This is a genomic window from Alicyclobacillus sacchari (assembly GCF_004366795.1).
Taxonomy (GTDB): Bacteria; Bacillota; Bacilli; order Alicyclobacillales; family Alicyclobacillaceae; genus Alicyclobacillus; species Alicyclobacillus sacchari.
The window spans coordinates 57,672-111,406 of sequence record NZ_SORF01000010.1; the positions used below are offsets into that span (position 1 = coordinate 57,672).

The 53,735-nt window shown below is 56.0% G+C and carries 41 protein-coding genes and 1 riboswitch (1 of these 42 only partly in view); of the genes, 22 read left to right on the forward strand and 19 right to left on the reverse strand.

Annotated features, from left to right (window positions below):
* On the reverse strand, nucleotides 1–1,391 hold the 5' portion of the coding sequence (locus C7445_RS10560; protein ID WP_243835133.1) for a chloride channel protein. 394 nt of this gene lie to the left of the window's left edge; only the first 1,391 of its 1,785 coding nucleotides appear in the window; the start codon lies at nucleotides 1,389–1,391; its stop codon lies beyond the left edge, outside the window.
* Nucleotides 1,392–1,506: 115 nt separating this feature from the next.
* Between C7445_RS10560 and C7445_RS10565 the strand changes: the two genes are divergently transcribed.
* Entirely contained in the window at nucleotides 1,507–1,956 is a 450-nt protein-coding gene (locus tag C7445_RS10565; RefSeq protein ID WP_134160132.1) for a MarR family winged helix-turn-helix transcriptional regulator, read from the forward strand.
* Nucleotides 1,957–1,963: 7 nt separating this feature from the next.
* On the opposite strand, the gene C7445_RS10570 is transcribed toward C7445_RS10565, so the two are convergent.
* A complete protein-coding gene (locus C7445_RS10570; RefSeq protein WP_243835137.1) occupies nucleotides 1,964–3,352 on the reverse strand; it encodes an amino acid permease in 1,389 nt (462 codons plus the stop codon).
* Nucleotides 3,353–3,538: 186 nt separating this feature from the next.
* On the opposite strand from C7445_RS10570, the gene C7445_RS10575 reads away from it, so the two are divergent.
* Together C7445_RS10575 and C7445_RS10580 are read left to right on the forward strand one after the other, a co-directional pair.
* Entirely contained in the window at nucleotides 3,539–5,413 is a 1,875-nt protein-coding gene (locus C7445_RS10575) for a prenyltransferase/squalene oxidase repeat-containing protein (RefSeq protein ID WP_134160136.1), read from the forward strand.
* 5 nt (nucleotides 5,414–5,418) lie between these two features.
* On the forward strand, nucleotides 5,419–5,697 hold the full coding sequence (locus tag C7445_RS10580) for a hypothetical protein (protein ID WP_134160138.1): 279 nt from the start codon (nucleotides 5,419–5,421) through the stop codon (nucleotides 5,695–5,697).
* Between the two features lie 138 nt (nucleotides 5,698–5,835).
* On the opposite strand, the gene C7445_RS14650 is transcribed toward C7445_RS10580, so the two are convergent.
* Genes C7445_RS14650 through C7445_RS10590 form a run of 3 tightly spaced genes read right to left on the reverse strand, consistent with a single transcriptional unit; the run spans nucleotide 5,836 to nucleotide 6,771 of the window.
* Complete coding sequence (locus C7445_RS14650) at nucleotides 5,836–5,991, reverse strand: hypothetical protein (protein ID WP_166669102.1); 156 nt, start codon at nucleotides 5,989–5,991, stop codon at nucleotides 5,836–5,838.
* Nucleotides 5,992–6,025: 34 nt separating this feature from the next.
* A complete protein-coding gene (locus C7445_RS10585; protein WP_134160140.1) occupies nucleotides 6,026–6,349 on the reverse strand; it encodes a hypothetical protein in 324 nt (107 codons plus the stop codon).
* Complete coding sequence (locus C7445_RS10590) at nucleotides 6,349–6,771, reverse strand: hypothetical protein (RefSeq protein WP_134160142.1); 423 nt, start codon at nucleotides 6,769–6,771, stop codon at nucleotides 6,349–6,351. Before C7445_RS10590 ends, C7445_RS10585 begins: the two co-directional genes overlap by 1 nt.
* A 124-nt stretch (nucleotides 6,772–6,895) precedes the next feature.
* Between C7445_RS10590 and C7445_RS10595 the strand changes: the two genes are divergently transcribed.
* Both C7445_RS10595 and C7445_RS10600 read left to right on the forward strand, forming a co-directional pair.
* Nucleotides 6,896–7,330: a hypothetical protein gene (locus C7445_RS10595; RefSeq protein WP_134160144.1), complete on the forward strand. Its 435-nt coding sequence runs from the start codon at nucleotides 6,896–6,898 to the stop codon at nucleotides 7,328–7,330.
* 3 nt (nucleotides 7,331–7,333) lie between these two features.
* Complete coding sequence (locus C7445_RS10600; protein WP_134160146.1) at nucleotides 7,334–9,805, forward strand: molybdopterin-dependent oxidoreductase; 2,472 nt, start codon at nucleotides 7,334–7,336, stop codon at nucleotides 9,803–9,805.
* A gap of 33 nt (nucleotides 9,806–9,838) precedes the next feature.
* On the opposite strand, the gene C7445_RS10605 is transcribed toward C7445_RS10600, so the two are convergent.
* Nucleotides 9,839–10,828 carry an aromatic ring-hydroxylating oxygenase subunit alpha gene (locus C7445_RS10605; protein ID WP_134160148.1) on the reverse strand — a complete coding sequence of 330 codons (990 nt, stop codon included), beginning with the start codon at nucleotides 10,826–10,828 and terminating at the stop codon, nucleotides 9,839–9,841.
* Between the two features lie 195 nt (nucleotides 10,829–11,023).
* Between C7445_RS10605 and C7445_RS10610 the strand changes: the two genes are divergently transcribed.
* Both C7445_RS10610 and metE read left to right on the forward strand, forming a co-directional pair.
* The gene (locus tag C7445_RS10610; RefSeq protein ID WP_208320897.1) at nucleotides 11,024–12,706 is read left to right on the forward strand and encodes a S53 family peptidase; all 1,683 of its coding nucleotides are present in this window, start codon (nucleotides 11,024–11,026) and stop codon (nucleotides 12,704–12,706) included.
* Nucleotides 12,707–12,770: 64 nt separating this feature from the next.
* Nucleotides 12,771–12,973: riboswitch (cobalamin riboswitch) on the forward strand.
* Nucleotides 12,974–13,172: 199 nt separating this feature from the next.
* Nucleotides 13,173–15,470 carry a 5-methyltetrahydropteroyltriglutamate--homocysteine S-methyltransferase gene (gene metE, locus C7445_RS10615; RefSeq protein WP_134160150.1) on the forward strand — a complete coding sequence of 766 codons (2,298 nt, stop codon included), beginning with the start codon at nucleotides 13,173–13,175 and terminating at the stop codon, nucleotides 15,468–15,470.
* Here metE and C7445_RS10620 read toward each other — a convergent pair.
* Nucleotides 15,434–16,318, reverse strand: a complete 885-nt coding sequence (locus C7445_RS10620; protein ID WP_243835134.1) for a LysR family transcriptional regulator — start codon at nucleotides 16,316–16,318, stop codon at nucleotides 15,434–15,436. The two genes, metE and C7445_RS10620, sit on opposite strands and share 37 nt — an antisense overlap.
* A 132-nt stretch (nucleotides 16,319–16,450) precedes the next feature.
* Here C7445_RS10620 and C7445_RS10625 point away from each other — a divergent pair, with 132 nt between their 5' ends.
* Together C7445_RS10625 and C7445_RS10630 are read left to right on the forward strand one after the other, a co-directional pair.
* Nucleotides 16,451–17,677: a benzoate/H(+) symporter BenE family transporter gene (locus tag C7445_RS10625; protein ID WP_134160152.1), complete on the forward strand. Its 1,227-nt coding sequence runs from the start codon at nucleotides 16,451–16,453 to the stop codon at nucleotides 17,675–17,677.
* Between the two features lie 98 nt (nucleotides 17,678–17,775).
* Complete coding sequence (locus tag C7445_RS10630; protein ID WP_134160216.1) at nucleotides 17,776–18,783, forward strand: LLM class flavin-dependent oxidoreductase; 1,008 nt, start codon at nucleotides 17,776–17,778, stop codon at nucleotides 18,781–18,783.
* A gap of 40 nt (nucleotides 18,784–18,823) precedes the next feature.
* Here the strand turns inward: C7445_RS10630 and C7445_RS10635 are convergent, their stop codons facing one another.
* Together C7445_RS10635 and C7445_RS10640 are read right to left on the reverse strand one after the other, a co-directional pair.
* Nucleotides 18,824–19,921: a nitric oxide synthase oxygenase gene (locus tag C7445_RS10635; protein WP_134160154.1), complete on the reverse strand. Its 1,098-nt coding sequence runs from the start codon at nucleotides 19,919–19,921 to the stop codon at nucleotides 18,824–18,826.
* Between the two features lie 120 nt (nucleotides 19,922–20,041).
* A complete protein-coding gene (locus C7445_RS10640; protein ID WP_134160156.1) occupies nucleotides 20,042–20,338 on the reverse strand; it encodes a hypothetical protein in 297 nt (98 codons plus the stop codon).
* 221 nt (nucleotides 20,339–20,559) lie between these two features.
* Between C7445_RS10640 and C7445_RS10645 the strand changes: the two genes are divergently transcribed.
* Nucleotides 20,560–20,829: a hypothetical protein gene (locus C7445_RS10645; RefSeq protein ID WP_134160158.1), complete on the forward strand. Its 270-nt coding sequence runs from the start codon at nucleotides 20,560–20,562 to the stop codon at nucleotides 20,827–20,829.
* Nucleotides 20,830–20,887: 58 nt separating this feature from the next.
* Here the strand turns inward: C7445_RS10645 and C7445_RS10650 are convergent, their stop codons facing one another.
* The 3 genes from C7445_RS10650 to C7445_RS10660 form a co-directional block, all read right to left on the reverse strand.
* The gene (locus C7445_RS10650) at nucleotides 20,888–22,183 is read right to left on the reverse strand and encodes an MFS transporter (RefSeq protein ID WP_134160160.1); all 1,296 of its coding nucleotides are present in this window, start codon (nucleotides 22,181–22,183) and stop codon (nucleotides 20,888–20,890) included.
* 227 nt (nucleotides 22,184–22,410) lie between these two features.
* Nucleotides 22,411–23,319, reverse strand: a complete 909-nt coding sequence (locus C7445_RS10655) for an acetamidase/formamidase family protein (RefSeq protein ID WP_134160162.1) — start codon at nucleotides 23,317–23,319, stop codon at nucleotides 22,411–22,413.
* A gap of 22 nt (nucleotides 23,320–23,341) precedes the next feature.
* Nucleotides 23,342–24,715: an APC family permease gene (locus C7445_RS10660; RefSeq protein WP_134160164.1), complete on the reverse strand. Its 1,374-nt coding sequence runs from the start codon at nucleotides 24,713–24,715 to the stop codon at nucleotides 23,342–23,344.
* Between the two features lie 402 nt (nucleotides 24,716–25,117).
* Here C7445_RS10660 and C7445_RS10665 point away from each other — a divergent pair, with 402 nt between their 5' ends.
* The 6 genes from C7445_RS10665 (at nucleotide 25,118) to C7445_RS10690 (ending at nucleotide 32,427) form a co-directional block, all read left to right on the forward strand.
* On the forward strand, nucleotides 25,118–26,008 hold the full coding sequence (locus C7445_RS10665; RefSeq protein ID WP_134160166.1) for a phosphodiester glycosidase family protein: 891 nt from the start codon (nucleotides 25,118–25,120) through the stop codon (nucleotides 26,006–26,008).
* Between the two features lie 4 nt (nucleotides 26,009–26,012).
* Entirely contained in the window at nucleotides 26,013–27,008 is a 996-nt protein-coding gene (locus C7445_RS10670) for a PQQ-binding-like beta-propeller repeat protein (protein WP_134160168.1), read from the forward strand.
* A gap of 109 nt (nucleotides 27,009–27,117) precedes the next feature.
* Entirely contained in the window at nucleotides 27,118–27,678 is a 561-nt protein-coding gene (gene lepB / locus C7445_RS10675; RefSeq protein ID WP_134160170.1) for a signal peptidase I, read from the forward strand.
* Between the two features lie 50 nt (nucleotides 27,679–27,728).
* A complete protein-coding gene (locus C7445_RS10680) occupies nucleotides 27,729–28,709 on the forward strand; it encodes an aldo/keto reductase (protein WP_134160173.1) in 981 nt (326 codons plus the stop codon).
* 396 nt (nucleotides 28,710–29,105) lie between these two features.
* Nucleotides 29,106–30,704: a peptide chain release factor 3 gene (locus C7445_RS10685; RefSeq protein ID WP_134160175.1), complete on the forward strand. Its 1,599-nt coding sequence runs from the start codon at nucleotides 29,106–29,108 to the stop codon at nucleotides 30,702–30,704.
* 37 nt (nucleotides 30,705–30,741) lie between these two features.
* Entirely contained in the window at nucleotides 30,742–32,427 is a 1,686-nt protein-coding gene (locus tag C7445_RS10690) for a M14 family metallopeptidase (RefSeq protein WP_134160177.1), read from the forward strand.
* Nucleotides 32,428–32,557: 130 nt separating this feature from the next.
* Here the strand turns inward: C7445_RS10690 and C7445_RS10695 are convergent, their stop codons facing one another.
* Nucleotides 32,558–33,022, reverse strand: a complete 465-nt coding sequence (locus tag C7445_RS10695; protein WP_134160179.1) for a hypothetical protein — start codon at nucleotides 33,020–33,022, stop codon at nucleotides 32,558–32,560.
* A gap of 180 nt (nucleotides 33,023–33,202) precedes the next feature.
* Between C7445_RS10695 and C7445_RS10700 the strand changes: the two genes are divergently transcribed.
* Entirely contained in the window at nucleotides 33,203–34,069 is an 867-nt protein-coding gene (locus C7445_RS10700) for an NAD-dependent epimerase/dehydratase family protein (RefSeq protein ID WP_134160181.1), read from the forward strand.
* 120 nt (nucleotides 34,070–34,189) lie between these two features.
* Nucleotides 34,190–34,699: a DUF3291 domain-containing protein gene (locus C7445_RS10705; protein WP_166669104.1), complete on the forward strand. Its 510-nt coding sequence runs from the start codon at nucleotides 34,190–34,192 to the stop codon at nucleotides 34,697–34,699.
* Here C7445_RS10705 and C7445_RS10710 read toward each other — a convergent pair.
* The 3 genes from C7445_RS10710 to C7445_RS10720 all read right to left on the reverse strand — a co-directional run bounded on the left by C7445_RS10710 (nucleotide 34,690) and on the right by C7445_RS10720 (nucleotide 38,133).
* Entirely contained in the window at nucleotides 34,690–35,436 is a 747-nt protein-coding gene (locus C7445_RS10710; RefSeq protein WP_134160185.1) for an SGNH/GDSL hydrolase family protein, read from the reverse strand. The two genes, C7445_RS10705 and C7445_RS10710, sit on opposite strands and share 10 nt — an antisense overlap.
* A 64-nt stretch (nucleotides 35,437–35,500) precedes the next feature.
* Nucleotides 35,501–36,895 (reverse strand): GGDEF domain-containing protein, encoded by a 1,395-nt coding sequence (locus C7445_RS10715; RefSeq protein ID WP_134160187.1) that lies wholly within the window; start codon nucleotides 36,893–36,895, stop codon nucleotides 35,501–35,503.
* Nucleotides 36,892–38,133, reverse strand: a complete 1,242-nt coding sequence (locus tag C7445_RS10720) for an extracellular solute-binding protein (protein ID WP_166669105.1) — start codon at nucleotides 38,131–38,133, stop codon at nucleotides 36,892–36,894. Before C7445_RS10720 ends, C7445_RS10715 begins: the two co-directional genes overlap by 4 nt.
* Nucleotides 38,134–38,399: 266 nt before the next feature.
* On the opposite strand from C7445_RS10720, the gene C7445_RS10725 reads away from it, so the two are divergent.
* Entirely contained in the window at nucleotides 38,400–40,586 is a 2,187-nt protein-coding gene (locus C7445_RS10725; protein WP_208320898.1) for an alpha-galactosidase, read from the forward strand.
* Between the two features lie 89 nt (nucleotides 40,587–40,675).
* Nucleotides 40,676–41,791: a Gfo/Idh/MocA family protein gene (locus tag C7445_RS10730; protein ID WP_134160191.1), complete on the forward strand. Its 1,116-nt coding sequence runs from the start codon at nucleotides 40,676–40,678 to the stop codon at nucleotides 41,789–41,791.
* Between the two features lie 56 nt (nucleotides 41,792–41,847).
* Here C7445_RS10730 and C7445_RS10735 read toward each other — a convergent pair whose 3' ends face one another.
* Nucleotides 41,848–42,030, reverse strand: coding sequence for a hypothetical protein (locus C7445_RS10735; RefSeq protein ID WP_134160193.1), 183 nt, complete (start codon nucleotides 42,028–42,030; stop codon nucleotides 41,848–41,850).
* Between the two features lie 91 nt (nucleotides 42,031–42,121).
* Here C7445_RS10735 and C7445_RS10740 point away from each other — a divergent pair, with 91 nt between their 5' ends.
* Entirely contained in the window at nucleotides 42,122–43,468 is a 1,347-nt protein-coding gene (locus C7445_RS10740) for a sedoheptulokinase (protein ID WP_134160194.1), read from the forward strand.
* A 29-nt stretch (nucleotides 43,469–43,497) separates the two neighbouring features.
* Here C7445_RS10740 and C7445_RS10745 read toward each other — a convergent pair whose 3' ends face one another.
* Nucleotides 43,498–44,430, reverse strand: a complete 933-nt coding sequence (locus C7445_RS10745; protein ID WP_134160196.1) for a glycoside hydrolase family 113 — start codon at nucleotides 44,428–44,430, stop codon at nucleotides 43,498–43,500.
* Between the two features lie 77 nt (nucleotides 44,431–44,507).
* Nucleotides 44,508–44,960, reverse strand: coding sequence for a VOC family protein (locus tag C7445_RS10750; protein WP_134160197.1), 453 nt, complete (start codon nucleotides 44,958–44,960; stop codon nucleotides 44,508–44,510).
* Nucleotides 44,961–45,221: 261 nt separating this feature from the next.
* Here C7445_RS10750 and C7445_RS10755 point away from each other — a divergent pair, with 261 nt between their 5' ends.
* Complete coding sequence (locus tag C7445_RS10755; protein WP_134160199.1) at nucleotides 45,222–53,300, forward strand: glycoside hydrolase family 94 protein; 8,079 nt, start codon at nucleotides 45,222–45,224, stop codon at nucleotides 53,298–53,300.
* Nucleotides 53,301–53,735 lie beyond the last annotated feature (435 nt).

A 53,735-nucleotide genomic window follows, 5' to 3' on the forward strand; every position in this document is an offset into this window, starting at 1 on the left:
TGGCCGACCGGAACCTGAGCGGACACCTGGATGTCCGATCTCGACACGATCTCGCGAACAACATGCATTTCGAGCGGATCGACACTGTATTCGCGAGTCAAATGCAGCCCTCTCCGGGCAATCCGTTCGGTCAAAATCGACCGCCGCAGGATATAGGCCGATGTGCCAGTGGCGATGCACGACGTGACAAGCAGAGGCAAGAGAGCGCCAAAGTTGTGTGTTAATTCTATGGGAAATATTACACTCGTGAACGGCGTTCGCGTGACTCCCGAAAAGACGGCTGACATCCCGAGCAGCGCCCATAGTTCGGGGTGCGGTGCGTGCATGGCGACGCCGAGCGATTCCCCCAAGCACCCGCCAATCATGAGAATGGGGGCCAGAATACCACCGGAAGTGCCGGAGCCAAGCGCAATGACCCAAATGAGTGCCTTGACGACAAGCAGTGTAAGCACTGTATCAATGGATAACCGCGCATTGAGTACGGCCGCGATGGTATCGTATCCAACGCCGAGCGCGCGCGGGCAGACAACGCCGCCCAAGCCAATCGCGACAGCGCCGAGTGAAGGCCACCACATCCAGTGAAGAGGCAGTTTACGAAACATATCCTCCATACCGTAAATAGCCCTCGTTAATACGATGGCCGCGAGACTTCCAACGAATCCAAGTCCTACAGACGCACCGTAACCGGTATATGGGATGGTGTGCAGGGATGGCATGGGGAAGATGGGGCCGGGCCCAATCCAGGCGATGCGAATCACGTCTGCAACAGAACTGGCCAGTGCAATCGGGACAAGGCTACGCGGCTTAAACTCGAACACGAGAAGTTCCACGGCGAATAAGACGGAGGAAACAGGGGCGGAAAACGTCGCGGACATGCCTCCCGCGGCACCCGCGACAAGCAGGATTCGACGTTCCATAGACGACGTGTGCAACCATTGACCAAGCAGAGATCCAAACGATCCGCCCGTCATGATGATGGGGCCCTCCGCCCCAAAGGGGCCCCCTGACCCAATGGAAATAGCGGCTGATATCGGCTTCCAGAAAGCGACCTTCGGGTGAACCCGACTGCCATTGACAAGCATGGCTTCAATGGCTTCAGGAATGCCGTGCCCCCGAATTTTTTCGGTGCCAAAGCGGGCGATAAGACCGATGATGACGGCGCCCAAAATGGGGGGAAGCGTCATGTAGGCTCCCAGGTGGTTGGCTGTAGGCGTCGCATATTGAAATGACAGACGATGAAAGAATGCTATATTGGTGACAAGGTAGATCGCCTTTAAGAGCGCGATCGCAATCACCGCGCAGACGGCACCGACGAGCACCGCAGCCCCTGACAGGCGGACAATTTGTCCGTTGGTCGTGAAGTCGCCGGATTGCTTGATGTGGTCTTGCACGATGGACAGTGCTCCTTTCGCAGCGAGGATCTGGACAGGGTTGTGGCGGCATGCTTAAGCACAGGTAGATCTTATATCGTATTACGATGAAAAATGCAATGAACGGGGGGATCGCATGGAACGAGTTCCGTCCAAACAGGAGTATGTGCAATTGGCGGAATTCCGTTATCGGCTGCGCAAATTCATGCATTTTAGCGAGGAAGCGGCGCGATCGGTAGGTATCACGCCGCAGCAGCATCAGTTGCTCCTGGCCGTGGCAGGGTTTCCGGAGAGAGACTTTGCGACGCCCACCGAGTTGGCAGAACGGCTACAACTTCGCCACCATAGTTGCCTTGGGCTGATTCAGCGGTGCGAGCAACTTGGCTTGGTAGAGCGCGAAAGAAATCCGACCGACAAGCGCAGCGTGTTGATACACCTGACGCCTGCCGGCAAGCAGCTACTCGACCGACTTACCGCATTGCACCTAAGTGAGCTAGAGCGTTTGGGTGTGTCTCACCGCAACTTTTTAGAGAAAGATCCGGCACAATTCGACCCAAGTGATGTTCCGCGCGGCCATCGTCCGTAAGGAGCGCTTATGCCTCGGGGGGGTGGGCTTGTTTGCGCACGAACAGATAAGCGATGGCGATCACGGCGGCAATCCCCAGGCACGCAAAGAATCCTAAACGCTGGCTCTTTTCGACGAGCGCATATCCCGTCATGACAAGAATCAAGGCCATGGTGACATAGGTTCCTGCAGGCTGTCCGAAGGCCAGTTTCGATATCGGCTTGCCTTTGTTTTTGCGCTTCCACGCAAGTAGTGTCAACAACATGATGAACCAGTTGAAAAACGTGAGAAAACTAGAGGCGCTGATCAAAAACGTGTAGACACTGGAAGGAAGAACGTAAGACAAGGCAATGCAAATGGCCACGCCCACTGTTGTAAACGCGAGTGCACCATAGGCGACCCTGCGCTTGCCAAAAGTGCGGCTGACCAAGCTCGGCGCTTCCCGGTAGCGGCCGAGACTCACAAGAATTTGGTTTGCCGAAAACACCGATCCGGCCATGACACTGAACGATGCGATGAGAATGACGGCATTGAGGATGCCGGCCAGTGTATGCAGATGTGCCGTCATCAGCGCTTGTACGAAGGGACTCGCCTTTGTGCTCACTGTCCGATACGGAACGATCCACAACAGCGCCGCGATCGACAACATGTACAGGCCTGTGAGAATGGTCACGACAGCGATTCCGCCGCGATCGAGATGTTTGGGCTCTTTCAATTCGACGGCTGCCGTACCGAAGACGCCGATGCCGGCGAAGCAGAAGATGACAATCAGCATGGACTGCGCCAGTCCGGAAATGCCTGTTGGAAAGAGTGTCAGAGATGAACTGGCGGAGGTGCGGCCAAGGGTTGCCGGATGGGCAGCGAAGATGACGATCGCGATGGTGATGATGAACCCCACGAGCGCGGCGATCTTGACAACACTCATCACGGACTCCACAAGACCAAAGTTTTGTACGCCAAATGCATTGATGGCCAGCACGATGAGCGCGAACGCCGCAGCCAACATCCAGACAGGCACACTTGGCAGCCAGAGCCGGGCGAATACTGCGGACGCCACCGCCTCGCTGGCAATGGTCAAAATACTGGTTATATAGTATGTCCACCCTTGCATATAGCCAGTGAACTTGCCCAGGTACGCATCCGCATAGGTTTTGAACGCGCCAGGCGACGGATGGTCGACCGCGAGTGTGTTTAGGGCACCGATGGTTTGTGCGGTGATGGCGCCTCCGATAGCAAACGCAAGGAGCACGGCAGGTCCTGCCATGCGGATGGGCTGTCCAGAACCGAGAAAATATCCTGCGCCAATGATGCCGCCCACACCCACCAAAATGAGTTCAAAAAGCGACATGCTGTGCTTCGCCTTGACTTGCGTTCCAACACTTCGATTCCGCACGGCCCCGATAGCCTTCGACTTCATCAAATCGCCATACACCTCCCGTTGATGTTCCATGGTAGTGTCTGAAGGTTCGTGTGTTCCTATCCCCATCATTCCCGGGCGCCGCACGTTGAATTTCCTTCATCATGAACAGATGCCGACAAGCCGACAGTCCCGCTATGAATACGAATATGTATCGCAATACTGCATAAGGTCGGGGGCATCGGCATGAAGGTTACGTATCCGGAAATAGGGTGCGAAGACATCGATGCGGTGGTGCAGGCCGCATGCGTCGAACTTTTGCAGCATCAAGGTGAAGATGGCGCATGGGGAGACTGCTTTGACACCGGCATGATGCCGAACGCACAAACGGTGATTTCCCTGCACCTAATTGGCCATCGCGATCGCGCATGGATCGAACCGCTGGTTTATGCGATCCGCCAGCATCAGCGCGAGGATGGCTCATGGGGATTGTTTCCTGGTGGTGCAGGCGATGTGTCGACGACGGTCGAGTGTTTCTACGCCTTGGAATTGATGGAGGCCTGGGCGGCAGAGGATGCTCCGCGCACCCGCGCCAAAGCGTGGATTGCCCGCCACGATGGTGTGCGCAGGTGTCGCAATCTGACAAAGATGTTCCTCGCCATTGGCGGAGAGATCCCTTGGTCCTGGCTGCCCAGTCCTTGGCTTTACACACTCATGTTCATGAAAGGCTCGCCTTTTTCGATACAGGACATCGCAACCTTCACCCGCGTACACATCCCAGCCATGTTGGTGTTGTCGCTGTACAGATATCGATCACCCTATGCTACAGGTGCATTGCGGGAATTGGTGCGGTACGAAGAACACGAAAGGGATGACCCTCTCACCAACTCTTTCCGTTCAAACCTTGCCGCTTGGTGTGCAAAGCGCTGTCTGACTTTTTTGCGCATGAATATGGGGCAAGATGGGACCTTGGCAGGTTATCATTCGTCGACATGGCTCAGCCTGTTTGCGCTTCACGCGCTCGGGGTGGACTTAGAGGCACCCATCGTCCAATCTGCCATAGCATCGATGAGACAAAATCTCATTGTAAACAACGGAACTGGATACGCACACCAGCAAACGGCCAATGCCTACGTTTGGAACTCGGCCCTCGCTTCCCGGGTATTGCTTGAAGCAGCGATTCCGCCCACCTATCCGCCATTGCAACGGGCAAAGGCGTATTTGTTGTCCAAACAGCAAATGGAGCCACGAACGAGAGGACCTATCGGGGGATGGGGGTTCTCCAGTAACAATGTGAAACATCCTGACTGTGATGACACAGTTGCATGTCTCGACGCCTTCATGGCGTTTCCCGATGTACCCAAAAGTTCGGTTGACGTAGGCGTGTCCTTTCTATTCTCGATGCAAAATCGCGACGGTGGGTGGTCGGCGTTTGAACACAACTGTGACAAACGCTGGCTTGAACGGCTTCCAGCCAACGATATGCACCGGTCGATGTGCGATCCCTCGACTGCCGATATCACCGGCCGGGTCGTTGCTTTCCTGCTTCGCCGAAGCATAGTGAGTCCAACGCATCCTTCTGTGCAGCGGGCCATTTCTTGGTTGCAGGCCAATCAATGTCACGATGGAAGTTGGTACGGAAGATGGGGAACGACTTATCTTTACGGGACATGGTGTGCGGTGCAAGCGCTGGTTACAGCCAATTTTTCGCTATCGAATACAACCCTCAAGCGTGCGCTGAGATGGCTTCTGTCCGTGCAGCGATTGGATGGGAGTTTTGGAGAACGTTGCGAAAGTGACGTGCTTGGGCGCTACAGCCCGGCGAGTGCAGGTCAACCGACGCAAACGGCCTGGGGATTGGATGCGCTGTTGTATCTGTACGATTGCAGCACCGACAGCACGATGCGCTCCGCGATTCAGCGAGCGGCGACCAAGGCGGCGGCATGGCTGCTGGACAACAAAAGTGCAGATGGATGGCATGACACATTGCCGAATGGATCCGCATTTCCGGGGGCGTTGTATGTCACCTACCATATCTACCCACGGGTCTGGCCTGTGATGGCTTTGTTGCATTTTCGGCGTTCCATCGTCGGGCACAAGGAACGTCCAGAAGGGGGGTGAACACAATGGGGTTGCATCCGAGATTATTACCGATCTTTCGTGCCAAAATTGCGAACCCGCGCAACTGGTGGCGAGTACATCGCGCTCTGCTGTCCTATCGCCGTGAGGATCTCGCAAATCCAGAAGGAGCGGGCGCTATGGTGGATCACCTCGCGACTGTTCTTGCCGTGCCGCTGACTCCGGCGGAGCGTGTGGGTGCTGTGAACTGGTTGGTAGCACAGCGCATCGATCCGCGCAATCCGTTGCACCAGATGCGCATGTGGAACGTCGTCTATGGTATGTAACCGGTGCGGGCGAAACGAGGTGTTTCGCCCGCTTTGTGGCCTTGGGAAAGGGTTGGGCCAGCATACGAACTCAGTTCGCGACTCTAAACACGGCAAACCAGGGAGCTGGTGAAGCTCCCTGATTTGCCGTGTCACATTCTACGCGTCCAATTCTCCGTCGATCTGTTTCTCGTAATGACTTTTGTAGGGTTTTAGCAGTGCCATGTCGACAAGCACGATAAGAAAGACGATTGCCCATACTTCTGTAGCTAGTTTTCCCGTCTGGTTTTCAGAAGTATCTGCCGATGCGCTCATGTCTCCACCCTCCTAGGAAGCAAGCTGATACGTCTCAATAGATTGCGCCGGACCGGCGAGCTTTCGCGACCGCCCGTTTGAATGATGCAGCCGCCTCGCGCTCTTTCTCGGGCAAGATCACAAACATGACAAGTAGAATCTGAAATATCGCGTACGCGATGATCGCCGGTTTGTGCTTGCGCTTAAAACTCTCCGACGGCAGGCCGAAGGCGAGAATCCAGATTGTCAAGTATAACGCCGCGCCGATTTGCGTCAGCGTCTTTTGGTCCGACGCTGGTACCCCATTTGGCAGAATCGGATCGTTTGGGTTCAACGGGTTCAACGAACTTTGTGGCGCATTCATGTCCATCTCGTCCATTACGAATTCCTCCTCGATTGTTCAATTTGACGCTTCATGTCTCGCAGCTTGTTGACGTCGATTTTGCCTTGCCCGTACATTTCCGCGAGTTGAACGGGATCGATCGTCTGTGGCTTATTCCGCAAGGCAGCTTCATACGTCTGAATCAGAGCGTTAAGACGATCTTCTGGGATGGACATGTGCAGGCTCTGCGCAAACTGATTCGCCATCTTTCGCACCATGGCGGTGTCCTTCCACCATCCCTCGGGCGCCCCCTCGAGTGAGCGGAGCGCCGTTTCCAATTGGCTGACACTGACGCCTTGCAGGCCACCGTGGAGGTTGCGCAAAAGGCGCCGCGTTGTCTCTGTTCGGGTCTTCAGTGCGTCGGATAGGCGCCGCTTGCGTTTCAGTCTTGGCGGGTGGCTCCCGCCTTGCGAATGCATGTGAATCACCTCGTCATCCAAAAACATCTTTGGTCTGTGCTGTATCGTATTACGATCCTTCTCATGTTGATTGTGCGCATTGCATATGGTTCATCAAAACGGTAGGGGCGAGGTGTCTGAAGGCATGGACGATTTGGTTCGTCGATTACTCCACGCGCAGGTCATGCTTGTACAGATGCGTCGTGTCGTGTCACAGGTGCCGGGTACGCCGTCCAAGCGACTGGCCACGAGCACACGCGAAGAGTGCGGTATCATTGACCAAATTTTGTCGATCGCGCGTACACAAACGCCGGATCCAGAACATCTGAAGGAGCGACTGACCGCTTTGTATCACGCGGACGCGACGACACAACGGTCGGGCAAAGAGTGGGTGCGTTGGCTTGCATGGGAGCGGGGATCGGCCTCGTATAGGGAAAGGCGGGGCGTGGAGCGGCTGCTTCATGTCACCTTTCATGAGCTTGCGGCCTGCATACCTACGCTTGTCGGTCTGTATGGAGAGCAGGAGACGAAATATATTGCGCCTGTCGAGTATCGCCCACAGACGGCCAGGGAGGTGTAGGATGTGGCCTGGGATACCGAAAGAACCGATATCAACGTGAATAGCCAAGGCGATGTGGAGAAGTGGGTCTACAGCACGTGCAACATCTGTTCCATCGGCTGTGGCTGCTACATTGCTGTGAATGGGAACCGGATCGTCGGGATCAAAGGGAATGCGAAACATCCTGTGAACCGTGGACGGCTGGGACCGAAAGGAGAAAATCAATGGCATGCGAACAATAGCGCGGATCGCTTGTTGACGCCCCTGTTACGAGACAGTGATGGCGTGCTGCGGCCTGTGTCGTGGGACAATGCGATGGAAGTACTTGTAACCCGAAGTAGAGCCGCTTTGCACAGGTTTGGGTCCGAAGGCATCGCCATATACTCCACTGGTCAGGGCATGCTCGAAGATTATTACACGATCGCGAAGATCGGGCGCGCAGGGTTGCGCTCCCACCTGCTCGATGCCAATACTCGCTTGTGCACGGCGACGACCGAGTGGTGCCTTTTACAATCGTTTGGCGCGGACGGCACGCCGGCGGGTTACGAGGACATCGATGTCACTCAGACGCTGATGCTGTTTGGCCATAACGTCGCCGAAACAGGGACGGTTCTATTCGAGCGCATCATGGCACGAAAACAAAAAACGGGGAAGCCGTACATCATCGTGGTGGACCCACGGCGGACCTGGACGGCTCAGGCAGCCGATTTGCACCTACAAATTCTCCCGGGGACAAATTTGGCTTTGTTGAACGGGATCACACATCTCCTGCTGAAACACGGTTGGATCGATCGCGACTTTATTGCAAACCACACAGTGGGTTTTGCCGATGTCGAGCAGGCGGTACGGGATTGGACTTTGGAACGCACCGCCAAGGAGACAGATGTGCCGGAGACGCAAATTGCCGAGGCGGCACGGCGGCTTGGGACGACGCCAAGCCTTGTTTGCACTACATTGCAAGGCGCCTATCAGAGTGTTGACGCGACGGCAACTTGCATTGCTATCAACAACATTCACCTCTTGCGTGGGCTCATTGGCAAGCCTGGATGCGGCCCGTTGCACATGGCCGGACAGCCCAGTTCCTCGACCAACCGGACGGTTGGCGGAGTCGGTTCGTACCCGGCTCACCGCAATCCATCCAATCCAAAACATCTTCAAGAAATGGCGGAGTTGTGGAATGTCGATGCGGCGCGTTTGGAGATTGGGGCCGAAAAGGATATCGAATACTTCGTCGACAAGATGGAACGCGGACAGTTGGGACTATTTTGGAACATCCACACCAACCCGATGGTCTCGTTGCCCAACCGACTGCGAGCACGCCGCGCGTTTGAACGCACATTTGTCGTCGTTCAGGATTGTTTCTTGACCGAGACATGTGAAGTGGCCGATCTCGTCCTACCCACAGCCATGTGGGGCGAAAAGGAGGGTTTGATGGAAAATGCGGATCGGATGATCAACGTCTGTGAGGTGGCCGTCAATCCACCACCAGGTGTCCGATCCGACTTTGATATTTTCATTGACTATGCACGGCGCATGGATTTTCGAGATAAAGATGGAAATCCGCTTATTCAGTACACGACGCCTCGCGAGTGTTTTGAGGAATGGAAGCGCGTATCGAAAGGCAGACCGTGCGACATGACGGCCATGACGTATGAAAAAATCAAGGAACAAAATGGCATGCAGTGGCCAGCCAACGAAGCTCACCCAAACGGCACGCCGCGACTCTATCAAGACCTCGTGTTTCACACGCAGGTGGATGATGCGCAGACGTACGGCTTCCACATGAAAACAGGAAGGGCAAGGACACGCAAGGAATTCGAGGCACTTGGCGCCAACGGAAGAGCGATTCTGTATGGTTTGACGTATGATCCGCCAGCCGAACAGCCCAGTGCGAAGTATCCGTTTTGGCTGACGACCGGGCGCGTGGTCTGGCACTGGCACACCCGAACCAAGACTGGACGTGCGCCAGCCTTGCACATGGCGACATCACAGGGATATGTCGAAATTCATCCCGACGATGCCACACTCCTTGGCATACTCCCTGGTGAGTTGGTTCGGATCTCTTCGCCGCGAGGCAACATCACCGTCCCCGCGCGTATTGTCGATACCATTCGCCCTGGGCTCGTGTTCGTGCCCTTTCACTTTGGCAGTTGGCAGGAGCACCAGGCTGCGAACGAGCTGACCGTCGATCTCGTCGATCCGATATCAAAGCAGCCCGTGTATAAGCAGAGCGCGTGCCGGATCGAGAAGGTCCGCCAACACCATACGGTGGCGCATGGTGAAACGTTTGGCCGAATTGCCGAGCGTTATCAACTCACCCCTGAACAATTGGCGAAAGCCAACCGTATGACACCGCCGTATCGGCCCGATGTTGGATCGCACTTAGAGATTCCGTCCATGGCAAACCCTGTGTCTCCACCGTACATGTTGTATCGCAAGTTGGATTTGTTCCCCCATTTCCGGCTCGCCAACCTTGATCCAAAGGAGGGAGAGTAGCAACGCGCCGGATCTTGCTGCTGAAGCGGCGGCTTATGTCGCCGCTTCGCCCGCGATCGTTTGAAACCAGAGGTGTCGGTAGCGGATGCACGGCCCGTCGGAAGCTACATGTGCTTCCTCTTTCAGCCGCGGAGGTTTGATCGGGCGCAGGCTTTCGACAATGACCTGATCTTGATGCATGACAAACTGTGTGTGCTCCAGATGAAAAACATCGAGAAATTCGGAGTCTCTGTCGAAGTTGCGGCCGATTTGTCCCCAAATGACGGTCGTCTCGTCATCTATAGGCGTGAACGTCAAATAGGTGCACATCCGTCGCTCTAGGCCAATGGGGGTCCGAATGATCCACTGGTTTGGGAACCACATTTCGATTTCAGTCCGGAGGTCGCCGCTGGCTTCCGAGGGATCGAGATTTTGCGGCTCCATCGGGTGTGTGAAGGGGCGTGGGTAGATGCGAATATGACCTTCCTGCATGTGATACTCTGGTCCATCAACGATGGGCGACACGTCTTCACCAGTGGTTTCGGGATGGACAAACGGTAGGTGGGAGACGTCGAGCACGCTCTCCGCAACTCGGCACATATGTGCATTCCATACGGTCTGAAACGAGATCCAGTGCCAGTTCGGATCGGACAATTCGAGCGCGGCGGCGGGGGCTGGCATATGTGTCATGGTGTCATCGGGGGAGCCGAGGGTGACCCATACCAAACCGGCGGCCTCGCAAACTGAAAATGTATGCAAGCGGGCGGAGCGTGGAATTCCCTCGCCTTTGCGGTTGGCTGGTATATGTGTACACACCCCGTTTCCGTCGAATCTCCATCCGTGATACGGGCATGTGAGGAGATTGTCTACGATGAATCCCAGGGATAAATCACAACCGCGATGCGGGCAATATGCCTGCACAGCCCGAATCTGGCCCATTTCGTCTTGATAGACGACGAGATCGCGATGGAGGAGCCGCACTTTCGTCGGTTTCGTACCGATTGCATCGGCTGTCAGCACAGCATACCAGGCGTTGTCAATCAAGAGTTTTCACCTCCTGTGTATTTGTTTCACTGTATGTCGTACGTTGAATGCCTGATGGGCCATGTGTGACAAATGGCCGGAAGGTGAAAAGGCGGATTTTTCGATCAACTTACGGACGACCAAATGTATCCATGTTATACTGACCGTGAACCCGTCGCACACTCTGGACTCTAGTTTGAATTGGAGATGATGTGCATGGATCCGCAGGTATTGGTGTCGAACGCAGGAACGTATGAAGGCAGCCAATTTGTCCCGCTACCTGGTCATGTCCGGAAGCGGATGGCTGGCGCAGTCGATGTTGGACCAGCGAACCCGGATGAACGGGTATCTGTGACGCTCGTATTGCGGCGCCGTTCACCCGAGCAACTGGAAGCGACGATCACGTCGTTGCAATCGCTGCCGCCGAGCCAGCGCAAGCATCTCACACGCGACGAGTTTAGCACGTGCCATGGCACAGACCCGCAGGATATCGAAAAGGTTCGGTCGTTTGCCGACGCGCATAGGCTCGTGGTCGAGCAGGTGCATGCTGCGGCTGGCACAGCATTGCTGACAGGCAGTGTGGCCGATATCAATCGGGCGTTTCAAATCGATCTCCGCACGTACCAGCACCCCAAATTCTCATACCGGGGACACGCAGGCGATGTGCATGTACCGGCGGAGCTGGGCGACGTGGTAACGGCGGTACTCGGCCTCGATACGCGGCCGCAAGCGATGCCGCACTTTCGGATTCGACAGCAGCGATCGCACTCGATTTCCATGCGGGCTACGGTCGCCGAGCCAGTTGTCTACACGCCGCCGCAGGTCGCGGCTGCCTATGACTTTCCGCAAAACGTGGACTGTTCCGGGCAGTGTATCGGCATCATTGAGTTGGGCGGAGGATATTCAGACGAGAACATTGGCGAATATTTCGCGTCGCTTGGTATGGCACCGCCGACGCTTGTCGCGGTAGCGGTCGATGGAGGAGCCAACCAACCAACTGGCGATCCAAACGGTCCAGATGGCGAAGTGGAGCTCGATATAGAAGTTGCTGGCGCCGTCGCCCCTGGTGCAAAGTTGGCTGTGTATTTTGCGCCGAACACAGACGCCGGGTTTCTGAACGCCTTGACGACGGCCATTCACGATTCGACAAACAAACCTGAGGTGATTTCCATCAGCTGGGGTGGCCCTGAAAACACTTGGTCGCAGGCCTCCATTCAGGCGATGAATCGGGCTTTGCAGGACGCTGCCGCGCTCGGTGTGACCGTTTGTGTTGCTGCCGGTGACAGCGGATCGACCGACGGTGAGAACGACGGTTTGTACCATGTCGACTTTCCTGCATCGTCGCCTTATGCACTGGCTTGCGGAGGGACGCGTTTGGTTGTGGAGAACGGTCAGATTGCAAGCGAGATCGTATGGAACGACGGTTCACAAGGCGGTAGTACGGGGGGAGGCGTGAGCAGCGTGTTTGCGCTTCCGAGTTGGCAACAGCATGTACACGTACCGCCGTCCGCAAACCCCGGCGGAACGGTTGGACGCGGCGTGCCGGATGTCGCGGGCGATGCGGATCCTGAGACTGGCTATGAAGTGTTGGTCGATGGGGAGACGACCGCCATTGGTGGCACAAGTGCCGTCGCACCGCTGTGGGCGGGGTTTGTCACGATTGCGAACAAAGTCATCGGTCAGCCTGTGGGTTATCTTAACCCAGTGTTGTACAGCTTGCCGTCAACGGCGCAGGCATTTCGCGATATTACAGAGGGCAACAATGATATTGCTGGCACAGGTGATGTTTATAGTGCGGCGCCCGGCTGGGATCCTTGCACGGGGCTGGGGAGCCCAGTTGCCAATCGACTGATTGCGGCATTGCAGCAGTTCGAGCAACAGAGTAAGAGCCAGGCGTGATCGCGGGTGTCAGTCTAGCTCTGCAATTGCGAAAGTCGCGAGGCAGTGATATAGTAGCCCCACAACTTGATATGCTCGCTTGGTTTCACCATCAGGGTGAATGAAAAGGGAATCCGGTGTAAATCCGGAACGGTCCCGCCGCGGTGAGGAAAGACGCTGTTGACAATGCGGCCTACAGGCCGCGAGCCACTCGTTTGGATGTGGGGAAGGCTGTGCGGCAGCGGATGACATCCGAGTCCGAAGACCTGCCAGGCGATGCAGCTCTAGGTATCCCACGTGGGTTTGGGATGGGGCAGGAACGAAGCAGGATTGTTAGCCTGGTCGGCGTCTTGACGTCGGCTGTAACGCTTGCCTATACATCCAGTCTTCATGAACCCCTCGTTTCCCGTGTGGAAGCGAGGGGTTTTTCGATCCCGCTCACGCCCGGGAGCACTGCAACGATAGGATATGGGGAGGCGAAACAACTTTGGCGATTGCTGCAACTCTGGGATTTCCGCGAATGGGTCCGCGCCGCGAACTCAAACGGGCACTTGAATCGTTTTGGCAGGGCAAGTCGACTGAGGCAGAATTGCTCACGGCCGCAGCTGACATCAAACGCCTGCGCTGGCAACTGCAACGGGAGGCGGGCATCGACTGGATTCCGTCCAACGACTTCTCGTTATACGATCACGTCCTGGATATGGCCGTACTATTCGACGCCGTGCCCGACCGCTTTCGCGGCATGCCGGAAGGCTCGCTGGTGCAGTACTTTGCGATGGCCCGCGGCACAGACGGCACTTCGGCGCTCGAGATGACGAAATGGTTTGACACGAATTATCACTATCTCGTGCCAGAGTTTTCTGCGCAACAAAACTTTTCCATGCGCGTCAACAAGCCGTTGGCGGAGTACTTGGAAGCGCGGCAACTGGGTATCGAGACGGTACCGGTGCTTCTAGGTCCCATCTCGTTTCTGCGCCTTGGCAAGGTGCGCGAACAAAGTATTGAACCACTGAGCTTGTTGCCTCGACTGCTGCCTGCGTACATCGAGCTGCTCACCGCTCTTCACGAAGCCGGCAGCCAGTGGGTGCAAATCGACGAACCCTGCCTGGTTCTTGATCTCACGGATGCAGAGCGGACGAGCTTGCGCGAAGCGTATGAGAACATCGCTGCACAATCGGTGCCGAAAATCATGCTTGCCACGTATTTCGGTTCCATCGCTGACAATCTGGAGACCGCTTTGGCACTGCCAGTGCAGGGCCTGCACGTCGATCTCGTTCGCGCGCCGCATCAACTGGACGATCTTTCGAGGCATGGCTGGCCGCAAGACTGGCGGCTGTCTGTCGGCGTGATCGACGGTCGTAACGTATGGCGGGCTGACATGTCCGAAGCCCTGGCGCAAGTGGAACGCGCGGTTTCTATCGCAGGGCTTGGGCAGGTTCATGTCGCGCCGTCGTGCTCTCTCTTGCATGCGCCGTGGGATGTGGAGCTCGAGAGCGACATGCAACCGGAAGTGAAATCGTGGCTTGCGTTTGCGGTTCAAAAGCTGTCCGAGCTGTGTGTGTTGAAGCGCGGAGTCAACGATGGGAAGGATGCGATTTCCAATCATTTGGCCGCGAACCGAGACGCGCGCGCGTCGCGCAAGGCATCTCGACGCCTGCACAATCCGGATGTCGCGAAACGCTTGGCACAGTTGGAGAGTTTACCACTGGCGCGCGCTGCCGCGTTTGCTGAGCGCAAGTCCAAGCAGCAAGAGCATCTGCAACTGCCGTCGTTTCCGACGACGACCATCGGCTCGTTTCCGCAGACGCAACACGTGCGCGACATGAGGGCGAAATGGCGCAAGGGCCAAATGTCTGATGCGGAATATGAGTTGTTTTTACAAAGCGAAATCAGGCGCTGGATTGCCATTCAGGAGGAACTTGGCCTCGACGTGCTGGTGCACGGTGAATTCGAGCGCACCGATATGGTGGAGTACTTCGGGGAGAAGCTGGACGGATTTTTGTTTACGCGTCACGGTTGGGTGCAGAGCTATGGATCGCGCTGTGTGAAGCCCCCTATCATCGTTGGCGACGTCGCCCGGCCAAACCCGATGACCGTCTCCTGGACGAGCTATGCGCAATCGCTGACGACGCGTCCAGTCAAAGGGATGCTCACTGGGCCTGTCACCATACTACAGTGGTCGTTTGTCCGGGATGATCTACCTCGCGACGAAGTGTGTCGCCAAATTGCGCTTGCGATTCGCGATGAGGTTCTCGATTTGGAGGCGGCAGGTATTCGCGTGATTCAAATTGACGAACCCGCCTTGCGCGAAGGATTGCCGCTGCGCCGGGCCGAATGGGATTCATACCTCGACTGGGCAGTCCGATGCTTTCACATCGCAGCCAGCGGCGTACAAGACGAAACGCAGATCCATACGCACATGTGTTACGCCGAGTTTCACGACATCATGCCCGCCATCCAGGCGATGGATGCCGACGTCATCTCGATTGAAACATCGCGATCGCACATGGAGTTGTTACAGGCCTTTGAAGCTTTTCATTATACAAACGACATTGGGCCCGGTGTCTATGACATCCACAGCCCGCGCGTGCCAACCGTCGACGAAATGGCCGGGTTGTTGCGCAAGGCGGCAACGGTCATCCATCCGGCGCAACTCTGGGTCAATCCGGATTGCGGCCTGAAGACGCGCGGGGAGGCGGAGACCTTAGCAGCTTTGCGGGCGATGGTCACGGCGGCGCGGCAATTGCGTCACGAGCCCGTGACGTGCTCGACAAGCATCTCTTGAAAATGGCTTGCGGCCGTGGTCAGGGCCCGTTGCTTCGACCAGATCACGGCCGTATCCGTCTCGATGGTCGGGTCGATCACGCCGTACCGTAGCGCTCCTTCTGGTCGTAAGCGCACAGCCAACGCAGGGACGATGGCGACGCCGATATTCGCCTCAGTCAAGGTCAAAAGCGTCGCCACGTCCGGACTTTCACAGATAATGTTTGGGTGCACGCCCTGCGCCTGACACATCTCGACGAACATCTCGTAAATCCCCCGGCCGCCATGGCTGTGCAGCACAAGCAGCGGTTTTTCGGCGAGCTCCGGCAATTGGACGCGACAGTCGCGATATGCGTTCCAGCCCGGCGGTTGTACGGCGACAAGCGGCTCTGTCCGCAAGTGGATCATCTCGACGTCCGAGAGCACAGGCAAGCGCGTGATGCCAAGTTCAATGACGCCCGTTCGCAGCCATTCCTCCACTTGATATGAATCGCCTTCCCATAATTCAAATGTAACCTGTGGATAAAGGGTCTGAAACTTGCGCATGGTGTCGGGCAGGTACGACACACAGGACATCACGGTGCCAATGGTGAGCTTGCCGCGCACGCCAGCGCCAAGTTCGCGAACTTCGTTTACAAGGCTGTCGACGGAGCGCAAGATTTCCTGTGCGCGCCGATATAGCGCCCAACCCGCTTGTGTCGGTTCGACCTTGCCGCGGTTGCGTGTGAGCAACGTGATGCCAAGTTCGCGCTCCAACGCCTGCAGCTGCAGGCTGAGTGGAGGTTGCGCCATGTGTAATCGCTGTGCAGCCCTCGTAATCTGGCCTTCTTCAACGATGGCAACAAAGTACTGAAGTTTTTTCAAATCCACGACATCACCAGCATATATTCCATATATGTTTCTCATTCAAAATATATATTTTACATATGGTCAAATCCCGATGTAAGGTGGTTGTTGGTCTCAAGTTGAGAGCAGAACTGCTGATGCACGGGGTGAGGTCGTTTGTTTCGAAATATCATGGCGTTACCGAAGGCTATGTCGTTAGGGAGTTTCACGAACGGTTTTATCGCTTGGTTGTTTGGAGCCACAGGTCCGTTGCTCATTGTCCTCCAAGCTGCAGCACAAGGGCATTTGCAGGAAGCAGAGACGACTTCCTGGATCTTTGGCATTTACGTCGTCCCGGGTTGTTTGACGCTTCTACAGGCGTTGTTGTTCCGACAGCCCATCGGCTTTGCATTCTCGATCCCCGGAGCGGTACTCGTCGGGCAGACGCTTGCGCACCACTCGTTTTCCGATGTCATTGGCGCTTATTTGATCACTGGCGCTGTCATTTTCATCCTTGGCATCACAGGTGTGATCGACAGGCTTATGCGCGTGTTACCCATGCCAGTCATGATGGGCATGGTGTCTGGTGTCCTGCTCCCGTTCGGTATTGACTTGTTCCGGGCCGTCCGCGAAGAGCCACTCGTCAACGGGGTTCCGTTGTTTGTGTTCATGGTTTGCCATCTAACACCGCGTGTGGCACGAACATTTCCGCCCGTTTTGGCTGCCATCCTCGCGACCGCGTTGACACTGATCCTTGCACACCAAGTACATGTTACGGGGGCCCCGGTCGCCATTGCGAAACCGCATCTGTACATGCCGACCTGGAGCGGGGAAACCATTTCGCAACTGGTGTTGCCGCTTGTGTTGACGGTGGTGGCGATCCAAAATGCGCAGGGCATTGCCGTTTTACAGAGTGAGGGTTATCAGCCGCCGGTCAACAGTATGACGCGTTGGAGTGGCATTGGTTCTATCGTCAATGGACTGGTCGGTGCCCATACGGCGTGCGTCGCGGGACCTATGACTGCGTTGCTGACTGGTGAGGAGTCGGGGGCGGCGGATCAAAAATACAGTTCGGCCGTGGTTCTAGGTGTCTTATCGATTGTATTCGGCCTTTTTGCGCCCATCGCAGCCTCCATTCCGCATGCTGTGCCGCAGTCGACGATTGCTATGCTCGGCGGGATCGCGATGATCAGCGTGCTGACCGACGCACTCAAAATGAGTTTCGGCGGCGGTTTCAAGAAGAGCGCCTTGTTTTCATTCTTAATCACCGTATCCGGTGTGAGCGTGCTGCATATTGGTTCTCCGTTCTGGGGACTGGTCGGCGGTGTGTGTGCATCCTACGTTCTCGAGCGGGACGATCACGCAACGTTATCTCGTCATACCACTGTCGACGCTTCCCACTGAGGTTTCGGTTTTGCCTAGGGTGCGCGTTATAATAAGGCGGTTGTTGTCGTCTTACGTTGTTTGTGTTCCCATAAGGGGGTTTTACCTTGAACAACGATATGGGACTGACGCGAGACGGGCTCGCGCTGTCTGTCCTTGACCTCGCACCGATCGTCGAAGGGGCTTCTGCCGCCGACGCGCTATCCAACAGTCTCGATCTCGCTCGCCGTGCGGAAGAGCTTGGCTACCGTCGCTACTGGGTGGCGGAACATCACAGCATGCCGGGGATTGCGAGTTCGGCGACGGCCGTCGTGATCGCACACATTGCCGGGGGCACGAAGCAGATTCGCGTCGGATCGGGCGGTATCATGTTGCCGAACCACGCACCGCTTGTCATCGCCGAGCAGTTTGGCACATTGGCCTCGCTATATCCGGGGCGGATCGATCTCGGGCTTGGCCGGGCACCGGGGAGTGATACACCGACGATTCGAGCTTTGCGGCGTGCACCGGATCGGCATGGGGCGGACTTTCCAGATCTGCTCGCCGAACTGCGTTCGTTTTTTCACCCGCCTGCGGGGGAGCCGCGCTCCGTACACGCGGTGCCTGGCGAAGGCATCGACATTCCCATTTGGCTTCTTGGCTCGAGTGATTTTAGCGCACGCCTCGCCGCAGAGTTAGGACTTCCGTTCGCCTATGCGAGCCACTTTGCGCCCGATTACTTATTGGTTGCTCTGGATGTCTACCGATCTTATTTTCAGCCTTCAGAATGGCTGTCTGAGCCTTATGTCATGGTTGGAGCGGCTGTCGTTGCAGCACCAACTGACGAGGAAGCAGAGTATCTGGCGACGTCGTCGCAGTTGCAGCAATTGAGCCTTTTGCGCGGGCGCCCCGGGCAACTGAAGCCGCCTGTGGACAACATCGAGGACTGGTGTACACCCATGGAATGGCAGGCCATTCAAACGCGCAGCCGCCTGGCTGTCGTGGGTGGGCCTGCGACCGTACGCCGCAAACTGGCGGCGTTTCGCGACGCCACGAAGGCGGACGAGATCATCATCACAACGCAAATATATGATCACGCTGCCCGTGTTCGATCATATGAAATTGTGGCGGATGTCATGCGCGACTAGGAGCCTCTTACCGGCGGATCCGACAAGGAATCCGCCTTTTCTATAGAAGATGAGCATATGGACAAGGTTGACGGAGGTAATTTGGAAGTTGGAAGTCGTTTGAATAGCTGCTGTGGAAGATGTGTGTGGTTGCCGGAGACAATGGTGGAATCAGCCAACTCCAGTCCCCCGTGATTTGCCGACCTGCATCGGCTTCGGTTCGCTCAAAATACGCAAATTGGCGCGCGGCCGTGTGGTGATCGACGATTGTAACCCCTTTTTTGCGAAACGAGTGGAGCACAGCGAGGTTTAATTCCACGAGCGCTTTGTCTCTCCATAACGTTGCGTCCGAGGTGCGTGACAATCCCATAGCATCAGCCACCGCCGCAAGCATATTGTAGCGATTCGTATCCGCCAAATTGCGGGCTCCGATTTCCGTCCCCATGTACCAGCCATTGAATGGTGCGGCGCTGTATCGTATCCCGCCAATCAGCAGCGCCATATCGCTGATGATTGGCACAGCGTACCATTGCATGCCCAAGTCTGAAATTTCCCGCATGTGCGGATGCTGAATCGGGACTTCTAAAACAGATGAACGTGGGATGTCAAACCATTGAACGGCTTCGCCGACTTGAACAACAACTGGCAGGATGTCGTAAGCTCCCTGGTTGCTGGTCCAACCCAGTTGTCGGCAGACACGGGTGAACGGAACCGATTGGGGATCGCCGACGACACGGTTGGAAATGGTTTGATATCCCGCATATCGGATCAATTGATGATTCCAAATGCGGATTTCGCTATCTTCCGAGGCAGGGCGGAAAATGGTAATGGTCGGCCGTATTTTTCCGTCGTTTGTTGCGTACTCGATATGTCTACGAAGCAAATTGAACACAGCTTCGGGAGTATCCGCAGTTCTTGCATCGAAGACAGACAGCGACCGCCAGAACAGACGTCCAATGCAGCGGTTGCTGTTGCGCCATGCCATGCGTGCACCGTGTTCCAATTCTTCATATGTATGACGATAGCTTCCGGTCGTACGGAGATCATGTTCAATTTGCTCCAAGCGCTGGGTTTTCTCTGTTTCCGATTTGCCTAGTTCTGTATAGCACTGGTCAATGAAGGAACGAGCCTGTTCCATAAGATGGCGTGGAAACTGCATGGGTGACCTCTTGGGATACGTTTTAGCCTTACTTTACCATATAAACATATTCGACAAAAGTTGCAGCGAAGGGTACAACACAAGAGCGAATGACTCGGTCATTCGCTCTTGTGATATGCCTTATTTTTTCTTGGAGGACTTACCGGTCGAAGTTTTTGCCTTGGTTGTCTTGCTTGCGGTCTTCTTGTGGACGATCGTTTTCTTGCCCGTCGTACTCTTCTTGTTCACCGTGACCTTCTTTTTGGAGCCAACTTTGCCCTGCTTCACTTTGTTGCTAGCCGTTGTCTTTGCCTTGGTCACATGTGTTGTGGTATGCGTGGCCGCTGTATGCGTATTTTTCGATGTACCTGCAAACGCGATGGATGGTGCCGCAAGGAATGCGATAGTTGCCATAGTCGTTAAAAAAGCCCTCTTCACCGAAATCCCACCCTTGATACTAGAATTGGCCAACCACTGGCCCTAAGAGGAATATAGGGCAAGCTTCTTAAAAAAGATTCAAACTCGATATGGACTGGCAGAGAAGTTGCACCTTCATGGATGAGGTAGCCCAGCACATGAGGTACGCCATTTGTTTTTTGCATGTAGTGGGCCAACTTGGGCAATGTAACAGGGAACATGGCGAGCAGGAGGTTGATGGCATGACCAAGCGGCCGCGTAGTCAAAATGTCCAGACTGCCTTGACGGATGCTTCGAATTCGCTGAATAAAGCGGAAAACGCGGTGCAACAAGCGGTTTCATATCCAGATGAAACATTGGTCGAGCAGGCAGAGAACGCCTTGGATCGGGCACGCAATGCAATCGATGTCACGTTGGAGTCCGAAAATCAAGTTGCGGTGAATCGGCTGACCGACCATTATCAGGAAGCTTCTGAAACGCTGGAAGAGGTCAAGGAGGAACTTCGAGACTGACGGCACAGGCATGTCGGCCTGGGCCTGGTTTGCGATCTCTGCATGTAGTATCCACACATTAGGCGTCCAATGGTTGGGCGGGATCGGATTCACCCTGCAACGACGGGTGTGAATCTACCCGCCTGTATTCGCGTGAACCGTATAACAGAGAAAAAATTACCGCAATCCCAATACCGCATCCCGTTAACAGTGCTTGTGCAGGCACTCGCTGTTGGAGGATCCATGATGATAAGGTGTAGCTGATGGGAGTGAAGCCGGTTGCGACCAGCATGAGTACGGACATGGTGCGCCCAAGTTTGTCGGCTGGCACAAATCCTTGCAAAAACGCGATAAACGGTATGTTCACAATGCTTATCATGGCTCCGATGATTGCCATATCGAGCATGCCGCCGGCTCGGATGGGGATGTAGCCGAGCGAGGCGATGAGCAATCCCATGACGGCGCCGCATGCGCCAATCCACAGCATTTTTCCGCGCAAACCTTTCAAAACCGAGACCAACACACCGCCCAGAAGGGCACCGATGCCCAAAGCTGCTTCATACTCGCCAAAGGTGGATCCCGTCCAACCGCGGGATCGAATCAGCACGGGAATGCCAATATTGAGTGGGCCTGTGCACAGCAAATTGATACACAAGCTCAAGCACATGACGATGAGCAACAGACGAATGCTGGTGACATAGCGTAAACCTTCGCTGATGGCCCGAAAGACCGAAGGAGTTTTTGGCCGTTCATCTGTTTTCATGTCGTCCTCTTGTGCCTGCAGTGTTCGCAATCGCAACGCGACCACAATCAGCGAGGCACAGGCGAAGACGGTGCCGACGGTGGCGTACATGAGTCCATAACGGCGCATGGCCAATAGGCCGGCGGCAAGCAGAGGGCCGAGAATCGTACTGGACTGCTGGACGGTTTGCAGAATGCTCGTCGCGCGGGAAACCAACGGCTCCGCCACGGCGACTTGGATGATGGAACCGCTCGCAGGATAGTAAAAAGAATCGATCGCGCCGAATAAGGTCGCCATCGTCTCAATCATCCACAGAGAAGGGTGGGCGCCGCCCGTAATGAGGCGCAAGGCGAACAAGACCAAAATGACTGCCCGCATTGACAGCGAGATCGACATAATCAGCTTACGGCTTACGCGATCCGCGATGGCGCCGCCAACCAGCATGAAGACGATGCGAGGTATCGCGGCGAACGTCATCGTGGTGCCGAGGGCAAGCTGCGATCCGGTGACATTGAGGACAAACCAGCCGAGAATGGTGAAGTAGGCATTATCACCGATGACGGAGAACAATGTGCCAATGAGCAGTATCCAGAAATTTCGTACACGAAAGACACTGGCTTCACTCTGAGGCAAAGACGACCACCTGCACTCTCCGCACGTACGTATCCTGACTTTACCATACGCGACCGATGCGAGGCCGTCAATAGCTTTCCCGATGCTCTAGGCTCGATGCTTTTGCCAAATGTGATATACGCAGATTCGGAATTAGGGGGGCTTTGCGGGACTATCAGAGGCCAAACGAAATACAGCCGGGCGCGGCGGCCCGGCATCCGATTGTGATCACTGATATGGAGGCACTGTTATCGTGGTAGTTCAATTCCAAGCTGCCGAGCAAGTTTTCTCGGCAATTCAACGCGAGCAGTTTTCAGCGGATCGACAATCTGGCAGACGCGCAGATTGGCGGCGGCGCTTAACAGCATGATAGCATCCGCGGGAGTGATGCTCGATTCCTGCGCGAGCAAACTTGCCATATGCTTGACCGCTCGATTGGCCGCCGCGTCCAGTGTCTCGTCCGATGCAATCGTCATGATATGCTCGTCGTCGACAACCATAGGATGCGGCCAGTGCGCTTCTTTCCAGACGTGCAAGGCGACTGTCACCTTGCCTGCGATCTCGATGCCGGAGACGCCGACTTCGCCGTCGCCCATGGCGGCGTGGAGATCGCCCAACGCGAACAAGGCGCCGGGCACGTTGACGGGCAAAAGCAAGCGCGCGCCTTGTGCGATGCGCGTGCAGTCCATATTGCCACCGTGATCTCCCGGGGTGCCGCAAGGAATGGCGGAGCCCTTCGGTGCCGTCCCAATCACGCCGATCATTGGTCTTAGCGGCAGGCGCAGATTTTTCGCAAATACGGCTTCCCCGTTTTCGATGGGAATCATGCGAATGGCGTTTTCCTGTAATTCGTCGCCGAGGACGCCAAGACCGGGGCCGGTCGTCATCACGCCGCGTTCTGCCAACTCTATCGACAAAATGTCGACAACCAGTAAGTCTCCCGGCTGCGCTCCGTCAACATAGATAGGGCCTGTCGCCGGGTTGATGCGGTTCCAGTCGAGCGTTCCGAAATCCTGTGTCTCATCCTGAATCTGATCCTCAAAACAGTCGCATGTTTCGATCTCGACGATATCTCCGGGTTGTACGCGCAAGGCCGGTTCCAGTTCCGGAGAGAGCGCGTAGATGAGATGTGACTTGCCAAGCTTGTGTTTGGTCACGGAGCAGACCCCCTCATAGAAATCATTCAATGTCCAGCACTTTTGGCGTTTGGCGAAAACCGTGTGTCGTGATCGCCAATACAATGAGTCCGATCACGAACCAACCGATGCCAAAGTAGAACGTTGTATGCGAGAAATTGATCCACACGTACAAAATGACCGCGAAGCCGAGAAGCGGCATGACGAGGTGGCTGAACCACCGTCCTGAGCGCTTGCGGAAGAAAAAGTGAATGATCACGCTGATGTTGAGCGCCATGAACGTGGTGAGTGCACCGAAGTTCACCAACGAACTGAGTGCGTCGATAGACGACACCGAACTGACGATGAGCGAAACCACGGCGACGAGCAGAATCGACACGTAAGGCGTGCGGAACTTGTTGTGGACTTTCGCAAGCACTGGCGGCAGAACGCGGTCGCGCCCCATGCTGAACAACAAGCGCGAAATGGCGGCCTGGGCAGCGAGGGCGTTGGCGATGCCGGAGGCGATCACGGTGACGACCAAGCACAACATTTTTAACCAGGTACCGCCGACGCGTTCGGCGATAAAGTAAAATGCGACGTTGGCATTTGGGAAATGTCGAAAATCTGGGTAGGCGACGGCCGCGAGGTACGTCATGATCATAAACAGAACGGCGACAAAAATGAGAGCCCAGATGGTAGCGCGGCCCACGGTCTTGCGGCCGCCTTTCGTCTCTTCAGACAGCGTACTAATTCCGTCAAAACCAAGAAAGCTAAGGACGGCGATGGATGTCGCGGCGCCGACCATGCTCAGGCTGAATCCTTGTTTTTGGAAAATGGGGGCGAACGTGAATGAAGTGCCGCCGTGATGCCCGGCTACATATACCAGTGCAGCGCCGCAAAACAGAACGAACGTCGCCAGTTCGATGACGAGCATGACCCAATTGGCGCGGTTTGTCATTTGTACACCAAAAAAGTTCACTGCAGTGTTGAAGATGACAAAGGCGGCTATCCATACCGACGTCGGAATGCTTGGAACGAGCTGCGTCAGCCAAGATGCCGATACGAGATACAACAATGCAGGGACGAGAATGTAGTCGAGCAAGATCATCCATCCTGCCATAAAGCCCACCATAGGATTCCAGCCGCGTTGGACATACGCATACGCCGATCCGCCGATGGGAAATGCCTCGGACATGCGTGCATAGCTAAATGCAGTAAAAATCATGCCAATCAGGCCAATGAAGTAGGTGAGCACGACCATGCCATTGGCCGTTTGGACGACTTGTCCGTAAATGGCCATCGGGGCGATGGGGACCATGAAAATCATGCCGTAGATGATGAGATCCCACACGGAAAGCGTGCGTTTCAGTTGCTGCTGCCCGTCGCCGATCGTTTTGGCCTGTGATTCAGGATGTGGTGATGGCTTGAAAGACATTGTAGAAACCTCCTAGTCCTATCCGTAATTTCTGATTATACAGCCGATTGCGTCGTTGTGCACGTAAGCGCAGGCAAATACTTTTACAGTGATTCTCCGATACTACCTGAGAGGAGGGATGAACATGGGCAAACAGCCGAAGCCTGTGCACAACGATGCAAACAAGACGTTGCCGATTGAAGAACACGTCGAGCGCGTGCAGGGTGAAAAACAACGTTCGCAGTCGGGCAAGGGAAAACAGTGACGGCCGGCAGCCAACGTGACGACATGCAAAAATTCCAATAGACCTCTGGCTCAAACTGTACGAAGATAGGGGTGAATGAATAGTCCGAAAGGGTGCCCCCTTTCGGACATCCACCATTATATTGGCTTGGTGCAGGACGAGACAAAGGACTGGTACGGGTGCGCCCTTTTTGGCGAAAATCGGCTGCGGCTGCGGCTGCGTATGTAGCAATTGTATCCTCTGTTTGCTATTGGATTTTTCAGCATGTCAAACAGCCCCCCATTGTGCACACACGCGTGCGTCATATTGCGTCACCGCCGCGCACCGAACCGCCACCGGACAAGCCATTGTTCGCGCCCGTTGTCGTCAAACCCAGGATGGTGCCCGACGGCGTTCACCTGGATGTGCGCCACTTCGGTACATACAACGCATACGTGTTGACCGTTTCCGATCCGCGACTCGTCTCGGTTGTCGCTACCCAATACATGGGCAACGTGGGAGAGACGGTCGAGCAGTTTGTCGATGATCATCATGCGGTGGCCGGTATCAATGGCGGATCGTTTACGGATACAAACTGGCAAGGAACCGGTGGCCAAGTGCAAGGGATTGTCATTTCCGATGGCAAGGTCGTTGCATCGGCGACCCATCCGGAGAGCATTATTGGCTTTACTCATACGGGCAAGCTCATTTCCGGAACGTACACCTTGGCGCAACTCAAGGCCATGGGTGTGACCCAAGCGCTCATGTTTGGACCCACGCTCGTTCAGAACGGCGTTGGGCAAATCCAAGGTGCCGGCGATTGGGGTTATGCTCCTCGTACCGCCATAGGTCAGCGCGCCGATGGAACCGTGATCATGATTGTCACCGACGGCCGCGAATTGACAGGTCCCAACGACATCGGTGCCAGCCTTGGCGACATCGAACAGCTCATGCTGTCGTATGGCGCGGTGACGGCGGCCAATCTCGATGGTGGATCGTCTGCCACGATGGTGTTTGATGGAAGGCTTGTCAATCAACCGACTGACATTTTGGGTGAGCGCAGCGTCGGCACCGCGCTGATCGTGAGGTAGTGGTATGATTCGAGGAAAATCGAAGCAAGCCTTTGCCATAGTCGCTCTCTTGCTGATCGCCGTCGCGGCTATCTTGGGCACTCGCTCGGTTGCGTTGGCCCGACCGCCGGCAGTCGTCTGGAAGACGGTGGAGGTGCGCGAACCGGCACCGTATCCCACGCTGTCGCTGCGATCAGCGATCAAACTGGCCGGCCTGAGTGACGCCAAAATGGTCGCCGGTAGCCCGTCTGGAAATGTACTTGCCGTGTTGGGTGCAGACGGCCGGTTGCAGGTGGCTGCCGCTCAGTCTGGTGTCGTGATCGACCGCGTACAGGCACATGCGCCCATTATTCACGTCACGTGGATCAGCGACAGGCTGTTGTTTTTCGTCACTGCGGACAATGTGCTGTACACGGACGACGTGCTGAATCAGCGCGTTCGCGCGATCGCACAGCTCGACGCGCCTGCGGGAGAGAGTTTGCGGGAGATTGCGTTTAGTGCATACACGAACGACGTGTTCGTGATCTACGCCGGGGATGGCGGAAACACAGTGTTCCAATTTGATACGAACGAGCACATGTATGAGCGCAGTATCGCCAATCTCGCCATTCGGCGCGCTTACGACAGTACGACGGCGCTGACTCTGTACCTCTCTGACGCGTCCAATCGCCTCTATCAGTGGCGCTCGGGCGCTCTGCAACAAATCGCGACCCATGTCGCCATCATCGCCGGCCGCGGGAACACCGTCTACGGTGCAAGTTTGAATCAGGCGGGGCAGGCGATCTCTGTCAAGGCATACAATGGGGAGCGTTGGCATACCATTGGCACGTTGCGCCAGCCTGTGCGTCCGGCCGACATCGTCATCGATCACACTGGCCGCATCTATGTCGTCCACCGCGATGCCTTAATCGATCCGGCAAAAGGACTGACATGGTTGGCGCCACCAGGCGCGCGCCTGATGCTCGCTGGCCACGATATTCTGCTTGTGCGCGGCAGCATGTATCGGGTGATTGTCGATTGATGCGGATGTCAAGCCAGACAATCTATCGTATAATTGGGTGTGCCGCCGTAAGGCTGGATAACCGCAGTTGGTCTGTCGGTGAAAGAACATGCGAGGATGTGGCAGCAGGTTGGAGGAGCAGAAGAAGAGGCAAAACTGGTTTACCGGAATTGTGATTCCGATTGCGGTGGGCGTCGCGTTGGCATTGGCATTGCGTCAATGGGTCGTTAGTCCTGCGCGCGTGCCGTCGGCGTCGATGTACCCGACCATACCTGCGACCAGTTCGCGCGACTTTGCGTACGTCGTCGTCAACAAATTGGCAACCGAACTGCGGCCGATACATCGCGGAGAAGTTGTCGTGTTCCATTGGCCGGATGATCCGAAAGAGTTGTTTGTCAAACGCGTGATCGGATTGCCTGGGGACACCGTCACGGTGACGGAGAATGCGGTGTACATCAACGGCAAGAAGTTGCAGCAGACCAATCCGGACATTGCCAAATCGAACGGTGCAGAAACGGGCACGTATAAAGTTCCGCCTGGTCACTATTTCATGCTGGGCGACAATCGCCCAATCTCTGATGACAGCCGGATGTGGGTACATAAATATGTGAGCCAATCGGCCATTGTTGGGGAGGCCGACATCGTCCTGTACCCCTTCAACAGAATTGGATTCATATCACAGCACGTATAAGGGCGCTTCGCGCCCTTTTATGTTATCGGCACGAGGGAGGCGTATGCACTGTGGAATATAGAAAGCTTGGCAACACGGGGCTTGAGGTATCGCGCATTTGTTTAGGGTGTATGAGTTATGGGGTGCCGGAGCGCGGCAACCATCGCTGGGTGCTCGACGAAGAGCAGAGTAGACCGTTTATTCGCCGGGCGATTGAACTTGGTATCAATTTCTTTGACACGGCAAACGTCTATTCGGATGGGACCAGTGAAGAGATTGTCGGCCGTGCCTTGCGCGACTTTGCGAGGCGGGACGAAATCGTGATCGCGACGAAGGTGCATGGGCGGATGTACGCGGGCCCAAACGGCGCCGGATTATCGCGCAAGGCGATTATGGCGGAGATCGACAACAGTCTGCGCAGACTTGGGACAGATTACGTCGATTTGTATCAGATTCACCGCTGGGATTACACGACACCCATTGAGGAGACGATGGAGGCTCTGCATGACGTCGTGAAAGCCGGCAAGGCCCGTTATATCGGTGCTTCTTCGATGTACGCGTGGCAATTCCTGAAGGCTCAATACACGGCCGAGAAGCATGGCTGGACGAAATTCGTTTCCATGCAGAATTACCTCAACCTTTTATATCGGGAAGAGGAGCGCGAAATGTTGCCTCTGTGCGAAGCGGAGAAGGTTGGCGTGATTCCATGGAGCCCACTCGCGCGCGGGCGTTTGACGCGAGACTGGGACGAGAAGACTGCGCGTTCGGAGACAGATGAGTTTGGCAAGAGCCTGTATGCGCAAACGGCCGATGCGGACAAACGCATTGTCGAGCGGGTGGCGGAATTGGCGCAACGACGAGGCTTGCCGCGTGCACAGATCGCGCTCGCTTGGGTCCTTGCGAAACCCGTTGTCACGGCGCCCATTATCGGTGCAACGAAGATGCACCATCTCGAGGATGCTGTCGCCGCGCTCGACGTGAAGTTGACAGAGGACGAAATGGCGTTTTTGGAGGAGCCTTACGTGCCTCATCCTGTGTTAGGTTTTCGTTGACGGCGTCGCGGTGAGCGGAGTTTGGAGCGCGATGACGGCGGATCGTTACGACCTCCCGATTTGCTGTTTCGAACCGTTGCGGCAGTGTTTTGCGCCGTCACGATGTTGTTGACGACTGTTGCCCATGTATTGATCATGGTGGCCGCAATATTGATTCCGGTCGCGACGAGTGCCGCTATAGCCAGTGCTCGTCCGCTACCGCGCTTTTTGCTTGGGGTGACTGATTCCCTGTCCATCATATCCCCCCTTCTTGTACAATGTATGATTGTGTTACAGTGCACGGCCTGTGGTGTTTGTCTGAGGACATTCATCATCACGTTTCATCGTGCACGCCTGCATGTTTGGAGATGACCTGTTTTATTTGCACCGAATTCGTAATCGCACAGGAGTTGCTGTATGACACAACCAGATCACAATGCGCCGGTCTGCATGACGCGTCGCACGTTTGCCATCATTTCGCACCCGGATGCGGGCAAGACGACGCTTACTGAAAAATTGTTGCTGTTCGGCGGGGCTATTCGTGAAGCCGGCGCGGTCAAGGGCAAGAAGGCACGCCGTCACGCGACGTCGGACTGGATGGAAATCGAAAAGCAGCGTGGGATTTCGGTGACGTCTACTGTGTTGCAATTCGATTATCTTGGCTGCCGGGTCAACATTCTCGATACACCAGGCCATGAGGACTTCAGTGAAGACACGTATCGCACGCTGGCCGCAGCGGACAGCGCCGTGATGTTGATCGATGCGGCAAAAGGCGTTGAGCCGCAAACCATCAAGTTATTTGAAGTGTGTCGCATGCGCAGCATTCCCATCTTCACGTTTATCAATAAACTCGATCGCCAGGGTAAGGAGCCGCTTGAGTTGCTCGAAGAGATCGAGCGTGTGCTTGGTATACGCTCCTGCCCGATGAACTGGCCCATTGGTATGGGGCCCGATTTTCAGGGCATTTACCATCGGCACGAACGGCGCTTCGAACGCTTTACGAGCCGCACGGATGACATGGTCTCCATTGCGATGCCTGATTTGGACGATCCCGCTGTGACGCAAACCCTGGGTGATGCCTTGCATCAGCGTTTGCAAGAGGATGTCCTATTGCTCGATGTCGCAGGCGATCCATTCGATCCCGCTCTGGTTGCCGCAGGTAAGCTGACACCAGTCTACTTTGGCAGCGCCATCGCCAACTTCGGCGTCGAGTCATTCTTGAAATCGTTTCTTGAACTCGCGCCGCCGCCTGCGCCACGCGAGACGGATCAAGGCGTTGTTCATCCGGAGGACGAACGGTTCAGTGGTTTTGTCTTCAAAATTCAGGCGAATATGAATCCGGCGCACCGCGATCGAGTCGCGTTTGTGCGCATTTGTTCGGGTCGCTTCGAGCGAGGCATGAGCGTGCAACATGTACGCACAGGCAAACGCATCGCTCTGAGCCAACCACAACAGTTTTTTGGCCAAGATCGGGAGACGGTGGACGAGGCGTACGCCGGAGACATCATTGGCATCTTTGATCCCGGCAACTTTCGCATCGGGGATACGCTTTGTGAGCGAGGGACCTTTCGTTTTCCGCCCTTGCCGCTGTTTTCACCAGAGCATTTCGCACGCGTTTCGGTGCCCAACGCATTGAAGTACAAACAGTTTCACAAAGGGGTTGCACAGCTTTCTGAAGAAGGGGCCATTCAGGTATTTCGCCAGGCCAACCGCACCGAGGACATGATCCTGGGTGCCGTCGGTCAGCTTCAGTTTGAGGTGTTTCAGCATCGCATGCGCGCCGAGTATGGGGTGGATGTTGAGCTTTTGCGGTTGCCCTATGCCTATGCACGTTGGGTGGAGACTGCAATACCCATCGATGAACTGCAGTTCGACAGGTATGCCAGCTTGATTGTCAAGGACCAGGACGATCGCGCCGTCATGCTGTTCCAGACGGAGTTTGCAATCCATTGGATGCTCGAGCGGAATGCGGGCCTGACGTTGCACACGACGTCGTATGGACTTAGCACGACGTAGAATCATGAGATGAAGTCACGGGCAGGAGGATGGGGACATGCAGGCACGGTATTGGACATATGACGAGATGTGGGCGGAACTGCGGCGGTTGGCAGTAGCGAATTCACAACTGATGCGCGTTGAGGTTATCGGTCAGAGCCGTCAGGGCAGGGATATCGCGGCGGTGACATTGACCGATGCCGCCTTTGGCAACCCGGAAGACAAGGCGGCGGTGTTTGTCGACGCAAACATTCATGCCGGCGAGGTCTCTGGCAATGCCGTGGCCATGTACTGGATTCAGTGGTGCGTCGAGCAATATGGTCATGATCCAGAAGCGACAGAATTGCTTCGCAGCCACACTGTATACGTCGTACCACGCATTGCGGTGGACGGGGCAGAACTGTATCTGACGACACCGGCTCGTTTTCGATCGAGTCCACATCTCTATCCACACTCGCAGACCCCGGATGGATTCGTGGAAGACGATGTCAACGGCGATGGCCGCGTGCTCATGATGCGCGTCCCTGCGGACGACGGCGGTTATGCAATCGACGAAATCGATCCTCGCGTCATGCGCCCGCGCCGTCCAGGCGAGTTCGGAGGTACGTATTATCATGTATTTCCCGAAGGGCGGATCGATCGCGCTGCCAAAACGGGGCCGCTGCCTGCGTTGCCGACGGCTAAGGCCGCGCGGCGCCATGGCATGGATTTTAACCGCAACTTTCCGATCCGCTGGGCAGGTGAGACTGGACAGCGCGGCGCTGGTCCCTATCCACTCTCGGAGCCGGAGTTGCGAGCACTCGCAGACTTCATTCATCGTCATCCGAATATCTCGGCGTATGCCGCATTGCATACTTCGGGCGGTGTGATATTGCGACAGCCGTCGACAGGCGATGATTCGGTTCTCTCAGAAGTCGATCGCGCCTTGTTCACGCAGGTCGCGACAATCGGGGAGCAAGTGAGCGGATATTTTTCCGGATCGAACTACGAGAAGTTTGCCACTGGCCACGAGAAGGTTTTGATGCCAGGCGCGGCTGACGATTGGATGTACGATCACCTTGGGATTCTCGGTTTCACCATTGAAATCTGGGATTTGGATGGCCGTGCCGGGGCTCGCGGGTACGGCGAACATGGAATGCGTGCCTTGCTCGCGCTGTCGCCGGAGGAGATCCTCGAAGACGAGCGCAAGGTATATGCCTATGTGGCACAGGAATTTGGGGCGGATGGATTGTTCGACTGGACACCCTTCGAACACCCGGATTTTGGGCCTGTGGACATTGGCGGCCTTGATCCGAAATTTGTCATTCAAAATCCACCTTTGCGCCTACTACCGGAAGAATGCCAGAAGGTCAGTGCGTTTTTGACGAAACTCGGCCTCTCCACAGCAAAGCTGACCATAGCAGATGCAACATGCGAGCGTGTAGAAGATGGGGTGTACCGGATTGTTGCCGAGGTGGGCAATGCCGGCTTTTTACCGACGTCGAGTACCGACAAAGGCAAGCAGTTGCTCTTGGAAGGCATTCGCGCGGAATTGATTGGGCCTTACGAGATGATAGCTGGCGTGTCGCCGCAACCGATCGGCCATCTCGATGGATACGGCGCACGCAACCGTTATGCGCCGCCCGCACAGCAGCGCGCGTATGCGGAGTGGTTGATTCGAGCCGCTGAGGGCGCACAGTTGACCGTTTCATTCGCTGGCCCGCGAGCTGGCCGAGTGAGTCAGGAAATCCGCACTGCGAAATGATGTTATCCTCTTCCGCCATGGGGCTTAGGCGATTTGTCGAGATCGCTTAGGCCCTTACGCTGCAATGAGCAATTTCTTTAGGCCACAATTGGCAGGCCGCCGAGGCGTGAGAGATCCTGGCCTGTTGCCGTCACTGCGGCGTCAGGCCAGGATCTCCGTTTTCCTTCAGGCGTTCGTACCAGGTTAGAACGGTCTTCTCGATCGCATCGCGTATGAGTTCATCCGAATAGGAGCCTTGGTAAATGATCTGCTCGTCAATCCAGTCGCCCCACAGGCCATTTTCGTTGGGAGCCTGTTGCCAAAATTCATCGGTTGCCCGCACGTCGACGTTGCCATCGTTATACTTCGCCGTGACTTTACAGCGTGGAGAGTAAAAATGGGAGTTCAAAAAGGCGACAGCCAATTCGACGGATTTGGTCGTAATGACTTTGGCTTCAAGATTCGGATCCGTCTCATGTAGCGTTCTCGCAATGTCGTTGAACAAAGCAACGAGGCTCTCCTTGGTTTCCGTTTGGCTTGTGACAACGTGAGAAGCGGCGTTTGCGGCTTCGAATCGGTCGCGAATGCGCGTCAATTGTTCTTCGAATCGCTCCACGAGAAGTCCTCCTCTGTGAACCCGCGTGCCTAGCTTGGCCAGCATGATGTGTACTCGCTAGGCATCGTCCCCGAAATCAGCCTTTTTGATGCACAGAGGCTGCCTGAATCCAAACTTGGGTGTACAATGAAGGGGCTTACTCTGGTCTACTTGCCATCGAATAGGGGATGAGGTCTACTCATGCGAGTCGTTGTCACAGGAGGCAGTGGTCTATTAGGACCGTGGGTTGTCCGTGAATTTGTGGAGGCCGGGTACGAGGTTCTTAACGTCGATACACGCCATCCGAATGATCCGCTGTGTCCGACGCTGTTGGCTGATTTGACAAATCTCGGCGAGGCGTTTGCAGTGTTGGAGGGCGCAGATGCATTGGTGCACGTCGCCGCCATTCCGCGCGTTGGGATTCGACCTGACGCCACCACGTTTGCAACCAACGTCGTCAGCACCTATAACGTGCTCGAAGCAGCGGCTGCACTCGGCATTCGGAAGGCTGTGATCACGTCAAGTGAATCGTCATACGGTTTGGTGTTCGCGCGACACCCGTTTTCTCCCGCTTACGTTCCCATTGACGAAGATCACCCACAGTTGCCGCAGGACGCGTATGGTCTATCGAAGGTCGTCAACGAGTTGACTGCAGACATGTTCCATCGTCGAACTGGCATGCAAATCGTCTCATTCCGCATGGGGAATGTCATTACGCCTGATATGTACCAAAACTTCCCGACCTTCTTAAAAAATCCCGAGATTCGTAAGACCATTTTGTGGTCGTACATCGACGCTCGGGATGCCGCTGTGGCCTATCGGCTTGCGATTGAGAAGGAAGGGCTTGGGGCCGTCAAGTTGAACATCGCGGCCGACTGGTCGAGCATGGATATGACTAATCGCGAGCTCTTGCACTCAACGTACCCGGACGTCAAGGACATACGGGCAGATCTCGACGGTTATGAAACGTTGCTTGCCAATCGCAAGGCCAAGGAACTGCTTGGTTGGCAGCCGGTATATCACTGGCGAGACGAGGTAAAACGTCTTGCGGATTCCCTCTGTCAATAGATTGTTTCGAACATCATTTGCGATCATCAATCATATGGTTGGAACCTGTCGCCGCCTTCCGGGCGGCGGACGGGGCGTCTTTCGATTGGCGGCAATACCGGACATCTGGGAGGAATGAGTATGGGGTATCGGCTCGGCGTCTACACAGTCGGCTTTATCAGTGAACAATCTCCGCTTCTGGTTAACCACCATCAATTCCTTCGGGAAGCACTTTTCGCAAAGGTTCAGGAGGAAGCAGGACTTTTGCACATAGCGTTCCCGAGTGGCTATCGTCCGCCAAAACCTGACGTCTCCGTTGAAAACGGTTTCTTAACGTATACGATGACCGTCTGGCGGGATTTGGAGTCTGTTTTTCATTTCACGTACAAAACGCATCTCCATCGGCGCGCCATGCGCGAGCTGCCGGATGCGTACGAGAAAATGCCAAATGGGAGAGCAGTATATGACGTATTATGGTGGTTCGATGATGCGGCTTTTCCTGTTGACGATCGCGCTCTCGTCGAGGAAGGAGCCCGCCGCATGAACTACATGATTCAAGAGGGGCCGTCGCCATATGCTTTCGATTTGAAACACCCGTATGACGAGCATGGCCTGCAAGCGGACTTTCGCAAGCTGCGCGATTACGCTTGAGGCGGGATCGGAGTTTGGCTGAGCCAGCGGTCCTGTTTCAGGTCAGCAGTCAACATGGCGGCTGCCAAGGCATGTCCAGCAATATTTGGATGCCAACCGTCAGCCGCATACATCTCCCATGTTTGGTGGTGAACGCGCAGGTAGTTTTTCATCTGAGAAAATAAGTCCACGACATGCACGTTCGGATTGTGCAATGCGGCTACAGCGCGGATTTCAGAAGCAAGAGCCGGACCTTCTTGATTCTTGAATTCGACGTACGAGGCACCGACCACCGGCGGTGTAATGAGGACGACCTGGGCGTTGTGAGCCAATGCATCGCGAACCTCTTCCACCACGTCCTGGTTCATCTTCGACATTGGATGATGATCAAATAAGTCGTTGAGCATCCCAAATGAGATGACGACTAGATTTGGCTTATCTTTTGTCAAAAGCTCGTTCATTCGCGTCACATAGTATGACGGACCTTTGCCTTCTGAGGATTCGTTGGTGAACACATACGTTGTCCGATTCCGTGACAAGGATCGGAATGTTCGTGCTAAGTACCCGCCTAATGAAGGTGTATCGTCCCAACCGTGGGCAATGGAGCCGCCAATCGCCATCACGCGCACCGTTTGCAGGGTTTGCGGCGCGGTCGTCAGTGATGCGCCTACCGGTGTGCGCGCGGTAGGCTCCGCGGTCGCGAGGATGGCGCAAGCGGCTACTGCAAAGGATGAGATTACTAGTTGAAGTTTGCGCATGTCCTGTCAACTCCCATCTAATCCTAGCGGATCGGACGCTAGATTGCACGCGGATGGGAGATGACTACCTAGTGGCCACACTGACGCGGGCTTTGCCAGCACGCTTCGATTGATACATGGCCTTGTCAGCTGCCTGAATCAGTTCACTTACGCTCACCCCGTCGTCAGGGGACACGGCAACGCCAATCGACGCGGTCAAAGGACGCCCTCCAGGGACGGACACGCCGGACGGTGAAGCAAAGGCCTGCAAAACGGCGTTGCCGAACGCTTGTCCCACCGTCGCACTGGCTCCAGGCACGAGAATGACAAACTCATCTCCACCAATGCGCCCCGCGATCGCACCAGTTGGGATGGTACGGCGGATGACGTCTGCTGTTTGCACCAACACAGCATCGCCTGCAGGGTGACCGTAGGAGTCATTGATTTCTTTGAAAGAATCGATATCGAGCATGACAAGGCTGCAAGGGATGCCGAGAGCGGTATGGCGGGTCAATTGCGCGTTTGCACATTCATAAAAGTAGTCGACGCGATGCAGGCCGGTGAGATCGTCTTTGGTCGCCTTTTCGTTTAACGTTTCAATCAATTGGCTTTTCTGCAGGGCCAAGCCGACCTGCGTTCCCAGTTCGATCACGGCTTGTAATGCATCCTGTGGTGGCTTATCCAGTGAATAGACGTTGTCGAGCAACAAGGCGGCCAGTCGCTGCCCGTGCGCGGTAATGGGCACCCAAACCGCCTCGAGGTTGGGAATTTCCATAGGTTCGTCGCCGAACAACGGCAGGGTTGGGGCTTCGCGCAATTCCACGGGTGCAGATCCTACCGCGGCGCAGATCGTCCGCTCGATCGACGTGCCGTCCGCATTCAATAAAAACAGCGTCGCGCGGTCAAACCCGAGCAGACTTACTCCGGCCCGAACAAGATTGAACAAGATGGCTTCGGTATTGTCGGAAACTGTGATTAATCGCGATAAATCTGTTAAAGATTGCAAGAAGGATAGGCGTTCTTTCAGCGGACGGTAGGCGACATAGTGGCGAATGCCGAGCGAGATCGCCTGTTGGAACGCAACCAGGGCTGACCAGGTCAATTCCGGCAAGGCGGATTGCGCCGTGATGGTCACAAAGCCGAGCAACTTGTCGGATGTTGCCGGAATCCAGAGTTCATAGCGACCGTTGCGATGCCTGCGAACAATGTCCTTGTTATTGCCGAGGACCGATGCGACTTGGTCTTCTGACATGTAGTTGGATTCTAGGTACAGCTGTCCATTTTGAATATCGACGACGCTGCGGTACATGCTGTCAACGTCGCGGATGAAGCAGCTAACTTGCTGAATGAGCCCGGCATACGGAAATTCGGTCCACATGATCTGAAACGCCCGTCGTATCGTTTCGTCAGATGCATCTTCATCCAAAAGGAGGGCAGAAATGCGATAGCCAATGGTTGCAAGGGTACGCTCCACACTCATCCCTCCACCTCCCAGTACAGGCTGACAATTTCGTTGATTTCGCTGTCGATGCGGGCCGCGCGGGCAACCGTTTCGGCATTTCTCCCGAATTCGACCAAGTGCCACAGGACTTCACTAAGCCCAATGGCCAATCGACGTTCGAGGGAGCCCCACATCGGATGCATCGGATAACTGCGAGCCCGCTGCATGTTCTCATACAGTACTTGAATGTCCGGATTTACAAGATAAAGATCCCAAAAGTCGCACTCGACGGCTGGCAACGAGTAAATCCAGCTGGCCCACGCGGAGACCAGCCTTGGCGCTTGCAGGGCAGCAACCAGTTCCCAGGCAGCTGCTGGATGTTTGGTTGCAGAAGAAACGCCGAGCATCGACCCGCCTCCGTATGGAATCGATCCCGCAGGACCGCGGGGCACCGGAATCACTTGCGTTGGAAATTGATGCACGGTCGGATCCGGACCGGATACAACGTTGCGAATGGCCTCAAACAAGCTTGTGACATGGAAGGCGGTATGACCGTACATGAAGAACGAAAGATTCCCCTCGTAGCTGCTCATTCGTGCGTCTTCGGTTGTCGATCCGCTGATGTGCATGAGGTCATAGAGATACTCCAAGGTGCTCAGCAACTTCGGTGACGTCATGAACGCAACCGGTTGTTCATGCAATCTTGGGAATTCGAACCCGCCAGACCAGAACCAAGGAGACATGCGGTGCAATGTTACGCGTTCCGGTCGACATGGGAAATGAATCGGCCGCGGAACATGTTGGTTTCCGTGCAGACGATTTTCCGTAATGTTGCGGCAAATTTGGGAAAACTGCTCCCAACTGATCGGGATCGTATGATCAATGCCGAACTGCTCGACGATATCCTTTCGTGCCATGAAACAAGTGGTATCAGCCGTCCAGGGTACGCCATATTGATCCTCGCGGTAACGTGAGGCAGACACCAAATAAGGCGCTGCCGGACGGGCGGACATCACACCGGGCGGAACACAGGACAGCATGTTTAATCGGGCAAACGTGGGCAACCAGGTCGTACCGAATTCGAACACGTCAGGAGGCGTTCCCTGCTTGTATGCCCGAACTAACTCTGTGAGCGCATTGGCAAACGTCAATAGTCGCCAGTCAATCCGGATGGACGGATGGGCAGACAGAAAGGGACGCAATTGTTCTTGCAAAAAAGTTACTGTATCAGAGCCGCGATAGGCATTGACAATCCACACTTCAAGGGTATCCGGCAATACTGCAACCTCCAGAAGTAAGCCTTTTCATACTGGGTATACTACTTCGACATATGACCAAGGAATTTCCTCTCACTCCTCAAATCTTCTTCGTTTGGTTATTCGCGGCGAGCTTCGATGCGGCAACTTGTCTTGAAAACCACCAATGCAATCCTACTCGCTGGTGTATTAAACTAGCATCAGTGCCTTGGTAAGTGCTTTCTCGGAGGGCGCATGTTGATATCGACCCACCAAGCGTAGAAACAGATGCAAGGAGAGGATCTGGCGTGACCATTCACTATGACGAACAACGCCGTATATTCCACGTTCAGGCGAAAGGCACAAGTTACGTGATGGCAGTGTCGCCGGATGGGACCTTGCTCCACTTGTACTGGGGCCAGGAGATTCAAGACGCAGGTGGATTGCAGGATCTCTTGCAGGTTCATCACGGCTCGTTCGCAGGGCCTGTACAGTCCGCAGGCGGTGATGTCGGGGTCTTGCCTCACGAATTCCCCGCGTTTGGTACGGGCGATCATCGTTCACCTGCATATGTGGTCCAGCGCTTTGACGGCAGCATCGCCAGCCGTTTGACCTATGTACGCCACAGCATCTTCCCAGGAAAGCCGAAGTTGGCTGGGCTGCCGGCTACATACGTCGAGACCGACGATGAGGCGGAGACACTGGAAATTGAATTAACCGATGCCGTGCTTGCTTTGCGCGTGTTGTTGCGCTACACAGCCTTTGCACAGCACAGCGCGATCGCGCGGTCGGCGACCTTGGTCAACCACGGCGATATGCCGCTGCAGCTTCATCGGGCACTTAGCGCTTCTATTGACATGTCGGGGGCCGATTTTGAGTATCTCCAGCTCTCTGGGGCGTGGATTCGAGAGCGATTCATCGAACGCAGGCCGCTTGTACCGGGCGAACAATCGGTGTATAGCCGATCGGGCATGAGTGGGCACAAGCATAACCCGTTCATCGCCCTCGCAACTCCGAACGCCGACGAGGAACGGGGCGAGGTGTACGGATTCAGCCTCGTCTACAGCGGTAATTTTCTCGCCAGGGCCGAGGTTGAACCGATGCGCCAAAGCTGCCGCGTGCAAATCGGCATCCATCCGGACGAGTTTTCCTGGTTGCTCGAACCCGGTGAGTCGTTTCATACACCCGAGGCGGTGCTGGTCTATTCTGGAGCCGGAATCGGCGAGATGTCCCGGACATACCATCGTTTATACAGAACGCGCCTTGCTCGCGGTCGCTATCGCGATCAACCGCGGCCTGTGCTCGTAAATAATTGGGAAGCGACGTATTTCCACTTTGATACGGATAAGCTGGTCGAAATCGCCAAGGCTGGCAGTGAACTTGGTGTAGAGCTATTTGTGCTCGACGACGGCTGGTTTGGCAAGCGCGACAGCGACAACTGCTCACTCGGAGATTGGTACCCAGATCCGCGCAAGCTACCCGGGGGGCTAGCCGATGTGGCAAAGCGGATCGAGGCGTGCGGACTGCAGTTTGGTATCTGGATAGAGCCAGAAATGGTCTCTCCGGACAGTGATTTGTACCGTCAGCATCCGGATTGGTGTTTACACGTCGTTGATCGGCCGCGTTCCGAGCGTCGCAATCAATTAACCCTCGACCTATCCCGCCGCGATGTCTGCGACTTCATTGTCGAAGCGGTATCGAACGTGCTTCATAGCGCTCCCATTCGCTATGTGAAGTGGGACATGAACAGACCGATGACCGAGGTTGGGTCGGCCGCGTTGCCGGCGGAGCGCCAACGCGAAACGGCACATCGCTACATGTTGGGCTTGTACGATGTACTTGAACGCATCACATCGGCGTTTCCCGACGTCTTGTTCGAAAGTTGCGCATCCGGTGGCGGGCGCTTTGATCCAGGCATGCTTCACTACATGCCGCAGACGTGGACGAGCGACAACACCGATGGCGTTTCACGGCTGAAGATCCAGTATGGGACCAGCATTGTCTATCCGGCGAGCAGTATCGGTGCGCACGTCTCCGCCGTGCCAAATCATCAGATGCACCGGCTAACCCCGCTGTCGTTCCGCGGTCATGTGGCGATGTCGGGGAACTTTGGTTATGAGCTCGATCTGTCCAAGTTCACACCAGAAGAAAAGGAATTGGCTAAGCAGCAAATTGCAACATACAAGTCCATTCGCCAGTTGGTCCAGTTTGGCGATTTCCATCGTTTGCTTAGTCCATTCGAAGGCAACGAAACGGCGTGGATGTTTGTCTCCGCTCAGCGAGACGAGGCTTACGTGGCATATTTTCGGGTGTTTCCCGATCCGCTCCAGCCAGTCAGACGGCTGCGCCTTCGGGGGTTGCAAGAGTCGGCCCGCTATCGTCTCGAGGAGACTGGCGAGGTCTTTGCGGGCGATCTGCTCATGCGTGTGGGAATCGCCATGCCGCTGATGCACGGTGAGTATCAGAGTGTCGCGATGCGGTTGCGCAAAGTTTGATAAGGGATAGACAAGTCGTCATTGAAAGGTCGCCAAGCTCTGAAAGCAATTTCTGAAAGCGGTATAATGAGTATGAGGACGGTGAGAGCATGGCACAAATCAAAGTTGGTGTGATTGGTTGCGGTGTGATTAGTGAAATCTATTTAAAAAATTGCCAGATGTTTGGGATGGACGTCGTCGCGTGCGCCGATATTGATGTGGAACGCGCTCGGAGCCGAGCGGCTCAGTTCGGTATCGCGAGGGCATGCTCGGTTGAGGAACTGCTTGCTGATCCGGAGATCGAGATCGTCATCAATTTGACGATCCCGAATGCGCATGCCGACATTGCCCGTCAAGCTCTGCTCGCAGGCAAGCACGTGCATTCGGAAAAGCCATTGGCCCTGAATACGGAGGAAGGCAAGGCTCTGGTTGAACTGGCAAACAGCCGTGGTCTACGTATCGGCGCTGCCCCGGACACGTTTCTCGGGAGCCATCTGCAGACTGCACGCAAAGTGATTGACGATGGCTGGATCGGCCGACCCATTGCGGCGACGGCGTTTATGATGAGCCATGGGCCGGAGCGCTGGCATCCGAATCCAGACTTCTTCTATCAGCCCGGGGGCGGGCCGATGTTTGATATGGGGCCGTATTATTTGACGGCGCTTGTACACCTGTTGGGTCCTGTGCGCCAGTTGGCCGGCATCGCCCAAACGACATTTGCAGAGCGTGTGATCACTGGGGCAAATCGATTTGGTGAGCGTATTCCTGTATCCACGCCAACGCATGTGACCGGTTTACTCCAGTTTGAACAAGGGGCAGTCGGTACGATCGTCACATCATTTGACGTATGGCACTCGGAACTGCCGAGAATCGAGATTTATGGGACGGAAGGCACACTTGCGGTGCCGGACCCGAACTACTTTGGAGGCGTCTTGCGCGTTCGCCGACAAGGTGCCGAACAATGGACGGAGGTCGCACCTTTGTTCGGCTTTTCGGAAAATCGCCGCGGGTTAGCGGTGGCGGATATGGCGGATGCGATCAAGACCGGACGACCACACCGGGCGAATGGCGAACTTGCTTTGCACGTTTTGGAAATGATGGAGGGCATCCATGTATCATCCGCGAGCGGGCGTCATTACGAGATGACGACTCGGTGTGAACGTCCATTGCCATGGCCAGTCGGATTCGACGAGGAGGGCGTACGGCTCTCGTTCTTTCATCGTTGATAGCTTTTTGCGTAAGGTGTCCGAAAAGGGGAACAGCCCCTTTTCGGGCACCGGCCTCAAGATTCGCTCGGATCGTATTCGTCGTATTCCAGTTTGACGACGCGTGTGGCCTCGCCATTCGCGATTTCTGACCGGGTTGCGTCGCGGTTCAAGCCTTCCACACCATCGAGCCCCGGTGCCAGTTTCGCTTCGTCCCCTTGCTTTGCACCCACTTGTGACTTGCGATCTTCGTCTGCCATCTATCCACCTCCTGTTCGGCGTGGTACGCTCAACATCGTTAACGTGGTGCAACTTCGGCCGTGTTATCCCACTTGGAAGGAAGCATGTTGGATGAAAACCATTGGGCTTGACTTGGGCACGACGTCGATTGGTGCCTGTGTTTGGGATTCCGACCTCGATATGGCGATCGCGGTGGAAACACACGTGCATGCTGCAGATCTGCCTGCGCGCGAGTCGTTCGCCAAATTGCAAGACGCAAAGAGAATCGCCGAGTTGGCGAAGGAGATCGTCGAAGGACTCTTGGATCGGCACGATGGCATCGAGGCGATCGGCATGACGGGGCAAATGCACGGCATTGTTTATGTCGATGAACACGGGGAAATGGTGAGCCCTTTATACACGTGGCAGGATGGACGAGCCGCGGCGCTGTATCGAGACGGCATGAGCTATAGTGCGGCACTTTCAGCAGAGCTGGGACAGTCGGTGCCAAGCGGCTACGGGCTGGCGACCCATTTTTATCATGTCGTCCAAGGTCAAGTTCCGCCCGCAGCCGCAAAGCTATGTACACTTGCAGATGCCGTCGCTTTGCACCTGACCAAGAGGACAGCACCTGTCCTCGATCCGTCGATGGCTGCAAGTCTTGGTGGGTTTGACGCGGCGACGATGTCATTTGCAGGCTCCGCCCTGGAACGCACCGGGATCGGCAGTTCGATGCTGCCCACATGCGCCAGCCCGGAGGGGCCTCTCGGTCTGTTCCACGGAATTCCGGTGTATCCGGCGATTGGCGATAACCAGGCGAGCTATCTTGGCGCGGTGGGTGATCGCGACCACTGCTTGTTCATCAACGTCGGGACCGGTGCACAGCTGTCTATGCGGGCGAGCGAAGGGGAAGCGGTACCAGGCTGGGAGTGGCGTCCTTTTCCTGCGGGCGGCGGGTTATTGGTTGGCGCCACTTTGGCTGGTGGTCAGGCGTATGCGCTTTTGGCGTCGTATTTTCGCCAAGTGATTGCCATGTGTGGCTTGACGCCGCCGGCATCGATGTACGCAGCCATGGACGGAGCCTTGACAGCAGCGAAACAGGCTGGAAAAACGGAGAGTACGCTCTCTGTGCGACCGACTTTTTACGGGATGCGCGGCGATGAGACCGCGATGGGGCGGATCGACAACATTATGGCGGACAACTTCACGCCGGTCGATTTGATCATCGGCACGTTGGACGGTGTGGTTGACGAGTTGTACAGTTATTGGAGTGTGCTTCCACAAGGCACCAAAAATCGAATATCGCAGCTTGTTGGCGCGGGGAATGGATTGCGCAAGAACCCTCACTTGGCTGCTCGCGTGGAACGTCGCTTCGGTATGCGTCTGTTGTGGTCGCGCGTCAGCGAAGAGGCCGCCGCGGGGGCAGCCCGCCACGCGACTGCGATGGCGAGCCGCTACCTTGCGGACGGCACAGCGTGAAGTTTGCGTGCGAAGTTCACGAGCAGGATTTATCGCGTGTTGTAAAACGACCGGATGATGTCTTCGGCAGGTTTGCCATACATGCAGTAGTCGCGATTTTGGTCGGCCTCCTCGCGAGCGTAGAGGCGTGCTGGCCAGTCCCACAACATGAACCCGTAAAACCAAGATTCGTTCGCCATGGCATCGAACATGGTGCGGTAGAAGCGGGCTTGTTCTTCGAGATCGACTTCGCCAGGGTGTGTCCAATCGTAAGGCTGCATGGCGGAACCGTTCCGGCTTGGGCACCCGACCTCCATGAAAAATACCGGTTTTCCCACGCTTTCCGCGAATGCACGGAGAACGGGAACCCTCTCAGTCCACTCGGTCTCAGGATAATAGGCGCTGGTGGAGACGAGATCGACCGCGTCCCACCAAGTTACCTTTTCTTCCTGGTGGTGGTTACAGTTGTAGGTGATTGGGCCGTGATACACTTCGCGGACCTGTTTGATGAGCGATCGCCACTCGTCGGCTCTGCGATCTGCCGCCACCATTTCGCAGCCGACGCAAAACATTTCACACCCCGTCTCCTCTGCCATGCGGGCATAGTGGAGGATGAACTCGGTGTAATTGGCAAACCAGACGCTCCACGAGGGATCTGGGCTTTGCGCGTCGTCCGGAAAATCGATATGAGCGCGCCACGTGCCATCTGTACAGTTGACGACCGGTTTCAGACAAACCTTCAGGCCTAGCGCATGCGCCCGTGCGATGGCCGCCACCACCTCGGCGTCGCTGACCATCGGTGGCTCGTTAAAGCGAATGGTGGTGGCGTGCGGATGGGACTGTAGGCCTTGAAACGCGATGGCCGTCCAATTGATCCCGAGTTTCGCCATCTCACGCATGGAGTGCTCCGCTTCTGGGGTATCCCAAGTGTCAGCGTGGCCGACCCAGCCCCATGTCATCCCCTTGATATACTCAAAAGACATCAATACACAGCCTTTCCTGTGAGGTTTTTGATGACACTATGCGAGGCCCAATGTGGGTTTCTCGGCTTTCGCAGGAGTTAGTCGTTCTCCAAAAGTTCTAGAATCACTTTGAAGTCGCGCTCTGCATCGACGTACGCGTAGCGTCCTCCCGTGTATTCCCCGCGTTGAAGTACAGGCATGCCACGTTCCTCCAGGCGCTGGACAACCTGCTTCATTCCGTTTACCACAAACGCAATATGATGCGGGCCCTCGCCGTTTCGATCAAGGCATTCGCGCCAAGTGCTGGGGTTGTGATCCGGTTCGATGAGTTCCAACTGCAGCCCACCGAGGTTAAAAAACGCCAGCTTCGCACGCGCTTCAGAAGCTTGGCCCAGGTACTCCGTCTTAGCGATGTCGACTGTGTCCGTCCAGTTCCAAGCTGGCACATCCACTCCGAGCAGATCGGCATATGCCTGACTCGTCGCTTCAATGTCGTGCACGAGAATTCCGATTTGTGCAATTGTTTTTGTCCCTAAAATCCCTTGGCTCACTTGTTGCCCTCCCTGTGGCTCGACCTAGGCGTCATAGAAGATGACGTATTTGTCTCCTGTCGGTAAGCGCTTTCGATTGTACTGACGCTATCCATCTCTATGTTAACACGATTGCGCCTTGGCTTGGGGTTTGTCGTTCGTATTTATAAATAAGGCTGTAAAAGGGAATGTTTACATATGCTGCCCTTGTTCTCGCCTGGACATTGGGTGGTGTCTGCGGTTTGCGATCCGCAAATCCTTTCCGCAACTCCAGGAGGACTTATGATTCTTACAGATACAGAGCTGCAAGTGCGTGCACACGAGTTTGCCTTGACCGATGCAGTCGATCCATCCCGCAGCAAGAGGACACACCTATGGCCAGACGTACATCGGCAGGTCGCTCTCCTGCGTTCGTTCGCATCCATGCTTGAGCAGAAGCGATCAACTTGTGTGCAACCTGCCGAAGACTGGCTGCTCGATCACGTCGCCTTCATTGAGATGCAGGCACAGGTCGCAGAACGCGAGTGGCCTCAGAGGACGCTCCGCCAGTTGCCGCAGCTGCAAGGGGGCGGGCGGCTGCGCGTTTTGGCTCTGTGCGACGATTACCTAGAAAGCGTCGATGGTCGTTATGACGAGCACACCTTGGAAGTTTACATTCAGGCCTTTCAGGAAGTGGCTGTACTCACGACCGTCGAGTGTGCAACTTTGCCAAATGCCTTGCGCGTCGCAATCATCGAAAGACTTGCTGCGAGCATGGCAGAAGTCAGGCGCAGACATGAAGTGTGTCATGACATTGAGCGTCTGCTGGACGACGTGGGGAAAACCGGACCAGATGAGCAAAAAGTTCGACGCCTGTTGGATCGCCACACGGGGGGAAGGTCGCTCACACCACTGGAGTTGGTTCACTTTGTCCACCATTTGAGCGAGTGGGAGCCAGACATTCAGGTGGTGCGTGACTGGTTGCTGTTGCATATTGAAAACAGCGCAGACAGTCTGTCACGGATCGTGTCCTTGGAGCATCAGCTGCAGGCCGAACTGCAAGTGCGCTGCGGGAATTTGGTACAAAGTTTACACCGTCTCGAACGAATTGCATGGCGTCCCATCTTCTCGCGGATATGCCGCGTCGATCAGATTTTGATGCGGGATCCGCTCGGCGATTATCCTCGCCTGGATGCCACTAGCCAGGACGTCTTGCGCGAGCGCGTCGTGCGCCTGGCAGAACGTCTTGCCATTCCGGAAGCGCTTGTCGCCGAGACATCGGTGCGGCTTGCCGAACGACATGCGAGCAATCAAGAGATGGCGGACCGAGAAGCGTTTTTTGGGCATTACCTCGTTGATGCCCAGGGCGTTGCGAGACTTCGCCGCGAGTTGGCAAACTGCGTCAAGCCCCGTCGGTTGCCGGAATTGGCCGTGAGGCAGCGACCATTGCTTTCGTATATCGCGGGCGCCGGTGTGTTGTTGATTGCACTGCTCGCCATGGTGTCGGATTGGTTGACAGGCGGCTTTTCATTGCCCGCTGCATCGATCTGCGCCGTCCTTGCGGCCCTGTTGTTGCCAGTTAGCGAGTGGGTCGTTGTTTTGGTGCACGAGACGATTGCGCGGTGCGTTCGTCCCGTACCGTTGCTGCGTTACGACTTTTCCGAAGGCTTGCCCAAGGAAGCCCGGACCATGGTCGTGATGCCTGTCATTTGGTCGAGCGTCGAGGACGTAGACGATGCAGTGGACCAGTTGCTCGTACATCACCTGGCCAATCGCGGTGAATATATCCATTTTGCCATCCTTGCCGATTATCCGGACGCTCCGTCCCTGGCGTGTGAAAGCGACCAGGAGTTGTTGGAGCGTGCCTCACAGCGCATTACGGCGTTGCAAGAAGAATACGGAGAGCATCGGTTTTACCTATTCCATCGCGACCGCACATGGAATCCCGTCGACCGGGTGTACATGGGCTGGGAGCGCAAGCGCGGCAAACTGGTTGAGTTTGTCGAGCTGTTGCGCGGTAAAGACGACACAGGTTTTACAACTATCTTGGGTGATACATCCATTCTGGAAGCCGTGCGCTACGTGTTTACGGTCGATCTCGACACCAAGTTGCCTATCGGCGTCGTCAACCGCATGGTGGGCACCATTCATTTGCCGTACAATCGACCGCGCCTTAACCCCGATGGCACACGCGTAATAGCCGGTTATGGCGTCTTACAACCGGCGGTGAGCGTGAGCCATGCGTCGACACAGAGATCGCGTTTTGCAGCCCTCTGGTCCGGCGAGACCGGTGTCGATCCATACGCGTTTGCCGTTGCGAACCCTTATCAAGACTGGTTCGGACAAGCGCTGTTCGTCGGCAAGGGCGTGTTTGACGTCGATGCGTTTTACCATGCGCTTGTCAACCGCATTCCGGACAACCGTGTACTCAGTCACGACATTCTGGAGGGGGGCTTTTTGCGCGCTGGCCTCGTGGCCGACATCGAAGTCGTTGAGGATCAACCGGCGACGCTGTACGCACATCAGCGGCGGGCGCACCGCTGGATTCGTGGTGATTGGCAACTTTTGTACTGGCTGCGCCGTATCTGCCGCGATCGCGATGGACGACCGCGGAAAGTCGATTTGTGTGGTCTGACCCGTTGGCAGATTGTCGATCACGTCCGCCGCAGCCTGTTGCCGCCCACCTTGTTCGCCGTGTTTTGGCTGGCGGTAGGCGGCGTGTTGCCAGGCCCGGCTTGGGCATGGGGCCTAGTTGGATTCGTGTCATTGTTTGCGCCATTTCTGCGCGGACTGGAAGCCATGGTGACAAGCACTTCGCCGAATTGGCGGTCTGCGGCGTTTACCTGTGCCCAAAACTTCGTGCAGTTTGTACTCTTGCCGTGGACGGCCGCTGTCCATATGGACGCTGTCCTGCGGGCCCTCTATCGAATGTGCATCAGCCGCCGCAAACTGCTTGAATGGGTACCGTCGGCTCATATGGAGCGCGGGCGATGGCGCAGCCACACCCTGCTATATGCGCCAATTGGGTATGTATTGACCGTCCTGTGTTGCCTCACGGCCCTCGCGCAACCCACGCTCGGAAGGCTGACACTGGCCTTGGTTCTACTGTGTGCATGGCTTCCTGCACAGCTGCTGGCCGGATGGCTGAGTCAAGAACCGAAGGTGGACGAGCGGTTGGCGCGCATTGCGGAGCATGCTGACGATCTGCGCGCATTGGCCAAGGAAATCTGGTCGTTTTATGAGCGTTACGTGACCGCCGAAGACAACTGGCTGCCCCCGGACAACGTGCAGTTTGAGCCTGTCGAACGCATTGCACATCGCACATCGCCGACCAACGTCGGGCTGTACCTGATGTGCGTTGTCGCTGCCCGCGACTTTGAGTTCATCGACACGGGGACCATGGCTGGCCGGATCGAATCTGCTTTGCAGACGATTCAATCTCTCGAGACGTGGCATGGCCACCTGTACAACTGGTACGACACACAGAGCAAGGCGCCGTTGTCACCCCGCTACGTTTCGACCGTCGATTCCGGCAACTTCATCGCCAGCCTGATGGTGGTGTACCGGGCACTTACCGAGTGGGCAGAAGCCGAACCGACCTTCCGGGATCGGTTGCATGCTTTGCGCAAAGCGGTCTGGCGGATTGTCGAAGACACCGACTTTCGTCCGCTTTACAGCCCGGCGGAGCGGCTTTTTGCACTCGGGTTTCACGTCGATCGCAACGAAAAGGAAGCGATTTTGTACGACCTGCTCGCATCCGAGGCGCGCCAGGCGAGTTTTGTCGCGATCGCGCTCGGACAAGTTCCTGTATCACACTGGTTCACGCTCAGTCGGACGATGACGATGGCCAACGGATGGCGCACGTTGTTGTCGTGGTCAGGCACTATGTTCGAATACTTGATGCCCAGCCTGATTATGCGGCACGATCGCAACACTATCTGGGATGATACCTATCGAGGTGTCATTCGTCGCCAGCAGTCGTATGCGGACGCTCGTGGAGTGCCTCTTGGCATATCTGAAAGCGGGTATTATGCGTTCGACTATCAATTGAATTATCAATATCGCGCGTTTGGTGTACCTGGGTTGGGACTTGACAGGGGCTTGGAGCGGCAGTTGGTGGTGGCGCCCTATGCCGCGATTCTCGCTTTACCGTTGGCACCGGAGGCAAGCCTCAAATCGTTGCAACAATTTGCCGAACTGGGTGCCAAGGGTGCGTATGGGTACTATGAGGCGGTCGATTTTACACCGGAGCGCATGCCGCCAGGGCGCACGTTTGAAGTGATTCAAAGTTTTATGGCGCACCACCAAGGAATGGGTATGCTCGCGATCGCGAACGCATTGCTCGACGATGTGATGATCCGGCGTTTCCATGCCGTGCCTGAAGTTCGTGCGACCGAGTACATTTTGCAGGAGCGGATTCCGAAAAAGGCGGCGTTGCTTGAACGCCCCACCAGTTCCGCCTACGTGCCAGATTTCGATCAACCCTTGACCGATGGCGAACGCCGCCTGTCGGAAGTGGACGGCTGGGAAGTCAACGCCTTGGCAAATGGCTCGCTAGCGGTTGTGACCACGGCGCGTGGTGAGAGTAGTTTGCGCTGGCACGGGATCGCTGTGACGCGATGGCGAGAAGACCCACATCGGATGCTTAGCGGGCCTGTATTGTATATCCACGATGTCGACAGCGAGATCGCTTGGAGTGCGACCGCCTACCCGACTGTCCTCGGCGGCGCGGTCGATGTCTGTTTCCGCCCGGACAAGTCGCAATTTCGGAGATCCGTCGCAGACGTCGAAAGTAAGTTGGACATCGTCATTGTGCCGGACCAAGATGTGGAATTGCGCCGTCTTGAATTGAAAAACACGAGTGGCCGGTCACGCACGTTGGAGGTCACGTCGTTTGTCGAGTTGTGCCTTGCCGATCCGGCAGCGGATTTGGCCCACCCAGCTTTTGCAAAGCTGTTTGTCGAGACGGGGCACGATGAGCAAACAGGCTTTTTGTTTGCCAAGCGCCGACCTCGGTCGGACAAGGACGACGAGGTCTGGGCCGTCCATGCGCTGTACGTTGCAGAACGCGAGGCAGAGCCGTATGAGTTCGAGACGGATCGGTCCGCATTCATCGGCCGCGGCAACGGGCTTGGCAGACCGCAGGGGCTTGCCGGGCGGCTCGCTGGAACAACCGGCTCAGTGGCCGATCCGGCGTTTGTGATACGCCGCCGTCTTCACCTTGAACCTGGGGCAAGTGCCGTGCTTTACGCGCTGACCAGCGTCGCCAGCGAGCGGGAGCGTGCGTTTGCCGCGGTTGCCGAGTTTCGGGAAGCGCGTCAGGCTGAGCGTGCATTCCAGCTTGCGTGGGTTCGGGCGCAAATCGATCTTCGGCACGCGCATCTATCGGCCAAACAGAGCATTGACGCGCAGCGGATAGCGGCACACTTGTTGCGAACGATTGTGCTGCCTGCCCCGCGCAAGCGCGCCATCGAAGCGAATCAGCTCGGTCAGTCCGCATTATGGGCGCACGGCCTAGGCGGCGATGTCCCCATTCTGGCAGTCAGTTTCGCGTCGCCTGCAGATTTGCCGTTTGTCGTCCTCGTCGCACGCATGCACCAGTATTTGTGTCGGCAGGGTTTGGCAATCGATCTTGCCGTGATCGACGAGACCAAGGGCGGTTACCACGATGCGCTGGTCGATCAAATTCGGGATGCGCTTGCTCGCCGCGGCATCGCACCGCTTACGCGTGTCGCATTTCTGAAGTCAGAGCAGCTGTCGGCTGCGGAGCGCACGCTATTGGCGGCCGTGGCGAGGGTTTGGCTGCGCGCCAATGGACCGAGCGTGGGGGCGCAATTGCGGGAACTGACCCCGGATCGGAAACTGGAACGCTTGGACGGAGAACCGCTCTCTCTTCGTGAGCAGCCTCAAGAGCCGGTGCGCCCAGTCGGCGGCGAATTTGCGAACGGATACGGTGCGTTTGTCGACGGCGGTACGGCTTATCAAATCTGTGTGCAGCCAGGGGCACACTTGGTGCGGCCGTGGACGAACGTGATCGCCAATCCTCACTTTGGTTGCCTGGTCACGGAACTCGGGACAGGCTACACGTGGTGGCGCAATAGTCGGGAGTATAAGTTGACACCATGGCATAACGATCCCGTTCTGGATCCGCCTGGTGAATGCCTGTATATTCGCGATCTCGACACAGGGCATTTGATGTCGGCAACGCCGCAACCGGCTGGCGAACATCTCGCGTATACCGTGACACATCGGTTTGGTGGAACGCAGTTTGCCGCTGCAGCAGATGGCATCGAGTGGACGTTCGACATCGGCGTGCCGCCGCGCGATCCGGTAAAAATGATGCGCCTGGTGCTGCGCAACACGGGGCATCAACCAAAGCGGCTGGCCCTTAGCTACTACGCGGAATGGGTGCTGGGTGTGTCGCGCGAAGGCCAGGCCTCGTTTGTCGTCAGTGACTGGGACAGGGAAAGCGGGACACTTATCGCTCGCAACACATACCAAGAGACATTTCGTAGTGCGATCGCGTTCTTGCACATGGCGGGGGATGGCTTGAGCGATGTGGAATGGACGGCCGATCGCGACGCATTCTTTGGAACATCAGGTTCGTTTGCCCGTCCCGCGGGTTTATTTGAACGACATCTATCGGCCAAAGGCGGTGCCGTATCCAACGCCTGCGGCGTCGTGAGAGGCGAGATCGAAGTTCAGCCAGGAAAAGAAGCAACCGTCGTCGTTCTCTTAGGTTGCGCACCATCCGTGGACGAGGTGCAGAATCTTGTGCGAACATACCAGGGTCCTCGGGCATGTGCAAAAGCCTTCGCCGAAACGGCGGAGTTTTGGCAGAAGACGTTGGGCAGGGTGCAGGTGTCGACGCCGGATCGGTCGTTTGACATTCTGATGAATGGATGGCTTCTGTACCAAGCCCTAGCGTGTCGCTTGTGGGCGCGTACCGCTTTTTACCAGGCAGGGGGCGCATTCGGCTTTCGCGATCAACTGCAAGACGCCTTATCGCTCTTGCATGCCGATCCTGCGTATCTACGGGCACAAATTCTCCGCAACGCCGCGCACCAGTACGAAGAGGGTGACGTACAACACTGGTGGCACGAAGAAACCGGAAAGGGAATTCGGACAAAGTTTTCGGACGATCTACTTTGGTTGCCGTATGCGCTCTCGCGCTATGTGGAGCACACGGGGGATCATTCCATACTCAGCGAGCGCGTTCCGTTTCTCACGAGTCGGCCGCTCTCCGAAGACGAGCTTGAGCGCTACGAAGACACGGTCGTCGGTGATGCCTCAGGCACCATTGCGGAACACTGCCTACGAGCCGTCCTGCGCGGACTTCGCTTTGGTGAGCACGGGTTGCCGCTCATCGGTATCGGCGATTGGAATGACGGCTTCAGCCGCGTCGGTGCACAGGGCCGAGGTGAAAGTGTCTGGCTCGCGTGGTTTTTGATCGACGTGATCGACCGCGTGCTCCATTTAGACGATCCGGTGCTTACCTCGGACATTCGCTCCCGCTTGTGGAGTGCACGCGAACAACTGATACACGATGTCAACGAGCATGCATGGGATGGCGTATGGTATCGCCGAGCGTTCACGGATGCGGGCCAGTGGCTCGGTTCCATCGTGGATCGGGAGTGCCGAATTGACGCGATTGCACAATCTTGGTCCGTCATCTCTGGTGCTGCGCCACCGGAGCGTCAGTTGCGGGCGATGCGCTCGTTCGATCGCGAATTGGTCGATCGCAGCCTGCAGATTGCACGGCTTCTGACCCCTGCGTTCGATGCGACAAATCCAAGCCCGGGATATATTCAGGGATATCCGCCTGGCATTCGCGAGAACGGCGGGCAGTATACACATGGCGTCATTTGGAGCATTGTCGCCTGGGCAAAGTTGGGTCGAACCGATAAGGCATTCGAGTTGTTTTCGCTGTTGAACCCGATTCACCATGCCAAAACCAGGCGTGAGGTCGAGTTATACGGCAACGAACCCTATGTCATGACAGCCGATATCTATACGGCAAGTCCGCATCCAGGACGGGCGGGGTGGTCGTGGTACACGGGGGCCGCTGGGTGGATGTATCAAGCTGGATTGGAGGCTATTTTGGGGGTTGTTCGCCGGGCGGATCGACTGTATATACGACCCTGTGTTCCGCCTGAGTGGGACGAGTTTGCGATCACCTATCGATATCAAAGTGCGACGTATCGCATTCGGGTGCGCTGCGAGGCCAAAGCTGAACATCGCGTGGCGACGAGTCTATGGACGTTGGATGGACAGCGCTTGAGCGAGGAGTATTTGAAACTTGCCGACGATGGCCGTGAGCACGACGTGTCACTGATTCTTGGGATGAAGCCTGAACGTGAGACCGTCACCGGAGCAATCTAACGATCGGAAGTGTGACGGTTGCGAAGCAGGTATGGACGAATGGACGACCCCTTGACACGTGCGGCGAAAGGTGTTAGGATGCTTTTCGCCGCTGATTCAGCGGCCTTCATCTTGCAGAGTTACGCGTCTTCAGGTTCACTTCAGATGATGGCTTTGCACCAACATCTTCTAGTGGACAAACGTGAGACTGCGTAGTATAGTAGTCGATGCCGCTTCGGACGGCGCAGTTTGCGACGCCAAGCAGCACAGTCGGTAAGAAGCTGTTCTCGCCAGCGAGTGAGCGATGCAAAACTTACCGGTTGACGATGAAGTGTGAGCTGTGATATATTGATTGGGCTGCCTCGAACGGCAGCGTCGCTCCTTGAAAACTAAACACACACCACGCCAGTTTATCTGTCTCGCGTATGCGGGATAGTGAGATTTCATTGAGAGTTT

Bases quoted from the DNA above. Each gene is read 5' to 3' on its own strand.
- C7445_RS10565 (WP_134160132.1), top strand. From the start codon at position 1,507: ATGGAACGAGTTCCGTCCAAACAGGAGTATGTGCAATTGGCGGAATTC.
- C7445_RS10570 (WP_243835137.1), bottom strand. From the start codon at position 3,352: ATGAAGTCGAAGGCTATCGGGGCCGTGCGGAATCGAAGTGTTGGAACG.
- C7445_RS10575 (WP_134160136.1), top strand. From the start codon at position 3,539: ATGAAGGTTACGTATCCGGAAATAGGGTGCGAAGACATCGATGCGGTG.
- C7445_RS10580 (WP_134160138.1), top strand. From the start codon at position 5,419: ATGGGGTTGCATCCGAGATTATTACCGATCTTTCGTGCCAAAATTGCG.
- C7445_RS14650 (WP_166669102.1), bottom strand. From the start codon at position 5,991: ATGAGCGCATCGGCAGATACTTCTGAAAACCAGACGGGAAAACTAGCT.
- C7445_RS10585 (WP_134160140.1), bottom strand. From the start codon at position 6,349: ATGGACGAGATGGACATGAATGCGCCACAAAGTTCGTTGAACCCGTTG.
- C7445_RS10590 (WP_134160142.1), bottom strand. From the start codon at position 6,771: ATGCATTCGCAAGGCGGGAGCCACCCGCCAAGACTGAAACGCAAGCGG.
- C7445_RS10595 (WP_134160144.1), top strand. From the start codon at position 6,896: ATGGACGATTTGGTTCGTCGATTACTCCACGCGCAGGTCATGCTTGTA.
- C7445_RS10610 (WP_208320897.1), top strand. From the start codon at position 11,024: ATGGATCCGCAGGTATTGGTGTCGAACGCAGGAACGTATGAAGGCAGC.
- C7445_RS10630 (WP_134160216.1), top strand. From the start codon at position 17,776: ATGGGACTGACGCGAGACGGGCTCGCGCTGTCTGTCCTTGACCTCGCA.
- C7445_RS10635 (WP_134160154.1), bottom strand. From the start codon at position 19,921: ATGCAGTTTCCACGCCATCTTATGGAACAGGCTCGTTCCTTCATTGAC.
- C7445_RS10645 (WP_134160158.1), top strand. From the start codon at position 20,560: ATGACCAAGCGGCCGCGTAGTCAAAATGTCCAGACTGCCTTGACGGAT.
- C7445_RS10660 (WP_134160164.1), bottom strand. From the start codon at position 24,715: ATGTCTTTCAAGCCATCACCACATCCTGAATCACAGGCCAAAACGATC.
- C7445_RS10670 (WP_134160168.1), top strand. From the start codon at position 26,013: ATGATTCGAGGAAAATCGAAGCAAGCCTTTGCCATAGTCGCTCTCTTG.
- C7445_RS10685 (WP_134160175.1), top strand. From the start codon at position 29,106: ATGACACAACCAGATCACAATGCGCCGGTCTGCATGACGCGTCGCACG.
- C7445_RS10690 (WP_134160177.1), top strand. From the start codon at position 30,742: ATGCAGGCACGGTATTGGACATATGACGAGATGTGGGCGGAACTGCGG.
- C7445_RS10700 (WP_134160181.1), top strand. From the start codon at position 33,203: ATGCGAGTCGTTGTCACAGGAGGCAGTGGTCTATTAGGACCGTGGGTT.
- C7445_RS10705 (WP_166669104.1), top strand. From the start codon at position 34,190: ATGGGGTATCGGCTCGGCGTCTACACAGTCGGCTTTATCAGTGAACAA.
- C7445_RS10710 (WP_134160185.1), bottom strand. From the start codon at position 35,436: ATGCGCAAACTTCAACTAGTAATCTCATCCTTTGCAGTAGCCGCTTGC.
- C7445_RS10715 (WP_134160187.1), bottom strand. From the start codon at position 36,895: ATGAGTGTGGAGCGTACCCTTGCAACCATTGGCTATCGCATTTCTGCC.
- C7445_RS10730 (WP_134160191.1), top strand. From the start codon at position 40,676: ATGGCACAAATCAAAGTTGGTGTGATTGGTTGCGGTGTGATTAGTGAA.
- C7445_RS10735 (WP_134160193.1), bottom strand. From the start codon at position 42,030: ATGGCAGACGAAGATCGCAAGTCACAAGTGGGTGCAAAGCAAGGGGAC.
- C7445_RS10740 (WP_134160194.1), top strand. From the start codon at position 42,122: ATGAAAACCATTGGGCTTGACTTGGGCACGACGTCGATTGGTGCCTGT.
- C7445_RS10745 (WP_134160196.1), bottom strand. From the start codon at position 44,430: ATGTCTTTTGAGTATATCAAGGGGATGACATGGGGCTGGGTCGGCCAC.
- C7445_RS10755 (WP_134160199.1), top strand. From the start codon at position 45,222: ATGATTCTTACAGATACAGAGCTGCAAGTGCGTGCACACGAGTTTGCC.